A 56405-nucleotide genomic window follows, 5' to 3' on the forward strand; every position below is an offset into this window, starting at 1 on the left:
GGCCACGGCGATGCGCTCGCGGAAGTCTACATACAGCGCAATTCCCGTGACGGCTGCCATCGCCAGCATCCACCCGTGCGCGCGGCGCGCGTGTGCAGCCCAATAGGCCAGCGCCCCCAGGGCATAGGCGCCGAAGAAATACACGGCCCAATCGTCCCAGTCGGAATCCCGATTGAAGAAGAACAACGATGCCAGCCCTACGCCGGCAACGATCAGCGGCCCGGCGATGAGGCGGGCGCCTTCCGTTTTGCGGGTGCCGGCCAGCCACAGGCAGCCGAGCAATACCGCGAAGAGCTGGAAATCGATGGCGACGTACCACACGCCTGCCGAAAGCGAGTCCACGCCCAGGATGCCGTTGAGCAAAAAGACATGCGCGATCATCTGCATCACCGTCGGCGCGGCGGGGATGGATTCGAGATCCGCCCAGTGCCGGGCGATCGCGGCGCTGACAATGCTCAGTATCAGCATCGCAGCGTAGGGAAGAGCCAGGCGCAAATAGCGATGCTTGAGCAGCGCGCCGGGGCTCAGGGCCGAGGCCAGGCGTCCACCGGGAGCCAGGCTCCTCACCGCCAGAAAGCCACCCACCACCAGAAACGCCTGAACCGCCATGCGGCCATTGCGCGACATCCAACTGATCAATTCTGGGGCCAGTGGATAGGCCACATCAGACATTGGGCCATAAAAGGCCAGGTGGTGAAGAACGATGAGCTGCGACGCAATGGCCTTGATGGCGTCGATCAGCGGCAGCCGGCGAGATGGCTTCATTTGTAGGGGGCGACGAGGTTCGCAGCCTTCGTCATGCATTCGTTAGATTGCAAACAGCGCGGATTGTAGCGGTACGCACTGTATTTGCGGACTTTTCTGACGCTACCGATGTTGCCGGTCACCGGTAGTTCATTCGCCAGGCAATGTCCTGTGGTTTTGTCGTTGTATTTATACAACTCGTTTGCACGATTCCAACTGTCGGCGACAAATGTCAGGTTTGAAGAAAAGGCTCATGTGAAAGTCCACGCACACCTCACGTTTCGGGGTGTCGCAGGGGCACGGAACTGGAAGACCCCTCGCGCATTTTCCAAGAGGAGATCGAGTCGTGCAAAAGAAACTCATCGCCATGGCCATCGCCGGCCTGGCCGCCGTTCCGGCCTTTGCGCAGTCCAACGTGACCATCTATGGCCGCGTCGACATGGGCTACCGTACCTTCACCAACGACGGCAAGGCGACGCTGGAAGACGAAGAGTCCTCCAACCGCTGGGGCATCCAGGGTGAAGAAGATCTGGGTGGCGGCCTGAAGGCTTTCTTCCAGTTGGAAAACCGCTTCTATCTGGACAACGGTAACCAGAACAGCAACCGTCAGTGGAAGGACAAGGCCTGGGTTGGCCTGAAGCACAACAACCTGGGTGCTGTGTCGTTCGGTCGCGTGGCTTCCGCAGCCTACTCGCTGTATGGCGGCGCGTACGAAGCTTTCGGTGGTGACACCATCGGCTCCATGCCGAACCGTCGTGGTAAGCGCACCGACAACTGGGACAACGCAGCCAAGTACGAATCGCCGAACTTCGGTGGCGTGTTCAAGGCTGTGGCCACGATCGGCCTGGGTGAAAACAACCAAGCCAACAACAAGACCCGCTACGGCATCGGTGGTCAACTGACCCTGGGTAACTTCAAGGCTGACGCTGTCTACCAGAAGGACACCCTGAACGATACGGCTCAAACCGCTGGTAGCGCAGGTTCGGCAGCTGCTGCCAACCCGTGGAAGACCTGGTTCGTGACCGCCAACTACAACTTCAAGGTTGTTGAAATCTTCGGCGGCTACACCGAATCCAAGGGCTACAACGTCCCGGGCGGCGTGCAAAACGACGGCGCCAAGTACAAGGTCTACCAGGCTGGTTTCCGCGTGCCGGTTGGCGCGGGCACCGTCATGGGTAACGCCGGTCAGATCAAGGAAACGACCGCTGCTGGCGTGAAGAAGGAAACCCTGACGCACTTCGGTCTGGGCTACTGGTATAGCCTGTCCAAGCGCACCACGCTGATGGCCAACCTGTCGTACGAACGTCAAAAGGGTGGTTTCACCGACGTGAATGACGCACAGAAGAAGGACAACAGCTTCGGTACCGAACTGGCGATCCGCCACACGTTCTAATACGCGCAAGCGTACAGAACAGAAAAAACGGGCTCCCTCGGGAGCCCGTTTTTTTTTGTCTCATCACTTCGATGCGGTGTTCTGCCGCCCCGCTGTCAGCACTGCGCCGTCAGATTTCCTTGGGGTGCAATCACAGCCATGTCCATAAGAAAAAGGCGAGCCTTTTCAGTGCATTAGGAGGTGGCCGAGGGGCGAGGAAATAATGATGTAGGAATATGTGTTGTGAGTGTGCAACAACGTCGTTTATCGCCCAAGCACGCCGGTTTACATCAAATTCGGTCATGACTCCGGTTGCCAGCATCCGCCTCGCACCTCGCGGTTGAGGTGTCGCAGGGGAGCGCTCGAGAACCCCTCGCGTATTTCCAAGAGGAGATCGAGTCATGCAAAAGAAACTCATCGCAGCGGCCATCGGCGCTCTGTGTGCAGTCCCGGCGTTCGCACAGTCCAACGTGACCATTTACGGTCGCGTCGACATGGGCTACCGCACGTTCACCAATGACGGCAAGGCGACGCTGGAAGATCAAGAGTCCTCCAACCGTTGGGGCATCCAGGGTGAAGAAAACCTGGGTGGCGGCCTGAAGGCTTTCTTCCAGCTGGAAAACCGTTTCTATCTGGACAACGGTATGCAAGACAGCGCGCGTCAGTGGAAGGACAAGGCGTGGGTCGGCCTGAAGCACAATAACCTGGGCGCTGTCTCGTTCGGTCGCGTGGCGTCCGCCGCTTATTCGCTGTATGGCGGAACCTATGAAGCCTTTGGCGGCGACACTATCGGTTCGATGACCGATCGTCGCGGCAAGATCACCAACAACTGGGACAATGCGGCCAAGTATGAGTCGCCGGTATTCGGCGGCGTGTTCCGGGCTATCGGTACCCTCGGTCTGAGCGAAAATAAGGCGTCGACCCCGGACAACCGCTGGGGCGTGGGTGGTCAACTGACGCTGGGCGCCTTCAAGATGGACGGCGTCTATCAGAAGGACACTGTCGACGACGACTACAAAGCGAAGATGTGGAAAACGTGGTTCTTGACGGCTGCTTACGACTTTAAGCCGGTGCAGGTCTTCGGTGGTTACACTCGTTCGAAGAGCTACAAGTCGCACGGCGTGGGTAGCGATGACAACACCTACACGGTCTACCAAGGCGGTGTGCGTGTGCCGTTCGGCCCCCATACCGTCATGGGCAACCTCGGTCGCATTGAAGACAAGGTGAACAACGACAAGACCAAGTACACCCACGTGGGTTTGGGCTATTGGTACAGCCTGTCGAAGCGCACCACGCTCATGGCAAACGTGAGCTATGACAAGGTCAATAAGGACGGTGCCAAGGTGAAGGGCCCCAGTGGTGCAATCGACGACTCGTTCGGTACCGAACTGGCCATCCGCCACACGTTCTGATCGTTGCACAGTGGAACGGAAAAACGGGCTCGCAAAGAGCCCGTTTTTTTTCGTCTCCACGCGCGGCTACGGTGCAACGGCGTTTGGAGTCATATCGCCTCGCCCAGGTATGTTCTTACGCGTACCCAAGAATGTTCGTTATGCATTAGGAATGGTCCTTCGTGCTGTTTCGCTCATGATGTCGGAATATTGTTGTGTGCGCGCGACAGTGTGGTCCATAGCGCTGCGCCCGCGATCCAGATCAAATTCAGACAAGACTCAGATTGAGAGCATCGGCTCCGTTCCTCAACCCCGGGGGACCGCAGGGGAGCGCTCGAGACCCCCTCGCGTATTCTCAAGAGGAGATCGAGTCGTGCAAAAGAAACTCATCGCCATGGCCATCGCCGGCCTGGCCGCAGTGCCCGCTTTCGCGCAGTCCAGCGTGTCCATCTACGGTCGCGTCGACATGGGCTACCGCACCTTCACGAACGACGGCAAGGCGACGCTGGAAGACGAAGAGTCCTCCAACCGCTGGGGCATCCAGGGTGAAGAAGATCTGGGTGGCGGCCTGAAGGCTTTCTTCCAGTTGGAAAACCGCTTCTATCTGGACAACGGTAACCAGAACAGCAACCGTCAGTGGAAGGACAAGGCCTGGGTTGGCCTGAAGAGCAACAACCTTGGCGCGGTGTCTTTCGGTCGTATTCCCTCGGCAGCTTATTCGTTGTACGGCGGCTCCTTTGAAGCCTTCGGCGGCGACACTATCGGTGCCATGCCGAATCGTCGTGGTAAGCGCACCGACAACTGGGACAACGCAGCCAAGTACGAATCGCCCAACTTCGGCGGCGTGTTCAAGGCTGTGGCCACGATCGGGCCGGGTGAGCACAACCAGGCCAACGACAAGACCCGCTACGGCGTCGGTGGCCAACTGACCCTGGGCAACTTCAAGGCCGAAGCGCTGTACCAGAAAGACACGGTGAACGACGCATCGGCGGCTGGCACTGCAGGCTTCCCGACAACCGCTCAAGGTCTGGTTGCTTCGCCGTGGAAGACCTGGTTCGTGACCGCCAACTACAACTTCAAGGTGGTTGAGATCTTCGGCGGCTACGCCGAGTCGCGAGGCTATGACATTGGGACCGTCAAGAATGACGGCGCCAAGTTCAAGGTCTACCAGGCTGGTTTCCGCGTGCCGGTCGGTGCGGGTACCGTCATGGGCAACATCGGGCGCAGCAGCGAACGTCTGCCCAACGGTGCCGAGAAAGAGCCGCGTTTGAGCCATGCGGCCGTGGGCTATTGGTACAACCTGTCCAAGCGCACCACCCTGATGGCCAACCTGAGCTACGAGCACAAGTACAAGGCCTATCAAGGCCATGATGACCAGATCGGGACCGAACTGGCCATCCGCCATACGTTCTGATTGCCGCGCCTCTGCGCGCTTGTATCAGCAACACCAAAACGGGCTCTCTGGAGCCCGTTTTGTTTTGTGCGCGGATTTCGCGCTACGAGGAGTCAGTGCAGCCGTTCAAGCCAACGACGCAGCGCGGCGCTCACATCCTTGGGCTGTTCAATCGGGCTCAGATGACCGGCGTCACGAATCACCACCAGTTCTGAATCGGCAATGGCGTCGGCCATTTCGCGATGGAGTTCGACTGAACTCAGTTGATCGTCTGCGCCGCACAGGATCATCGTCGGGCAGGAGATGTCGGCAAGACTGGCACGACTGTCGGGCCGGCCGATGATCGCGTTCTGTTGGCGGACGAAGGCATCGGCGCCCTGGTTGGCGGCCATGTCCGCAAACAGCATCACGAGTCGGGTGTCGCCGATGTGGGCCGGTGCGAACATGCCCGGCGCCAGCGCGTCGATGACCTGCGCAAAATCCGCCTGCGCGAGTGCCATCTGTGACGCCGCCGCGCCGTCGCCTCCGGCGTGTCGGCGTGCGCGTTGGTGTCGCACAGGGCCAGACCGATCACCCGCTCGGGCGCGCGCCGCATGATTTCCATCGCGACATAGCCGCCCATCGACAGACCCACGAGCGCGAAGCGCGCCGGTGCATGCGCCAGGACTTCCTCCGCCAGCTCGCCGATGGAGTCGCGCGTCGAGATGTCGGCGATTTGCGTGTCGACGATGTCGCTCAAGTCGGAGGCCTGCCGTTCCCACAGGCGTTCATCGTTGACGAGCCCGGGCAGCATGACGAGCTGGATGCGTTCGGTCTGCGTGTGCATTGCGTTCTCCTCTGTCTTGAGTGGGCCTTTACCGAGGCTGCGCGCGCGATCATGCCTTGCGTCGCGCCTCTTGTCCGATCCCGCTTTGCCGCGAGGGTTCCCGCTCAGCGACCTTGAAGACGGAAGGGGAAGGCAGGCTCCGGAACGCGGCGATTCACGATATCCGTCAGCGCACGTGCCGAGCCGCATGCCAGCGTCCAACCGAGCGAGCCGTGTCCCGTGTTGTAGAACAGGTTTTCAAGCTTGCCCTGGCCGATGATCGGGACGTTGCCCGGCGTATTCGGGCGTAGCCCTGCCCAGAACACACTGCGCGAAGCATCGGCGCAATCCGGAATGTTCTCTTCCACCCACTGCATGAGCAGCGCGCATCGTTCGTCGTCCAGCGCCGTGTCATAACCCTGCAGGTCAGCCATGCCGGCGATGCGCAGCCGGTCGCCAAGGCGGCTGCAGACGATGCGATGCGATTCGTCGGTCAGGCTGACGGTCGGCGCCCTTCGCGCATCGACGATCGGCAGGGTGGCGGAATATCCCTTGACCGGATAGATCGGCAGCCGCTCGCCCAACTGTGCGGCCAAGCGCTTGCTGTAAACGCCGGCTGCAATGACGAACGCATCGCCGGCGATCGCGCCGCGGCGTCCGGCGTCGTCCTTGACGTGAATCGATGAGATTCTGCCGCGTGAGACCTCGATGCGGTCGACGCGATTGCCGAAGACAAACTCCACGCCGGCATGTCGTGCCATGTCGCCCAAGGCTTGGCAGAACAGAAATGCATCTCCGCTCTCATCGTCGGTGCCCTGCATCGCGCCGACGAGACGCGGTGCGAGGTGCGACAACGCCGGCTCTTCAGCGACACAGGCTGCGGGGTCAAGCATGCGCGCGCCAATTCCCAACTGCTGGAGCACGGAGAACTGCTGCTGGCCGTGTGCCAGATCGGCTTTACTGAAATACAGGTGCAGGATGCCACGTTCGAGGTGATCGTAACGGATGCCCGTCTCGGTACGCAGTTGCCTGAGCGCGGCGCCGCTGTATGCCGCCAGCTCGGCAATGGCACGAGTATTGCGACGCGTGCGCTGCGGCAGGCATTGGGCGAGGAATTCGAGTCCCCAGCGCCATCGCTCCGCTTCGGCCGGAAACCGGAAACGCAAGGGGGCGTCGCTGCGGCCGAGCCAGCGCAGCAGCAGACGGGGTACGCCTGGATTGGCCCACGGCTCGGGGTGACTGATGGAAATCTGTGCGCCGTTGGCGTAGCTGGCTTCGAGTGCGGCAGCCTGACGGCGTTCGACGACGGTCACGGTGTGGCCTGCCTGACGCAGGTACCACGCGGCGGTGACTCCAGCGAGTCCTGCGCCGACAATCACGATATGCATAAATTGGACGTTTCTTGTAACGACGCGCCGGAGTATTCCTACGGCGCCATTGGAGAGTGATCCCATTGGCGCGCCTGCGCAACCCCGAAAGCCATGCTCGGCGCAAGATGCGTCACGGCTGTCGCCAAAACGCCAGCGGCGCAACGTGGAGCGCTATGGGATCGTTACGCGGTGCGCTCCAAAGACCCTGAGGTACATCCTGAGTCCGTCGCGGCTTGTTTCGCGCGATAATCCGGCCCCACAAAACCTAGAAAATCCCCCTGACAACAGCCCAAACAGCAGAGGAAACACCGATATGAGCCGTATAACGCTCACGCAGTTCCTGATCGAACAGCAACGAGAACAAAAGCACATTCCCGCCGACCTGCGCCTGCTCATCGAAGTGGTGGCGCGGGCGGTCAAGACCATCAGCGTATATGTCGGCAAGGGTGCCGTGGCGGGCCTGCTCGGCAATGCCGGCACCGACAACGTGCAGGGCGAGGCGCAGAAAAAGCTCGATGTGGCCGCCAATGAATTGCTGTTGCAGGCCAACGAATGGGGCGGCCACCTCGCCGCCATGGCCTCCGAAGAAATGGAAATGCCGCACCCGATTCCTCACGGTTATCCGAAGGGCGGCTATCTGCTCGTATTCGACCCGCTCGACGGGTCGTCCAACATCGACGTCAATATCTCCGTCGGCACCATTTTCTCGGTGCTGCGCCGTCCCGAAGGTGTCACCGAGACCGACGAATCGGCCTTTCTCCAGCCTGGCTCCGAACAAGTCGCCGCGGGTTATGCCATCTACGGTCCGTCGACCATGCTGGTGCTGACGGTGGGCACGGGCACGCATGGCTTTACGCTCGATCGCGAGTTCGGCGCGTGGGTGCTGACGCACTCCAATATCACGATTCCCGCCGATACCAAGGAATTCGCCATCAACGCCTCGCGCGCCCGTTTCTGGGAGCCGCCCGTCAAGCGCTATATCGATGAGCTGCTGGCAGGCAATGACGGCCCGCGCGGGCAGGACTTCAACATGCGCTGGGTGGCATCGATGGTGGCGGACGTGCACCGTATCCTGGCGCGCGGCGGCATCTTCATGTATCCGCTCGACGAAAAGAACCGTCCCAATGGCGGTCACCTGCGCCTGCTGTATGAAGCCAACCCGATGGCATTCATCGTCGAGCAGGCCGGCGGCGCGGCCACGACCGGGCGCGAACCCGTGCTCTCCATCAAGCCCAACAAGCTGCATCAGCGCGTGCCGGTCATTCTTGGCTCCAAGCACGAGGTCGAACGCGTGGCGCGTTACCACCGCGAATCCTGACGCAGGATGATGGGGCGGGCGCGCTAACAGGTACGATGCGGGGGATGTCCGCCACCTTGCGCGCGCGCGCTGTCCTTTTCGTCATAGTGTTATCTGGCCTGCTGGCGGCGCCGCTTGCGCACGCCCGGGATCTTTACATCCTCGACGCGCCGGACGACGTGCGCCCCCTGCTCGAAAGATTCCTCCCCGAGTCCACCGTTGAGGAGGACGGGGGCGATGACACCGGGCGGCTGGGGCTGGCGCGGCGCCTGCGCCGGATGATTCCCGAACTGCTTGCTACCGAAGGCTATTTCTCGCCCACGGTCGACATCGACTTTCGCGCCACGCCGATGACCGTCAAGGTGATTCCGGGCAAGCGGACCGAAGTGCAGCAAGTGTCGATCGAGTTCCGCGGTGCGATCACCGGCGCCGAATTCGAAGCCCGACGCCAGCAATTGCGCACGGCGTGGTCCCTGCCGGTGGGGCGTCCGTTCCGGCAGCAGGACTGGAACAACGCCAAGAACCAACTCCAGGAGGGCACGGCCGCCACCGACTTTGCGGCTGCCCGCATTGCCGAAAGCCTCGCCGACATCGATCCCGAAACCAGCGAGGCACACCTCTCGATAGTCATCGACAGCGGCCCGGCCTTCACGCTGGGCGCGCTGGAGATCGAAGGGCTTTCCGACTACACCCCCGAGCTGATCGAGCGCTTCAACAGGATTCGCGTCGGCGATCCGTACACCCTGAACGCTCTGTTGTCCCTGCAATCCGCCTTGCAGAGCACGCCGTATTTTTCGGCCGTCGAAGTCGACATCGATACGACCACCGGCGAACACGAGCGAGTGCCCGTGCGCGTCCGCCTGTCTGAGGCCAAACCGCGGCGTGCCGGCTTCGGCGTTGGCTACAGTTCCAATACGGGCTATCGCGCCGAAGTCACTTACCGCGATTCCAATATCTTCAACCGCGCCTGGCAATTGTCGTCAGGCGTGCGGATCGAGCAAAAGGAACAGCAAGCCTTCGCCGACGTGTTTTTCCCGCCGGAGCCGGACGGGCATCGCAACAGCGTCGGCGGGTTGATCGATCGTTCCCACATCGAAGGGCTGCGCATCGACAAGAAATCGGTTGGCGTCGCGCGTACGCATCCGCGCGGCAACATCGAGACGCGGATCGGCCTGTCGATGCAGAGTGAAACGGTGCACCCGGACGGCGGCGAGGAGAGCCACACCCAGGCGCTGGCGCTGAACTGGTCGTGGACGCAGCGTGCGGTCGACAACCTGCTCAACCCGACGAGCGGCTACGTTCTCAACGTGCAGTTCGGTGGAGCCTCCAAGGCGGTGCTGTCGGACGCCAACTTCGTGCGCAGCTACGGGCGCCTCGTGACCTACTGGCCGATCTTGAAGACCGACGTGCTGCAGGTGCGTGGCGAAGTGGGTTACACCGCCGCCAAGAACCGGCAGGACGTGCCGGAAGACTTCCTGTTCCGCACCGGCGGCGCGCAAACCGTGCGTGGCTACAGCTACCTCAGTCTTGGCGTGAAGGATGCCGACGCCACGGTCGGCGGTCGCTACATGGCGGTGGGCTCGGTCGAGTACACCCACTGGATGAAGGGCAACCTCGGCATTGCCGCATTCGTCGACGCCGGCAATGCGGCCGACGAACTCAAGGGTTTCGACTTCAAGCTCGGCATTGGCACTGGCGTGCGCTGGAGGAGTCCGGCCGGTCCGCTGGCGGTCGACCTGGCGTACGGCTACGACGACCGGCGCCTCCGCCTGCATCTGTCGATCGCCATCGCTTTCTGACGCGAGCGAGCTCGCCGGATCGCGCATCCCTCCACAAATCCGCCTATCATTCCCGCCGTATCGTGTCCGTCGGGGCCGACACACATGGGCACAAACCATCCGGCGCCGATTGGCTACTCTGCGCCACTGACCGGGAGCTTCGTCACATGAACATGCAGACAGCGATTTTCGCCGGCGGCTGCTTCTGGTGCCTGGAGGCGGTCTACGAAGAAGTCGACGGCGTCCAGGCCGTTTCGTCGGGCTACACCGATGGCGACCTGCCCGATCCGGACTACGAGACCGTGTGCACCGGCACGAGCGGCCACGCCGAGGCGGTGCGGATCACCTTCGATGGCGACGTAGTGAGCTATCGTGAGTTGCTCGAGATCTTCTTCGTGATCCATGATCCGACGCAGCTCAACCGGCAAGGCAATGACGTTGGCACGCAGTACCGTTCGGCCATCTACTGGACTGACGAAGCCCAGCGAACCGAAGCCGAGCGGATCGTGGCGGAGCTCACCGAGCGCCGTGCCTACGACCGCCCCATCGTGACGATCATCGCGCCGGCCAGCGCGTTCTACGAAGCCGAGGCGTATCACCGCGAGTATTTCCGCCGCCATCCGGAGCAGGCATATTGCACTTACGTCGTGGCGCCCAAGCTGGAAAAATTCCGCAAGACCTTCGCGCGGCTGAGAAAGCAAGAATCCAACTGATTACTCAAGAAGATGTCATCGTCGTCTGAACACATCGACCATGGGCGCCGCTTCGGCGGCGTCGTCCGGCTGTACGGCCAAGAAGCGGCCGATCGCTTTGCCGCTGCGCGTGTGTGCGTGGTGGGAATCGGCGGCGTCGGTTCCTGGGCCGCCGAAGCGTTGGCACGTAGCGCGGTCGGCCACATGACGCTGATCGATCTGGACATGATTGCCGAGTCCAACACCAACCGGCAGATACACGCGCTCGGCAATGCCTATGGCATGGCCAAGGTCGACGCCATGCGTGACCGCATCCTGGCGATCAATCCGCGTTGCACCGTGACGGCGGTCGAGGATTTCGTCTCGCCGGACAATCTCGAGGCGCTTCTGTCCGGGCACGACATGGTGCTCGACGCCATCGACAACGTCGGCGTGAAGGTTGCCATGGCGGCATGGTGTCGCGATCGCAATGTGCCGCTCGTCATGTGTGGCGGCGCAGGCGGCAAGGCGGACCCGACCCGTCTGACCGTGGCCGACCTGTCGAGCACCGAGCAGGATCCACTGCTTGCCAAGGTCCGCTCGCGGCTGCGCAAGGAGCATGGTTTTCCCAAGCCCGGCAAGGGGCGTTCGGCCCGCTTCGGCATTGAAGCGGTCTATTCCAGCGAGCCGCTGCAGCAGCCCGACGCGTGCATTACCGATTCGGCGCCCCAGGGATTGTCGTGCGCGGGCTACGGCTCGGCCGTCACGGTGACGGCGGTGGCGGGCTTCATGGCGGCCTCGCGCGTGCTGGCCCGGATTGCCGCCCAGGTCGGCAAAGAGCGCGAACATGTCCCGGCCTGAAGCCGCATACATCCTCTTCGGTCATGGGGCGCGCGACGCCGCGTGGGCGCGTCCGCTCGAACGGCTGGCGATCGCGGTGCGCACACAGGACCCCCATGCCGATGTGCGCATCGCGTTCCTCGAATTCATGTCGCCGACGCTGACCGAGGCGGTCGAAGAGGCCATTGCCGCTGGCGCCAGGCACGTCGTGATCGTTCCGGTATTCCTTGCCCAGGGCGGCCACGTTCGACGCGACGTGCCGGTGATGCTCGATGCGCTGCGTGCCCGCCATGACAGCGTCACCATCGAGTTGCGCGAGGCGCTCGGCGAAGCCGGGGCCGTTATCGATGCCATGGCCGGCGTCATCCTGCACCCATGATCGTGCGCCGCGTCGGTGCCGTGCTATTGCTGGTGCTGGCCGTGTCGGCAATTGCGTTGCCATGGCCGCCACTGGTATTGCAGACCATCACCTTTGCGATGGCGTTGCTGGCCGCCGGGCTGCTGTGGCGCGAGGCGACAGTGTCATCACCGGCCCGTGCGGCCTTTCTCCAGCGCTTGTTCGAATCCTTGCCGACGCCGGTGTCCGTCAAGAACGAAGATCTTCAGTTCGTCGAGGTCAATGAGAGCTTTGTCCGCGTCTCCCGTGGCAAACGCGAAGTGCTGGTGGGCAGCAGTGCGAGCGAACTCGTGGGCGACCGCGACGGCGAGCGCGCTGAAGTGCTGGATCGTCTCGTGCTCGAGACCGGGCAGCCGCAGGTCGCCAATGAGTGGCTCGCCAGCGTAGACGGCACTCGCCATTACTATCGCGTCACCAAGACACGCATCGAAGGGCCGGAAGGGGCGCCGGCCGTCGTTACCGCCTACGAAGACCTGACTCTGCTGCATGAAGAGCAAGAGCGTCAATCCGCCTTGCGCGCCTTCCTGCAGCGCGTCTTCGACATGGTTCCGAATCCGCTCTACATCAAGGACCGGCAGCATCGCTACGTCATGACCAACCGGGCACATGTCGAAACGCTTGGGGTTGTGAGCAGCGGCGAGGTGATCGGCAAGCGCGTCGGTGAATTCGCGCCCGCCATGACGCACTCCGTCGAAGCCGCCGAGGACAATCTGTTCAGCCAGCAAGTGCATGGCATCCACGAAGAAGAGCAGGTGCATGTCGATGTCGACGGGCGCCGATCGCATTCGCTGGTGCGCAAGGCGCTGACCACCGGCCCCGATGGCGCGCCGGTAGTGATCGGCATCAACACCGACATTACCGAGTTGCGCGAGACCGAGCGCGACTTGCGCCGCACGCTGCACCGATTCTCGATGCTCATGCAGAACGCGCCGTTGGGCATCGCGTTACTCGACGTGCGGGGCCGATTTCTTACCGCCAATCCTTACTTGCTCGGACTTGGGGGCTACACGCAGGACGAATTGTTGGACCTGTCGTACCGCGACCTGCTGTTCGATGCATCGAGCGAGCGCGAACAGGCCAAGATGCTCGAACTCTTCCGTCAGGGCTATTGCGAGCCTTTCCCGTGCATGGGGCGACGGCGCGACGGTTCGCACGTCCCGCTCATGCTTGGCGCGGCGCTCGTCACGGGACCGGAGATGCAGCCGCAGATCTGGGGGCTCGTGCAGGACGTGTCGGCCCAGCGCGCGGCCGATGCCGAGTTGCGACGACACCGCGACCATCTGCGCGAGCTCGTGCGCGAACAGACGGCCGACCTGATGGGCGCGAAGGAAGCCGCCGAGCGAGCGTCCGAAGCCAAGTCCACTTTCCTTGCCAACATGTCGCACGAATTGCGCACGCCCATGCATGCGGTTCTGAGTTTCGCGCTGTTGGGCGAGCAGCGCGCAGAGACGATCCCGGCCGCCCGGCTGCGCGACTATTTCTCGCGTATTCGCAGCAGCGGCGAGCGGCTCATGGTCCTGCTCAACGATCTGCTCGATCTCTCCAAGCTGGAGTCGGGCACGATGCCGATCAGCCGCGAGCCTGTCGATCTGCGGGAGGTCGTTGGAGAAGTGCTCCGCGAGTTCGAAGCCTTGCTGATCGCCAACTCGCTCAAACTCACGTTTGCAGCGGCGCCCGACGTACCGCTCGTACTGGCCGATCGGTTGCGCATCGCGCAGGTCATCCGCAATCTGCTGGCCAACGCGATCAAGTTCTCGCTGCAGGAACGGCGCATCGCTGTGACCTTGCATGCGCAGGACAATGTCGTCGAATGCGTGGTCGCCGACGAGGGCGTAGGCATTGCGCCGGGCGACCTGGATACGATCTTCGACAAATTCGTCCAGGGCAGCCGCACGCGCACCGGCGCCGGTGGCACGGGCCTGGGGCTGGCGATCAGCCGTGAGATCGTCGCTGCGCACGGCGGCGAAATATTCGCCCGCCATGGACAAGTCTGCGGAGCCGAATTCGTGGTGCGCCTGCCCAGGCTCGACGCTGGCAGGGGCCCGGCCAACCTGGAGCGAGCCGCATGACCAAAGCGTCGATTCTGGTTGTAGATGACGAACCGCTGAATCTCGAAATCATCGCCGAGTTCCTGTCCGACGGCGGACATCGGCTGCAAAGCGAAGGCGATGGCGAGGCCGCGTGGGCACAGCTCGATGCCGCGCCCGAGCGTTTCGACCTGATCATCCTCGATCGCATGATGCCGGGGCTCGACGGGCTGGCGCTGCTGCGGCGGATCAAGGCCGATCCGCGCCTGCGCGGGCTGCCAGTCATCATGCAGACGGCGGCGGGCAGCAACAGCGACGTGCGCGAAGGCCTGGAAGCCGGCGCCTATTACTACCTCGTCAAACCGTTCGCGCCGACCACGCTGCTCGCGATTGTCGGCTCGGCCCTGATCGAACGGGCTCGTTGGAAGGAGCTCACGCAACTCTCCGCGTTGCGCGCCGCGGCGGTCGGAATGATGGGGCGCGCCAGTTTCGCCATCGGCACACCCGAAGAGGCGCTGGCCCTGGCGGCCCTGCTGGCTTCGGCGGCGGACGACCCGGAAAGCGTTGCGCTGGGCTTGTCGGAGCTGATGGTCAATGGCATCGAGCACGGCAATCTGGGCATCGATCTGGCGGGCAAGGCGGCGTTGGTCGAGGCCGACACGTGGGCGACAGAGATCGAGCGCCGCCAGGCGTTGCCCGAGAACGTTGGCAAACGTGTGTGGCTCGACGTGGTGCGCGAAGGGGAAGACTGGCGCGTGCGCATCACCGACGAGGGGGCCGGCTTCGTGTGGGGGCCGTTCCTCGAACTCGATCCCGCCCGGGCCTTTGCGCCCAATGGGCGCGGGATTGCGCTCGCCCGCCGGCTGGCATTCAATGATCTGCGCTATATCGAGCCCGGGAACAGCGTCGAAGTGCGGTATCGCGCCCGGCCAAAATAACGATTCTTTACGGTCCGTCGCGGCGGCAACGCGGGCGCGATCGTTACACTAGGGACTCTTGCGCAGACTGCGCCGACGACAGGTTTTGTGAAAGTAGCCCGCCCTTCTTTTCGTGTACTGGTGGTTGACGATAATCCCGGCAACCGCGCGCTGCTGCGTGCTTACCTGACGCGCCTGGGGTTCGAGGCGCTGATGGCGGAGAATGGCCACCAGGCGATCCGCATTTTCAAGGATGCCGCGCCCGATATCGTGCTCATGGACGTGATGATGCCGTTCATGGATGGATATTCGGCCATCGAGCGCATCCGCGAACTGCCCTCCCGCCGTTGGACGCCCATTGTCATTGTGTCGGCGATGGGGGCCGAATCCGATCTTGTGCAGGGGCTCGAAGCCGGCGCCGACGACTATCTCACCAAGCCGCTGTCATACAAGGTCTTCGCGGCCAAGATGCGTACGCTTTCGCGCATGCTCGGTTTCCAGCGTGCACGCGAAGACGCCGCTGCCCGTGAGCGCGTGGTGTCCGATGCCGTGGGCGACGGCATCATCACCTTCAACGTCGAGGGGCGCATTGTCGACTGCAACGTCGCGGCGTCTCATTTGTTTGGCGTGGAGCGCGCAGCGGCTGTCGATGCTTCGATCGCCGCCTTCATCGTCGAACGCGAGCGGACGTGTTTCATGGAACGGTTCCTGGCCTGCGTTGAAGGACAGGGGCATGCTGATTTCATCGGCGGCATGCGCGAGATGACAGCGCAGTCGCTCGACGGCCGCCAATTCCCCATCGAGCTACGCATCAGCGAACTCGATGTGGAAGAGGGGCGACTCTTCATCGCCGTGGTGCGCGACATTACTGAGCGTCGTCGCATCGAGCGCGAACTGGCCACGCACGCCCAGCGCCTGCAGGAATACCACGACGAAGCAGAGGACGAAGCCGAACTCGCCAAGGATCTCATCGATCGCCTGTTGCGCCACAAGCACGTAGCCGCGCCCGGTGTCGAATGGGTGCTCATGCCGGCCCAGCGCTTTTCGGGCGACATGGTGCTGACCGGACGTTCACCGTCGGGGCGACTCTACGGCTTGCTCGCCGATGCCACCGGGCATGGGCTGGCAGCCGCGGTGAGTGGCCTGTCGCTGGCCAACCACTTCTACCGTGCGGTCGAAGCCGACCTGTCGCTGCATGATGCAGTCATGTCGATCAACGAGGCCTTGCGCGCGTTGCTGCCGAGCGATCGCTTCGTGTCGGTCGGTCTTGTGCGCCTCGATGTTGCGCAACGCTACGGCGAAGTGTGGGTCGGCGGGGTTCCCGACATACTCCTGCTCGACGGTCACGGCAAACTGCGCCGCCGTTTTGCGTCGGCCCATCTGCCGCTCGGCGTGACCGGGTTCGAGCCCGACGACTGCCGCCCGGCCACCTTCGAATGGCAGTCGGGCGAACGCTTGTTGCTGTGTTCGGATGGCGTCATCGAAGCCACCAATGCGGCGGGCGAGATGTTCGGCGCTCGGGGCGTCGATGCCGCGCTCGCTCAAGGGGGCGATCCGCTGTCCATGCTCCGGCGTGGCCTCGACGATCATCTCCAGGGGACCGCTGCGCACGACGACGTGTCCGCCCTCTCTCTGCTCCTGTCCTGACGCGGACGGCAGTCAGTCCGCCTTGCCCAGGCTCCACGGAAACAGCCTGCGATGCAGCCAGCCGATCAGCGCGAACAGCGCCAGGCTGCAACTCACCAGCAGAGCCAGCGCTGCGAATGCCACCGGCACCTTGAACGACGACGTCGAAAACAGGATCAGGTAGCCCAAGCCCTTTTCCGCCGCCACGAATTCCGCCACCACCGCGCCGATCACCGCCAGCGTGATGGCGACCTTCAGCGCGCTGAAGATGTATGGGATCGCATAGGGCATGCGGATCTGCCAGTACTCGCGGCTACGGCCGGCGCGCAACGAGCGCGACAGCTCGATCAGTTCCGCCGGCACCGAAGCAAGCCCCGTGGCGGTGGAGATGACCAACGGAAAGAAGGCGATCAACGTCGTGATGACCACGCGCGGCAGCATGCCTGCGCCGAGCGTCACGACGATGATCGGCGCAATGGCGACGATCGGCGTCGACTGGATCACGATCAGCCACGGCAACAAGGTGCGCGACAGAAAGCGCGACCCGGTGATGGCGATTGCCAGCGGCAAGGCCAACAGAATCGCTACGACGTAGCCGGTCAACGCGACGCTAAGCGTGGCGAGCGTATGTTCCGCCCAGCGCGAGGCACCCAGTTCGCCCACCGATATGGCGACGGCACTGGGCGCGGGGAGAACGAAGACAGGAATGCGGAACAGCCGGCAGGCCGCCTCCCACACCGCCAGTACCAGCACGAATGCCAGCACCGGCGCGAATCGGTCGAGCAGGTTTCTCATGGCGTTCACTCCGGCTTGCGCGAGAAGACCTTCACGCGGATTTCGTTGGCGAGTTCATGGAACACAGGGTCGGACAGCGTCTGCAGGTTGCGCGGGCGGGCCAGCGGCACGTCGATGATCTCGGCCACACGCCCGGGGCGCGCGCTCATTACCACGATGCGATCGGACAGCAGCAGCGCCTCCTGGATCGAGTGGGTCACGAAGACCACCGTCTTGGGGCGCTCGCTCCAGATTCTCAGCAGTTCGAAGCTCATTTCGTCGCGCGTCAGCGCATCGAGCGCGGAGAACGGTTCGTCCATCAGCAGAATGTCTGGGTCATGCAACAGCGATCGCGCGATGGCCACGCGCTGCTGCATGCCGCCGGACAGTTCGTTCGGGCGCTTGGCGGCGAAATCGCGCAGTCCGATCATTGCCAGCAGCTCTCGCGCGCGCTCCTTGTCGCGATCGTCCACGCGGCCGTACTTGTGCTTCATCGGAAAGGTGATGTTGTCGAGCACAGACAGCCACGGTAGCAAGGTCGGCTTCTGAAACACTACGCCGATCTCGTCACGGGGCTCGGTGACAGGCAGATCGTAGATCGACACGGTGCCCGCGCTCGGCCGGAGCAGCCCGGCGATCAACCGCAGGATGGTGGATTTTCCGCAGCCCGAAGGGCCGATGACGGCGACGAATTCGTGCCTGTTGAGCGACAGATTGACGTTGTCCAGTGCGGTGACGGGGCTGCCGTCGCTGGAGACGAAAGTCTGCGTGACACCGTCCAGCTCGATGACGTATCCCATGACAGTCGGGTCTTTCTCTGGGCGCCAGAGCGCCGGGGTTGGTGCCATCACGCGCGGTGCCGGCACTTCTCGTTGTGAGGCGCCGCCCGCGCGGCGCCTGGAGCATTGCGCGACTATTTGGGCAGGAAGCTGCGATCGACGATTTTCTCGGGGTCGATCTTGTTCGGCGCGTAGTCCATCGACTTGGCCACCCAGGTCCAGGTCGCGGCCAGCAGCTTTGGTTCGAATATGCCGACGCCATCGCGTTTGGAGATGTCGTTCTGGATCAGCGGAATCGATGCACGCAGTTCGGCTTCCAGCGTGGCGACGTCGGCTTCGGGCACCATCGCCTTGAGGTCCGCCGCGGCCTTGGCCGGATTGGCCAACGCGAAGTCGACCGACTTCCTGAATGCGCGCATGAAGCGGCGCAGCACTTCAGGGCGCTCCTTGATCATTTTGTCGGAGGCGAACATCGAATAGCCGTAACCGTCCAGGCCGAAGTTCGACCACGGCACCACCGCCAGTTGCTTGCCGGCCTGGCCCAGCACTTTGTCGAAGGCCGGGGCGACGGTCACCCAGTTGATGGTTGCGTCGACCTTGCCCTGCGCCAGCATCGGCGCCAGCGCGCTCGGGTCGACCTTGAGCAGCTTCACCTTCGACGGATCGATGCCATTGGCTTCAAGCACGACCGGCCACAGCGCGTTCGATGATGAGAACGTCGGCGTCGCGACCGTCTTGCCGGCGATCGATTTGATGCTGTCGATGCCGCTGCCCTTGGCGGTGAAAAGCGCATCGGGCTGCTTGGAATAGAGCGACATGATCGCCTTGACCGGTGCGTTGCTCTCTGCGGCGGCCATCATCAGCGCGGCCAGTCCGCCACCGCCCACGTCGGCGTTGCCCGTGGCGACCTTGGTGATGGCGTCGGACGAACCGCGCCCCGGGAGGATCTGCACTTCCAGTCCTTCCGCGGCGAAGTAGCCTTCCTTGACGCCGACGTACGAGAACGCCTTGTCGCCGCCGGGCAGCCAGTCGAGCTGCATGACGACCTTGTCGGCGGCGTGCGCCGCGCTCATGCCGAATGCGAGCAGCGCAGCGGCGATCAGTTTTTTGCTGTGATTCATGATGGACTCCTGTCGGGATGAGTGATGTCGGGATCGGTGCTGCGTTGCTCAGGCATCTGCGGTCGTGCTGGTGGCGAGCATTTCCTCCAGCGCAGCATGAAGACGTACGGCCAGTTCCTGCGGCCGGGCCAGTTGCGGAACGTGTCCACAATCCATCTCGATGACCGTGGCGCCCGGCGAGAGCGCCAGCATCTTCTGCTGCAGAGGCGGGACCACCGAGCGATCCTGCAGCGCTTGCACGTAGAGACGCGGCACGCGGCCGTAGCGCTGCGTCGTGAGTCGGGGCGCCATCTTTCGGCCACTCTCCGGTTGCGGACGCAATAGCGACACGGCCCGCGCAGCGGCGTCTGGTTCGCAGTCCGGGACAAAGATCTGGCGCGCCGCCACGGCGGGGGCAGTGGTGAAGCGGCCGTCGTCGGACCACTCCAGAAACGGCGCGATGCCATCCAGATCGGCCAGCGGATCGTCCTGCTGGCACAGGTCGATAAGCTTGCCGAAGGACATGCCCGAGGGCAGCATCATGCCCGCCAGATATACGAGTGCGGCGACGCGATCGGGGGCCACTTCCGCGAGCTGAGACGCGGTGATGCCACCTCCGCTGTGACCCACCACGACCGCGGGGCCGTCGAAGCGCGCCAGCGCATGCAAGGCAGCGGCAACGTATTCCTCCAACGACGCGGAATCGTGAGCATGTGGTCCCCAGCCATTGCCCGGCAGATCGACGGCAGTGATATTCCAGCCGCGGCGCGCCATCTCCGGCCGCCAGGCATCGAATGACCATGCGCCCTGCCAGGCACCGTGAATGAGCAGCATGTTGCGTGTCATGACGATGTCCTCACGCGTAGGTGCGGCGATAGCACTCGGCCAGGTGCTGTTCGACGGTGATGGGCGGATGCAATGGAAGCTCACCGGGCGCGAGGCAGGTCGGCAGGCATTCGACGACGTGGTCCGGATTGCCGGTCAGGAAGAACGGGATCGAATGCCGCTCGCGGCCCGACACGTTGATGACCCGGTGCAGGGTCGAGCGATAGCGCCCGTTGGTCCAGCGGGCGATGAGGTCGCCGATGTTGACCACGTAGGTGCCGGGCACGGGGGGCGCGTCGATCCAGCCGCTAGAGGCCGCGTCCCACACTTGCAGGCCGCCCGAGTCGTCCTGCATGAGCAGCGTGAGGCTGCCGAAATCGGTGTGCGCACCGCAGCCTTTTTCGCCCGGCGATGGGTTGGGTGGCTGCGGCGGGTAGTGCAGCAGGCGCAGCGTGGCCATGGCATCCGCGAGGAACGGACGGAAATGGTGTTCGGGCAGATCTAGCGATAGGGCGAGCCCGCGCATCAGGACTTCGCCGAGCGCGAACACTTCGGTGAAGTACGCCTCCATCGTGGAGCGGAAACCGGGCAAGCCTTCGGGCCACATGTTGGGGCCGTGATTGAACTTGCCGGCGCGCACGCGAGGATCGTCTTCGGTCAAATCCTGCCCGATGTAGAAACCCTCTTTCAGGTCGGGCGGGGCGTCACGCTCCAGCGTTTGTGCGCGCAGCGGCTCATAGCCGCGATTGCATCGCGACAGCGCCTTGTTGAGCGCCAGTTTGTCGTCCATTGGTTGGTCGAAGAAGCGCTCCGCTTCGTCAAATGCGCGATCAATCAGCTCGGGTGCAATGCCGTGGTTGCGGATGTAGAAGAAGCCGCGCGTCTCGCAGGCGTCCCGCAACTGGCGACCCACTGCATGGCGAGCCGCCGCGTCTCCGTCGCGCAGCGCCGCGACGTCGATGAGGGGCAGCGTGGGCGCCGGCCGGACGGCGGTCGATTCTTTGTGCATGCTGGGGCTCCGTGTGTTCTCTTGTTGGAGCCCAGTCTATGAAGCGGCCGGATTGGCGAGGTAGCGCCGTTTTTTGCCTGGGGTGATGCCGAAACGGCATCAGGCGAACGCTGGCGCACAAGTGTTATGCGGGAATCGATATGAACGGACCCGCCGGTATACGGCCAGCGCGATATGCGACGGGCGCGGCGACCAGGCCACGGCACGGTCCTGCCGCGTCGGCACGACGGACTGCGAGCGCAGCGCCGATCGCCGCGGCTGGCGCTCGATCGCGTGGCGATATCCAGCCGGCGAATATCCGCTATGCGCCGGATGGGGTCGCCACCGAGCTTTGGCCGGGGGCGTGTGGCGGTTCGATCGGCGCGCGATCGATGAGGCTGCGCGAATCCAGTTCCTCGGTGAGCAGGCGGATGAACGCATCCAGCGCGGGGGGCAGGGCGCGTCCCGCACGCACGTAGATGCCCAGGTCGCAGATAACCGGCTCCGGCGCACGCAGCGGAACGAAGGCAAGGCGTCCTTCGCGCAGATCGCGCTCAAGGCCCACGCGCGTCTGGAAAGCGACGCCGATGCCGCGCGCTGCAATGCTCTTGGCGAGCTCGAGCGACGAGGTCTCGGTCAGGATGGTGAGCGGCTTCTTGTGATGCGCGACGATGGGGCGCAGCGCAGCGTGGATCGATAGTTCCGGACTTGCCATGATCAGCGGATAGCGTGCGCATTCCGCGAAGCTCACCGTGTCGAGCGAGGCCAGCGGGTGGTCGGGGCGCACGACAGCGCCCATCTGGAAGCGGGCCAGGGCGAATTGATGCAGGGCGGCGTCGCGTTCGATCGAAAAACTGATGGCGACATCCGCATCGGCCTGTGCCACGGCCTGCGCGGCCTGCTGGGACCCGGCGGTGCGCACGCTGATCCGCACCTGTGGATGACGCGTGAGCATGCGCTCCAGCACAGCGGGCAGCACGTCGGCGTTCACGCCTTCGATCGACACCACCGACAATTCGCCGCGACGGATGCCGCGCAGGGCGTCGAGCTCGTGCTGCAGGCGCTGTTCTTCCTGCAGCACCGAGATCACGTGGCGAGAGAAGACCTCGCCAGCAGGGGTCAGCTTGAGGCCGTCGGCCATGCGCTCGAAGAGCGGAAAGCCGATTTCGTCCTCCAGTTGCAGCAACTGCCGGTTGAGCGCCGACGAGGCAACGTGCAACTGCCGTGCTGCACCGCGGATGGACCCGCAACGCCGGATCGTGTCGAAATACTTCAGGGCGCGTGCGTGGATGTGCACGATTGTGTCTCTCCGTGAATTCGCCGGCCTTTCGGCGGCGCGGCGCCGGTACCGCAGGCGGGCCGGTTATATTAGGCGGCCTGCGCGCCGATGTGCTGGCGAAGCTCGCGTGCGCGATATAACGATGTGCTACCGGGCGTCATTGATCCATGTCTAATGGGTCAGGCCGCCACCTTACAACGATCTCAGAAATTGCTATCGTTCAGGTTTATCGGTTTTGCCGTTCGTGATGGGCAAAAACTCTGTCTCTCGGACAATAATTCCCCCTACTTCACACCCAATTCAGGTCGGAGCAATGAACAATAAGTGTCGTATTGCGCTGTTCGGCGAGTGCATGATCGAGATGCGTGGCCAGATGTTCGGCACCATGCAGCAGAACTTTGGTGGCGATACGCTCAATACGGCGGTTTATCTGGCGCGGCTCGGCGCTGACGCGGGCATCGAAGTGTCCTACGCCACGCAGCTCGGTACCGACGCCTACAGCGACGCCATGGTTGCGGCCTGGCAACTCGAAGGCATCGACGTCAGCATGGTGGCGCGCGACGAGGGCAAGATGCCCGGCCTGTACACCATCCAGGTCGACGACGCCGGCGAACGCACTTTCTACTATTGGCGCGACATGAGCGCTGCCAAGGATTACTTCCACGAAGGCCAGGCCAGTGCGCTGGAAGACCGCATCGAGTCTCTCGACGCTTTCTACTACAGCGGTATCAGCCTGGCCGTGCTGCCGCCCGAAGGGCGCGAACGCCTGTTCTCTTTCGTCGATCGCCTGCGCGCGCGCGGTGGCAAGGTGTTCTTCGACAACAACTTCCGCAAGCGCCTGTGGATGGCCGATGCCGACGCGACCAAATGGTACGACCGCGCCTTCGCCACCTCCGACATGGTCATGATCACGCTGGAAGACAACCAGGCCATCTACGACATCGCCGACGAAGAATCCGCACTCGCGCACTGCTACTCGCTGCCGCCCGACGAGGTGGTCATCAAGCGCGGTGTCGATCCGACCATCGTGCGCATTCGTGGCATGGAGCCGATCATCGTGCCAACCTTCAAGGTACCGAAGGTGGTCGACACGACTGGCGCAGGGGATTCCTTTGCCGGTGGCTACCTCGCCGCGCGCCTGCAGGGCCAGCCGCCCGAAACCGCCGCACGCTCGGGCAACAAGATTGCTTCCATCGTCGTTCAGCACCCGGGCGCGATCATCCCGCGCGAAGCAATGCCGGTGTTTTTCTTTTCCTGACAACGCTGTCCTAGCGCATGGCTTTTGTCAGGCTAGGCGGCTAGAATTGGTCGGTTTTTCCGATAGTTGTCGGACTTGTGAGGGCGCCGGGAGCTGGCGCCTTCTGATAACAGGCGCGCCGGGTCCCGGCGCGTACGTTTTGTCGAGGAGAATCTGCTGTGCCGAGCCTGAATCGCCAAACCCTGTCGGCCCTGAACGCCGGCGTCGAAGCCGCTGCCCCCAACGACCTGCCTGTCACGCGCATCCTGCAGATCGGTGACGGCAACTTCCTGCGTGCTTTCGTCGAATGGATGGTCGACGTCACCAACGGCACCGGCAAGTTCAATGGCCGCGTCACGATCGCCAGCCCGTTGCCCGTTGGCTGTACTGACAAGATTACCGCCCAGGAAGGGCTCTACACTGTGCTGCTGCGCGGTGTGCAGCAGGGCAAGCAAGTGACCTCGCGTCGTCTCATCACCTGCGTCGACAAGGCGATGAATCCCTACGCGGAGTGGGACGCCTTCCTGGCTTGCGCGGCCGATCCGAGCCTGCGTTTCGTGGTCTCCAACACCACCGAAGCCGGTATCGCCTACGCTGAAGAAGCGCTCGAATCCGGCAAGTGCCCGAACAACTTCCCGGCCAAGGTCACCGCACTCCTGTACCACCGCTTCGTCCAACTGGGCGGCACCGCCAAGACTGGTCTCGTCTTCCTGCCCTGCGAACTGATCGAAGCCAACGGCACCAACCTGCGCCGCTACGTGCTGCAGCATGCCGCAGCCTGGAACCTGCCGGCGGAATTCGTCCAGTGGGTCGAGCGCGACAACGTCTTCCTGAATACGCTGGTCGATCGCATCGTCCCGGGCTTCCCGGCGGGCGAGGCCGACGCGCTGTATGCCGAACTGGGTTACACCGATCCGCTGATGGTGGCGGCCGAGCCGTTCCACCTGTGGGTGATCGAAGGCCCGCGCGAGCGCCTGCAGGCGCTGTCTGACGAATTCCCGCTGGCCAAGGCTGGCCTGGACGTGGTGTGGACCGACGATCTGCGTCCCTACCGCACCCGCAAGGTTCGTATCCTGAACGGCGCGCATACTGCCAGCGCGCTGGCCGCCTATACGGCCGGCATCGACACCGTCAAGGGCATGATCGACGACGAAGTCGTCTCCAAGTACCTCGACAAGCTGATGTTCGAAGAGATCGTGCCGTTCGTGCCGCTGGCCGACGCCGAGCGCAAGCAATACGCCGCCACCATCATGGAGCGTTTTGCCAACCCGTTCATCCGCCACGAGCTGATCTCGATCGCGCTGAACTCGGTTTCGAAGTGGCAAGTGCGCGTGCTGCCGACGGTGAAGGATTTCGCCGCCGATCGCGGTATCTCGCCGGCTTGCCTGGGCTTTTCGCTGGCTGCGCTGCTGAACTTCTATCACGGCAGCTTCAACGCGGCTGGCGAATACGTCGGCAACCGTGATGGCCAGCCGTACCCGATCAAGGACAACGCCGAAGTGCTGGCCGTGTTGTCCGAAGCCTGGCGCAACTGGCAACCGGGCCAGCCGACGGCGGCGCTGGTCAAGAGCGTTCTGGCCGATGCGCGGCTCTGGGGCGAAGATCTCAACGCCATCAAGGGCCTGACCGACGTGGTCACGCAAGAGCTGGACAACATCAAGGTCAAGGGCGTGAAAACGGCCATGAGAGAGCTGGCTGTCTGACAACTGCAAAAGCCTGTTGCAGGTGCGCCGACGGCGTTGCCGTGCCACATCGGTGGTACTAAGGTGACGTCTTGCGCGCGGCAACAGGCTGCCAGCCGGCGCCGGGCCTCATGGGTCCGGCTCTTGCAAGCGAATACTCCGCCACCATCTGACGAATGATAGGCGTGCGGAGTCTAACAACGTAGCAGGCGCCGTTTCCTTACGGCGAGGAGTCCCCATCATGCAAGCTTCAACCATCGTCCGTCTGCACCCGAACGACGACGTCATCATCGCCACCCAGCAGCTCATGCCGGGCAACCGCATCGACAGCGAAGACCTCGTCGTTCGCGACCTGATTCCCCCCGGTCACAAGATCGCCGCTCATGACATCAAGGCGGGCGACGCCGTGCGTCGTTATAACCAGATCATCGGCTTTGCCAAAGAAGACATCGGCGCGGGCAAGCACGTTCACGTGCAGAACCTGGGGATGGGCGAGTTCGAGCGCGATCTGGCTTTCTGCGCCGACAAGCATGATTCGAGCAAGGTCGCGACGCCGGCCACGTTCATGGGCTATCACCGCCCCAATGGCAAGATCGGCACCCGCAACTACATCGGCGTCATCGCGTCGGTGAATTGTTCCGCCACCGTGGTGCACGCCATCGCCAATCATTTCACGCACGAACGCCTTGCCAACTGGCCGAACGTCGACGGCGTGGTGCCGATGTCGCATCCGCTGGGTTGCGGCGGCGGCGCGGGCGAGGGACTCGAGGTTCTGCGCCGCACCATGCTGGGTTATGCCTCGCACCCGAACTTTGCCGGGGTCCTGTTCGTCGGCCTGGGGTGCGAAGTCAACCAGGTCGGCCCGCTGATCAAGGAACTGAATCAGCACGAACCCGGCATGCTGCATTCGGTCAGCATCCAGGAGCTTGGCGGCACCTCGCACGCCATTCGCCAGGGTATCGAAGCCGTCATCGGCATGCTCGACCACGCCAACAGTTTCACACGCCAACCGGCTCCGTTGTCGGAACTTGTCGTCGGCCTGAACTGCGGTGGTTCGGACGGTTATTCGGGTATCACCGCCAACCCGGCTCTGGGTGGTGCGGTGGACATGCTGGTGGCGCACGGCGGCACGGCGATCTTGTCCGAGACCCCCGAAATCTATGGCGCCGAGCACTTGCTCACCCGCCGCGCCGCATCGCCGGAGGTTGCCCAGAAGCTGGTCGATCGCATCGAGTGGTGGAAGGATTACGTCGAACGCAACAAGGGCCAGATGGATAACAACCCGTCAGTGGGCAACAAGGCGGGCGGGCTCACCACCATCCTCGAAAAATCGCTGGGCGCGGTTGCAAAGGGCGGCACCACCAACCTGAATGCCGTGTACGAGTACGCCGAGCCGGTCACTGCCAAGGGCTTTGTGTACATGGACACGCCGGGGTATGACCCGGTCTCCGCGACGGGGCAGGCCGGCGGCGGCGCGCAGATCATCTGCTTCACGACCGGTCGCGGTTCGGCCTTCGGTTGCGCAGGCGTGCCGACGATCAAGATCGCCACCAACAACATCCTGTGGAACCGCCAGCGCGAAGACATGGATGTGAACACGGGCGACATGCTCGACGGCGTTGCGATGGAGGACATCAGCCAACGCATCTTCGACGCCATCATCCGTTACGCCTCGGGCGAAAAGACTGCCTCCGAGATCGCCGGCTACGGTACCAACGAGTTCCTGCCCTGGCAGATCGGCGCGATCATGTGAGTGGACGGCACCGGCATGCCGCCGGTGCCGAGAGGACCCAAAAGGGCGACGAAGCCAGATGTTTCGTCGCCCTTTTTCGTTCTAGAGCCGGCAGGCCCTGGTGTCCGGATAATCGAAGCGCTTGTACGTGAGCGCGTACTCCACGTGTCCCAGGCGCTCTCCGCAGGAGGGCTGGCCTGCAGCGACTTCCACGATGCGGGTCACGATCTCGTCGGCAACCTCATCCAGCGTTGCGCCGCCGTCGATGATCCTGCCAGCGTCTACGTCCATGTCGTCGGCCATGTTGCGGTAGGTCTCCGGGTTGTTGCAGACCTTGATGACTGGCGCAATGGCCGAGCCGATCACCGAGCCGCGGCCAGTGGTGAACACCACCAGATGGCAGCCAGTGGCGATCAGTTCGATGATCTCGGCTGTGTCGCAAATGTTCGGGTAGCCAAACCGCGGCTCTCCGTCGGGTACGACGTCCATCAGGTATAGGCCCGCTTGCGCCGGATGTTCGGTGGGGAGAAGAACGCCCGCGATCGGGCTGGCTCCCGATTTGGCATAGGCGCCGAGGGATTTCTCTTCCTGCGTGGTGAGTCCGCCCACGGCGTTGCCATCCGAAAAACTGCCCAGGCCCATCGTGCTGTAGTACTGCGACGCCTTGCGCATGGCCGACTCAATGGCGTCGCGCGCGGCGGGTGTCGCCGCCCGCTCCATCATGTGCGATTCGCAGCCGATCAATTCGCCGCTCTCCTCGAACAGACAGGTTGCGCCATGTGCGAGCAGCGTGTCGAAAGCGCGCCCCACCGCCGGATTGCCGGTGATGCCGCTGGTACCGTCGGAGCCGCCGCACACCGTGCCGATGACCAGATCAGCAAGCGTCATGGCCTTGCGCGGCGCGTTCGCAATCTGCTCGTGCATTTCGCCGACCAGGCGCCGCCCTTCCGTGACACTGCCGATCGTGCCGCGATTCTCCTGGATCACGACCGTTGCACAGGGCCGGCCAGAGGCTTCGATCTCGGCTGCCAGCCTGACACGATCGAAGCACTCGCAGCCCAACGACACCAGTACCACGCCACCCACGTTCGGGTGGGTAGCGAGTCCGCGCACCAGTCGATGCGCATAGTCCGAGGGGTAGCACCCGGCGAAGCCGAGGTATTCGACGTCCGCCCCGAATCCCTCGGCGATCTGCCGCGCAACGTGATGCGCGCATTCGACGAGGTAGATGACGGTGATGCGGTTGCGAATGCCCACCCGCCCGTCTTTGCGGAGATAGCCCGAGATCAACCTGTCCGGTGCAATCCTGGGTGCCCCGCGCGGAGGCGTCGTCCGGGCCGGTGCTTCGGCGAGAGGCGTGGGACTGTCAGAGCGTGGCGCGTCGGCCACGCGCTCTGCGGTCGTGGCGGCGCCCGCTCCTTCGAAGTGAAAGCCGGTGATGTAGTCGCTCGCCAGGTTGTGCGAGTGGATGTGCTCGCCTGGCGCGATCGCTGCGCGCGCCGAACCGATGGAGGCGCCGTATTTCACGACCTTGGCCTTCTTCGCGATGGGGCGGATGGCCAGTTTATGGCCCAGGGCAATACTGCTCTGGGCCGTCAGGCGCCCACCCTCGAAGATCACTTCGTCGCCGGCATTCACCGGTTCGACGGCCACTACGCAGTTGTCGGCATCGTTCAACAGCAACGCTCGTTTAGCCATTATGTCGTCCTCAGAAACCGATGAGCGCACCGCCGTCGACCACCAGCACATGGCCGTTGACGAACTTGGCCGCATCTGACGCCAGATAGGTGGCCGCCCAGCCGATATCTTCCGGCGCGCCGAAGCGTTTCATCGGCGTGCGGCCGAGGATTTTGTTCTTGCGTTCGTCGTCGCCCTCGATGGCCTTGCGCAGCATGGGGGTGTCGATCCAGCCGGGGGCGATGCCGTTGACGCGAATGCCGGCACTCGACACCTCGGTGGCCAGCGCCCGGATCATGCCCAGGTACGCCGATTTGGCCGCCGCGTAGCCGGTGACGTTCGGCTGGCCCAAGAAGGACGTCATCGACGCTGTAAACAGAATGCAGCCTTTGCCGCGCTGCTTCATGTGCGGCACCACAGCGCGCGTCAGGCCGAATGCACCCACGACGTGAACGTCCAGCACCGATTCAAAGTCTTCGATGCTCATGTCTTCGATGCGCTTCTTGCAGTGATTGCCGGCGTTGTTGATGAGAATATCCACGCTGCCAGCGTCGCGGATCACTTCGTCTACGAAGCTCTGCGCGTGATGCGGATGGCTCACGTCGAAGGCTTTCCAACTGGCCCGAGGCCCCAGTTCGAGCGCCGCGTCCTGCGCCATCTGGGCGTTGAGGTCTGCCACCACCACGCGGGCGCCGGCGGCAATCATGCATCGGGCCATCGCCAGCCCGAGGCCGCTGCCAGCACCGGTAATGAGGGCGGTCTTGCCGCTGAGTGAAAACGCTGTCAAATCGTTCATGATGGTCTTTCGTGATTACTGGATGTCGATGAGGATCTTGGTGAATGCGCCCGGGTCGGCAGCCCAGTCGACGAACGCCTGCGGCGCCAGCGCCAGGGGGTAATGGGCGGAGACGATCTGCTGCGTCGGGTAGCGCCCCTGTTCGAGCAGGGTCAGCACCGCGCTGAAGTCCGCCGCGGTGGCATTGCGTGAGCCCCGGATGTCGAGTTCCTTCATCACGAACTGGCTGCTGTCGTAGCTGACAGGCTTCTTGGCGTAGCCGACGTATACGACGCGCGCAGCGAAGGCGGCGAGTTTGACGGCTTCGACGAAGGTGGCATCGTTGCCGACGGCTTCGATGACGACCGCGGGGCCGCGTCCCCCATCGATGCTCTGCGCCAATGCGGCGAGGTCTTCCTGTTGGCTGTTGACGAAGCGTGCGGCACCGCATGCCATGGCGATGTCGTGTTTGCGTGCGTCGATGTCGATCGCCACTACGCGGGCCCCCATTGCCGCTGCGCCGGCCATGGCTCCCAGCCCAATGACGCCGCAGCCGAAGACGGCCACCGTCTCGCCCACGTTGATCTGCGCCCGGCGCGCTGCATGCATGCCGACCGCGAGCGGTTCGACCAGCGCCAGTTCGTCGAAGCCCAATTCATTGCACACCAGCGTCTTGTGGGCGGGTACGACCAGGGTTTCGCACATGCCGCCCTGGCGCTGCACGCCGAGCGTCTGGTTGTAGCGGCAGGCATTGGGTCGTCCGCTGCGGCAGGCGCTGCATTCGCCGCATTCCGTGCACGGCAATACCACTACGCGATCGCCGATCCTGCAACGTGTGACGCCATCGCCGACGGCGATGACTTCGCCGCCGATCTCGTGTCCTGGAATCCGCGGGTAGGAAACCAGCGGGTTGTAGCCGCGATAGGTGTTCAGGTCCGAGCCGCACAGGCCGACGCGCATCACGCGCAGCTTTACCTGGCCTGCGGAGACGCCGGTATCTTCGATATCGCAAAGGGCCGCTTCATTGGGCGCCTGGATGGTGACTGCTTTCATGGCGGCCTCCTTACATCACGCCGAAGCGCTCGAAGGCGTCGACGGTGCTCATGCCCTCGCGGATGGCGCGGCGCACGGCGCTTTCGGTGCTGACTTTCTCCAGCGCCAGAGAGATGGCTTCGCGTTCGGCCTCCCGCGGCACGATCAGCACGCCGTCGCGGTCGCCGAAAACGATGTCGCCAGGACGGACACGGATATTGTTGATTTCGATCGGCACCCGGAAATCCACCACCTTGCCGCGCTGCCCTTGGTCCTGCGCATAGGTGCCCAGCGAAAAGGTCGGAAAACCGATCTCTTCGATTTCGGCCGAATCGCGCACGTAACCGTCGGCCACTACGCCAGCAGCCTTGAGATGCATGGCCCGCGTGCTCATCAGGCCGCCCCAGAGGGCGTAGCGTGGCGATGAGCCCGTGGTGATGTAGACCTCGTCCTGTTTGAGGTCGTCCAGCGCGGCGAACATGATGCCGAACGGTTGCGTGGACAGAGGCAAGCGCCCGCTTTCCTCACGCATGGCGAAATAGTCGGCTTCCAGCACCGGCATGGCACGCCCAGCCACTACCATTCGTTTGCACAGTGGCTTGATCTGCGGCTGGAGGAATTGATGCAGCAATCCCATGTTGTCGAGGATGTCGCCGACAACGGCGGTGAAGAGCTGGCCGCGCATCAGGGCGAACAGCTCTTGGTCGTCTTTCCACATGTTTGATGATCCTCTCGAGATAATGTCGCTGTCATTGAAGAAGCGTGCGCCGCGCCCTGGTGCCGATTCGGCGACAGGGCGTGGCGATGGGTTACAGGTAGGGCAGGAAGGTCGACACGGCCGGCACGAAAGTCACCAGCGCGAGCACACACAGCAGCGCCAGCAGCAGCGGTAGCGATTCGCGAACGAATTCACTCACGCGGGTACCGGTGATGGCATTGGCGATGAACATCACCGTGCCCATCGGTGGCGTTAGGCATCCGATGGCCAGATTCAGAATCATGATCAGCCCGAACTGCACGGGGTCGATGCCCAGTGCGCGCACCGTCGGCATGAGCAACGGCACCAGCACGATGATGGCGGCGGTACCTTCGACGAACATTCCCAGAAAGAGCAGGAATACGTTCAGCACGATCAGGAACTGCGCGGGACTGGACGCGAATGAGGTGACGAAGGTCGCCACGTCCTGCGCGACACGTTCCCACGTCAGTACCCAGGCAAAGGCTGAGCAAGCCATGATGATGAGCAGAATGCCGCCAGTGGCGCGCGCCGTCTCGATGAGGGCGAGACGGATGTGGCCCGGTGTCATTTCCTTGAATACGAACATGCCGATGCCGATGACGTAGATCACCGCCACGGCACCCGCCTCGGTCGGCGTGAACATGCCCACGCGAATGCCACCGATGATCACCACGATGAGCACCAGCGCGGCCGAGGCACCCTTGAAGGCTTCCCAGAACTCGGCCCATGTCGGGCCGCTCGTGCGTGCAGGCTTATAGCCGCGGCGACGCGAGATGAATGCGATGGCGATCATCAACGCGATACAGCACAGGATGCCGGGGATCACGCCGGCCAGGAACATCTTGCCGATCGACACGTCGGCGACGAAGCCGTAAATGATCAGTGCGATGCCGGGCGGAATGATGGGCGTGATCAGCGAGCCGGCCGCCGTGACCGCCGCCGAGAATGCGCGCCCATAGCCGAGCTTGGTCATCTCGGGCACCAGCATCTTGCACAGCATTGCGCAGTCGGCGAGGTTGGACGCCGACAGTCCGCCCATCATGGTCGACAGCAGTACGTTGGCCTGCGCCAGACCGCCGCGAAAGTGGCCCATGAGCACTTCGGCCAGACGCAGCATGCGACGCGTAATGCCCGTGTAGTTGAGCAGGTTGCCCAGCAAGATGAAGAACGGAATGGCCAGCAGTGTGGTGTTTTCTGCCGCGCCGATGAAGCGCTGTGCCGCAATTGCCGGCATCGCTTCGGGGCTCAGGAAGAAGTAAGTCAGCACTGCCGCTGTGACCGACAGAAAGACTGGCAGGTTGATGGCGAAGCCTACCAGCAGGACGAGGCAGCAAAGGGATATGAGCATGATCAATGGCCTCCGGGCTGGTCGTTTGTCGCCACGGTGTCCGGATGGAACAGATCGGCGTACAGGTGTATGAGGCTGTACAACGCCATCCAGAAACAGCCGACCGGCATGGCCATATCGATGTACGTGTATGGCAGGCCGAGAATCGGAGTGATCTTGTCGCCGGCGTCCAGCGTCAGCTCCAGACCCAGCCAGCCCAGTGCGATCAGGATCACAGCGCCGAGCACGTCGTTGAAAATGCGTACCGCACGTTGCCCGGCGGGAGGCAGGAGCCCGGTGATGGCGTCGATACTGACGTGGCCTCGCACGCGCATGGCCGAAGCCGCGCCGAGCATGATCATCCACATGAAGAGTGTGACGAGCACCTCTTCCACCCATTGCAGCGGATCGTTCAGGGCATAGCGCATGAATACGGCGATGACGGTGATCGCCACGATGAGCACGGTGACGAGCTTGGCGGCCCAGTCTCCCGCGCTGTCGAGCAGTCTTTTCATGGATATCTTCCGTTCCGAGAGAAGCGTCCCGACAAAAATGCACGTGTCATGCCGTCGGGCGATGGATTCCGGGCGCGGGCAGGCCGACGCCCGGAGGGGCGGAGATGCGGGCCGTCAGTGCGTCTTGAGGTAATCCTGGAGCTTGTCGTACAGACCCGGCGTCCACTCGGGGAACTTGGTGTACGTGCTCTTGGCGGCTTCGCGGAACAGGTTTCGGTCGACCTCGATCACCGTCACGCCTTCTTTCTTCATCTTCTCGATGGTGTCCTTCTCGGCTTCCAGCGTGACGCGGGTCATGAAGTCACCCGCCTGCAGGCAGGTGTCCACCAGTGCTTTCTTGACATCGGCCGGCAGACGTTCGAAGTACTTCTGGCTGATCGTCAGGTTGGTGACGTTGTCCAGGTGGCCGGTGAGGATCAGGTACTTGGCGGGCTCGTGGTGCTTCTGCCCGTACAACACGGGGATGGGATTCTCTGCGCCATCGATGACGCCGGTGGTCAGCGCCGGGTATACCTCGGCCAGCGGCATCGGCGTCGGCGTGGCGCCCATGGCTTTCATCGCTTCGATCTGGATGCGCGCATTGGGCACGCGGATCTTCATGCCCTTGAGGTCGGCCGGCGTACGGACGGGCTTCTTGGTGACCATATGACGCGAGCCGTACAGCCAGTTCGCCGCGATGATGTGAAAGCCCTTCTTGTCCAGTTGCTGCGACATGTCGGCGAACCATGGCGAATTCGACAGCTTGATGACGTCGGTATAGTCCTTGCCGAGATACGGTCCCATCATGATGGCGAAGTCGGGCACGTAGTCGGCGAAGAAAGCGCCGTCGGTCAGCGTGACCATCGCAGCGCCCATCTTCATCTGCTCCATGACGTCCTTCTTCGAACCCAATTGCGAGCTCGGGTAGAGCAGCAACTCGCCTTCGCCCTTTGTCTTGTCCTTGAAGAGCCGGGCCCACTCGTGCATGGCCTTGTCGATGGGCTCACCGGGGTTGTTCTCGTACGCGACCTTGATCGTGTACTTGGGGGCGGCCTCTGCGTTGGGCATCCCGGCGATTGCCAGGGCGCCACCGATGAGACAGGCGATGATCTGCCGGCGACTGAAGAGAATGTTCTGCATAAACGCGTCTCCTACACATTATTTGTTTTGCATGGACTGTCGCAGAGTCTGCGACGGTTCGCAGATGCAAAAGCAAGACGCAGACCACCCGGCTTTTCAGGCGCCGTGCGCGAAAATTCGTACTCTTTTGTTTCAAATCTGAAATACGTGAATTTCAGATCCGTAATATGGAGCGGTCTGTGACTCTCCGAAATGGCTGGCGTCGATCCCTGTGCGATCGGCAACCGGCCGCGTCCGATCATGCAGGCCGTACCCATTCTGTTTGTGGCGCCCACCCCGACAATGGCGCAGATGGTCCGACGCGTGGCGCGTGACCTGGGCATCGAAATCGCCGTAGAGACCGCGAGGGATGAAGATTCTCTCGAGATCATTCAGCGCTATGCCGATAGCATTGAAGTGGTGGTGTCCCGCGGCGGTATCGCGCAGATCATTGCTGGCGTCGTCAGCGACGATGTCAGCGTGATCGAAGTGACGTTGTCGCTCCAGGATTTGCTGGGCATCGTCAGCAGCTTGTCTCAGCAGGGCATTTCACGCATCGGCGTGGTCAGCCGCGCGAATCTGTTCGATGGGCTGACGGGCGACTTCCGCATCGGCGCCACGACCATCGCGTTCCGTGCGTGCGCCGACGAAGCCGGCATCGCGCAAGCCATTGCAGACCTGCGCGAACAGGGTATCGAAGCGGTCATCGGCTGCCGCCAGGCGTATCACTTCGCACTCGAATGCAACATCGCGGCGGTCTTCCTGGAAAGCAACGCCATCTCGATCCGCACGGCCCTCGAAGAGGCGTTGCGCCTGGTTCGCGCCCGCAGGCACGAAAAGCTTCAGGCGGTGCAATTGGGCGCCATCATCGACAACGTGGGCGAGGGCATCCTCGCCATCGACAACGACCGGGAGGTCCGTTTTCACAACAGCGCGGCCCGCCGCATCTTCGCCACCCAGCCCGGATTTGATGCGATCACAAGAATGCTGGGGCAAGGCGTCGGCGAACAGATCGCCACGATCCAGGACAACAGCTACGTCGTACGCATCATCCCGCTCGAAGTCGCGGGAGAGCGGCGGGGCGAAGTGATCACCCTGCAGGCGGTGAGCCAGATACAGGCGTCGGAAACGCGTATCCGTATCTCTGCACACCGACGCGGCCTGCGCGCCAAGGCGTCATTCGATGACATCGTCGGTTGTTCCGACGCGCTCGCGGCGACCATCCAGAAGGCGAAGACCTATGCCGCCTACGATGCGAATCTGCTCATTCACGGCGAGACCGGCACGGGCAAGGAGATCTTTGCGCAGAGCGTGCATAACCACAGCCCGCGCAGGGAAGGCCCGTTCGTGTCCGTCAATACGGCGTCGATTCCTGCGTCATTGCTCGAAAGCGAACTCTTTGGCTACGCCGAAGGCGCATTCACCGGGGCGCGCAAGGGTGGCAAGCCCGGGCTCTTTGAATTGGCGCACGGCGGTACCTTGTTCCTGGACGAAATCGGCGAGTTGGCGCCCGAGATCCAGAGTCGCCTGCTGCGCGTGCTGCAAGAAAAGGAAATCATGCGCATCGGCGACGACAAGATCGTGCCCGTCGACGTGCGCATCATCTGCGCGACACACCGTGATCTGTTCGAGCAAGTGCGCAAAGGGCTCTTTCGGGAGGACCTGTACTACCGGATCCACGTACTGAGCCTGCACCTGCCGCCATTGCGCGAGCGGCGCGACGACATCGTCCCGCTGTTCCTGCACTTTCTGAGCGGCTTCCCGGGCGTCGATGCGAAGGGCTGTTCGCTTGAGCGCGAGGCACGCGATCTGCTGCACGGTTACGCGTGGCCGGGCAATGTCCGGCAATTGCATAACGTGGCCGAAGTGCTGGCCTACTTCAAACTGGCGCGCATCGAAGCCCGGCATATCGTCGAAGTGCTGGACCAGCAGTCGGGCGCGCTCGGGCCTGATTCCCGGCTGACCATCCCTGACACCGGCACGCTCAAGCAAATGGAAGGGCATATCATTCGTGGATTGCTGGCCCGCCATTCTCAAGACGAGGTGTGCCGGCGTCTGGGGGTCAGCCGCGTGACCTTGTGGCGCAAACTCAAGGCGCAGGCGGACGCAGACGCATGAATCGGCGCGGCGTCTCTGAATTTCAGTTGTCTGAGCTTCGTCAGAATTATTACCTTCCAATAAGCCACATTCGCAGCAGTCAGATGGGCATGGAAAGACCTGTTATCAACGCAGAACGAACAGAGGAGACAGAGCTATGAAAATTGCGGTAGTAGGTGCGGGCGGTGTCGGCGGTTACTTCGGTGCCCGACTCGCTAAGGCTGGCTGTGACGTCACGTTCGTGGCGCGTGGTGCGCATCTGGCGGCCATGCGCGACAAAGGGTTGCGCATCCTGAGCGAGGGCGGTGACATCCATCTGGATTCACCCAAGCTGGTCGAACGCCCTGAACAGCTATCGCCAGTCGACCTCGTCATCGTTGCCGTCAAGCTGTGGGACACCGAGCAAGTGGCCGCGTCGCTCCGTTCGGTCGCAGAGCAGGGCGCAGCCGTCATCTCGTTCCAGAATGGCGTGGCAAAGGACGAAATTCTCGCCAAACACCTGCCGGCCGAATCCATCCTCGGTGGATCGAGCTTTATTTCCGCGTTCATCGAATCCCCCGGCGTCGTCCGCCACGTCGGTGCGCTCCAGCGACTCGTATTCGGCGAGTACAACGGGCAGCGTTCCGCGCGCGTGGAAGACTTTCTCGATGCCTGCCAGCGTGCTGGCATCAACGCTGAAATCCACGACGACGTACGTCGGCAGGTGTGGGAGAAGTTCGTCTTCCTCGTGGGGCTCTCCGGCGCCACCTCGGCCATCCGCCAGACCATCGGACCAGTGCGCGAGAACCCGCGCAGCCGCGCTTTCCTCCACGATCTCATGCGCGAAACGGTCGCCGTCGGCCGGGCGCGCGGCATCAATCTGGCAGAGAACTACGCCGACGACCGTCTGGCTTTCTGCGATACATTGCCAGCCGGCATGACCTCGTCCATGCACAACGATCTCGAGCGCGGCAACCGCCTCGAAGTCGCATGGCTGTCGGGCGGGGTCGCCGACTACGGCCGCGAACTCGGCGTGCAGACGCCTCGCAACCAGGCCGTTGCCGATATCCTGGCGATCTACGCCCAAGGCACCAGACGCTGATCCACCTTCCCGGCGCGCAAGCCGCGCCGGCCCCGTCTTCTCCGCGCCAATGCCCTCTTCAGTCTATTCACCTAGATCGGGCGTGGAGAGTCTTCCTCCAGCCCCAGACGCCGCACTACCGCCTTGCGGCTCAGATGCCATGCGAGTAGATGCGGAGGCATGCGCAGCCAGTGGCCGCGGATGTAGAGCAGCCAGCGCGCGAGCGGCGTGAAGGCGTCGTTGGCCAGCATGTGGTTCGGCCGCAGGGCGCGAATGTACAGGGCGTCCATCAATCCTGCGTAACCTGGGGCCGCGTCGCTGGCGCGCTGCAGTGCGGTGGTCGGTATCGGGCTGGCGAGAATGCGCTGGCACAGATGCAGCGCGTAATAGAGCGGGCGTTGCAGGTGCAGCGCGGCGGCTCGGGTCTGCAATGCGGCCCAGAAATCCGGCGAGTCGAAATGCCGCAGCAGGCGATCGAGATCTGAAAGATCCCTCAGGCCGTTGTCCAGTTCGCCTTCGTGGAAGAGATGGCAGGCGCTGTGCAGCACCATGTCGGCTGGGGCCAGCACGCGGATGTCGGCACCCTCGACCGCAACCGGACGCGCCGCCGCGAGCAAAAGCGATGCATCGGGCGGTCGATGGGCGGTGGCGGGCAGGATGTTGTGGTGGACGTCGAGCACCGTCATCCGCCGCGTATGGGCCAGCGGGGGCAACTCGTGCATCCAGCGGCGGTAGTACTTCTGGTCGTAGGCCGACAGGTGCGAACTGATCCAGCCATGCCGCAGCAATGCGGTCTCTGCGCGCATGAGTGAGTCGCGCGGCACGAGCAGGTCGATGTCGCCGAACAGTCGTCCGGCCGCGCAGGGCAGGTCGGCCAGCGCGTAGGCGGCGCCCTTGAGCAATACCAGCGGCTCGCCGGCTTCAGCCAGCGCCCGGGCAACGCGCAGCGATTCGGCGCGGACTTCGAGCCGCTGGCGTGCGGCAAGGATCAATGCGCTTTGCAGATGCCGCCGGGGCGCTGCGGGCACATCGTCGAGCCAGCCGGCGCGTGCAAGGTCGTCCGCAAGCCGTGCCAGAACGTTGGCCATGCGCGCCTGGCGAATCAGGATGTCCCAATCACGGAGATCGAGTGCCCTCACGCCGCGCAGGTCGCGCAGGGCTGGCGTGACGAGATCGATCATCGCGCTTTCTCCGCCAGCCGATCGAAGGCTGTGATGGCATCGTCCAGGCGGTCGTAAGTGAAGGACATCGATTCGCAATCGTCGATGACGCCCGCGAGGGTGGTGAAGCCTTGCTCCCCCAGCACGCTGTAGTTGAACGCGTTGTCCGCCAGTTCGATGAAAGCCTCGGCTTTCGGGCGCGCGACCAGTTGGGGCGTACTGCCGGCTTGCCAGCGCGGAAAGATGATCCAGCGTGGGCGGGCCCGTTCATTGACGCGCGCGACACTGTCTTGCGGCGGGCGCAAGTGCCCGACCGTCCCTTTGGTCGTGTCGTGGGTCAGCGGGCCGAACCGGGCATCCGGGGCGAAATCGGAAATCAATCCGATCGACTGGTTCTTGAGGTTGATCGGGCGCGCCAGTGCCTGGATGGCGTTGTCCGCCGGGTCGATCAAGGTCAGCTCATCCGAGCATAGGCGCCAGCCGCGTTGGACGAGCGCTGCACACAAGGTGCTCTTGCCCGAGCCGGGCGGGGCGGGGAGGATCGCCACCCGTCCATTGCGTTCGACGGCCGCCGCATGAATGATCAGATACTGATGGCAGGTTTGCGCCACACACCAGTTCAGCCCCCATTCGAGCAATGCATAGGCCTGTGGCAGCGGCAGCGGCGCGAACGGCTGGGCGCCATCGAAGAGAAACTCGGCCTGCGCCCGCCAATGGCCACGCAGGCCGGGGGCGCGTCGCACACCGACGTGAAAGTCGGCAAAGCCGTCATCTTCAGGCACCGGGTGATGGGCGTAGAGCGTGCGGATGGTCCGCGCCACTTCCGGCAAGCGGCTGGTGATCCGTTGCACGATCGGGCCCGTACGCAACAGCAGGCCCTGGCCAGCCAATTGCGCAGCGATATCCGCAGCGGGGAGAGCACCGATCGTCGGGATCAAATCAGTTCGAGCTGCCGAAGTCTGCTGAAGGCCTCTTGTACCGCTTCTCGCAGGGGCGCGTCGACGGTTTGTTGGAGCAGGGTGGCGATTGCGTCACAGGCACTCGCAGGATCGGAGCGCTGCTCAGCGGGGAGCTGGAAGAGTTCGGCGGCCAACGGGTCGAGCGCGTGTGTGTCGCCGGTCTGACGATCGTACACAACGGCGCCGTCTGCCCAGTCGTGCTGCAACCAGCGCATCGGATATCAGCCCAATGCGTCAGGGACGATGCCCGTGCTGCTGAAGTACGCCAGCATGTCGCTGGCACGCCAGAGCGGGCCACCGGCAAAGGGTTGATAGGTCCCGTTCTTGTTGGCGTATTCATTCCAGACGTTGCGCAGGTCGTTCTCGGTCATCGCCTTGGGGCTGACCAGTCCCGCGCGGATGTTGAACAGCGCAGCCACGAAGCACTGGGCGATGCGCTGGCTCTGGTTCGGGCTGCTCTGGTTGAGCACGTCGTTGATCGACTTGCTGCCGAAGTTGCTGCCGCTGTAGCTGCCGCGCGCAAAGACCGTCGAGAAAGGCGTGTCCTTGGTCTTGATCGGGCAGTTGCTGGAGGTCTTGTAGTACGTGATCTTGCGTCCATTGCAGGTCTGCAGTTGCGTGCCGGGCCGGCTGAGATTGCCGGACATGGTGCGCGACATCGACTGGCAGATGATGGTCTGGCTCGTGGCCAGCACCGGACGGCTTGCCAGCGTCAACACCACCACCGGGGCGCCGGCGATACCGCCACGCAGCAGGCGACGACGTGCTTCGCTTACGCGTTCTGCGTCGGGGGCCGGGGCGCTGGCTTCGTGCTTTTGCTCGGTCATGGTCGTGTGGATTCGCTGTCGTCCTGGAGCCAATGCGGCTCTGCTCTATTGTGGGCGAGGCACGCTGTCGACGATGTGAATTACGCACGTTTGTGCGCACTCGCCGCCTCGCATCCCTAAAAGCAATTAGGGTGCCTGTTTGGATGTTGCGGAAAATGCGCTGTTTTTCAGTGGGTTACAGAGGAGGTGTCGCCGCACGGATGGCCACTGTCAAATCCGTCGACGCTTGCCACGGCAGCCTTATCGAGCCAGTTCCGTCGCCAGTCGGGAGGCCATCCGCTCGGCTTGTGCGAGGTAGCCACGGCCGAAGAGATTCAGGTGATTGAGCACGTGGTACAAGTTGTAGAGCCCCTTGCGGACCTCGTAGCCCTCGTGCAGCGGCCAGCTTTGCCGGTAGGCCACATAGAAGCTCATTGGAAAGCCGCCGAAGAGTTCGGTCATTGCCAGGTCGGCTTCGCGGTCACCGATATAAGCGGCCGGATCGAACAAGGCCGGCGTGCCGTCCTCGAGCATGCCGATATTGCCGGACCACAGGTCGCCGTGCAGCAGGCTCGGTGCCGGCTGGTAGTCCAGAAACAGGGCGGCGGCGCGTTCGCACAGGCGCTCGCCATCGCGCTGCAAGGCGCCGTGGTAACCGTTTGCCGCTGCCCGCGCCAGTTGCGGCGCCAGGCGCTCCAGCGTAAAGAATCGCGGCCAGTTGTCGTGCCTGTTGTTGGGTTGCGGCGTGGTGCCGATGAAGTTGGGGTATGGCCAGCCGAAGTGCGTTTCAGTGGGCAGTCGGTGGAGCGCCGCCAGCGCGTGGCCGGCACGCTCGCCTTCGGCGTCGCCACGCAGCGGCCGCAGATCGAGCCATTCAAGCACCAGTACGGCGTCATCGCCGACAGCCTCGCAGCCCAGCACACGCGGCACGCGGAATGCCTCGCATGCGGCCAGCGCGGCAAGGTCGCGCGCTTCCGCCTCGAACATGGCGAGATCCGCCCCCGGTCGCAACTTGACGAAAGCGTCAGCGGCGGCACCCCGCGCGCGCAGCGCCGTGTTGATGTCGCCACCGGCAACCGGCTCGATCGACGACAGCCCGAAACGCCCGCCGATGGCATCGCTCGCCATGCGTTCGACGGCGGCGGAAAGTGCAGCATTCATAGATGGATGATCCTCTCGTTGGCCGCCGCCAGGCGATGCGCCAGCGTGTCGAGGAAGGCGCGGAAGAACAGCATGCGACACTCGCTCGATGCACGGTCCAGCGCCTGGCCGCGCACTTCGATCAGCATGCAGTCCGAATCTGCGATGACGTCTGCACTGCGGCCATGCCCGGCACCGAACAGCGACATCTCTCCAAAGCACTCTCCCACCACCAGGCGATACAGGGGCAAACCGTGCGAGCAGATGCTGGCGTGGCCGCTGGCGAGCAACGCGAAGTACGAGCCCGCATCGCCTTCGCGCATCACGAGGCTGCCGGCGCTGACTTCGCGCCATGAAGACAGATGCAGCGCTTCCCAGATGTGGACGTCATCGAAGCGCTGGAAAAACGGCATCGCGCGCATGAGCTGGAAGCGCTGCGTTTCCGATGGCAGCGTGTGGCGCGCGGTGAGCTTCTGCGTGCGCGCGAACTGCGCCAGATCGTGCGAAAACTCCTGCCACCCGGCGTAGCGGATGTCGCGCGAGCGGTGCATGGCGCGCATCACGATATCGTCGAGGGCCTGCGGCACGTCCGGGCGTTGCGACGACGGGGGCGGCGCATCGCCCTGGCTGATCCGGTGGGCGAGGCTCACGTGGTTGCTGGCCGTGAAAGGCAGCCGCCCGGTCAGCAACTGATACATCACCACGCCCAGCGAATAGATGTCCGTCTGGTGATTGAGCGGCTCTTCCAGCACTTGTTCGGGTGACATGTAGGCGGGCGAGCCAATGCCCGATACGACCGTCCGCTCGTAATCCTGGAACAGCGCCGAACCGAAGTCCGACACCTTCACGTCGGCCGCGTCGTCGGTGGTCAGAAGGATGTTGGCGGGCTTGATGTCGCGATGCGTGACACCCTGTCGCCACGCATATTCGAGCGCGCGCGAGCACTTGAAGAGAATCTCCACCACCCGATCGACGGGCAGCAGGTTGTCCACGCGACAGAAGTTCTGCAGTGTGCCGCCGGGCACGTATTCCATGGCGAGGTAGGCGTCGTCCTCGCCGATGGTGACATCGAATATCTGGACGATGTGCGGATGCTGGAGCCTGCCGGCCAGCGCGGCTTCCATCTGCAATTGCTGCCGCTGTGCGCGGGCGGCTTCAGTGTCGCGCAGATGTTCAGGGTGAAAGCGCTTGAGGGCGACGTGGCGCTCGAAGAACGGGTCGAAGGCAAGGAACACCTCGCTGCTCGACCCGTCTCCGATGGGCTGGATGATTTCGTACCGCCCGATGCGCGCCATGCTGGCTCCCTTTGCAGTCTGCGGCTGGCCGGTGGTCCGGCGGGAATTCTCCGGGGCGACTATGCCTTTGCGATGCGGCTACGCGCGCGGACGATGGCCGCCGCGACCTGTTCAGGCGCGGTGCCGCCGATATGGTTGCGTGCCGCCAGCGAGCCTTCGACCGTCAGCACGCCGAACACGTCGTCGCCGACCAGTGCCGAAAAACCCTTCAGTTCGTCCAGCGACAGTTCGTGCAGATCGCAGCCGCGCGCTTCGGCGGCACGCACCGCCAATGCTACGGCTTCGTGCGCATCGCGGAAGGGCAGGCCGCGCTTGACCAGGTAATCGGCCAGGTCGGTCGCCGTGGCAAAACCCTGCGTGAGCGCGGCGCGCATGTTGTCCGCCTTGACGCGGATGCCGGTAATCATGTCGGCGTAGATGCGCAGCGTGTCGATGACGGTATCGGCCGCGTCGAACAGAGGCTCTTTGTCTTCCTGGTTGTCTTTGTTGTAGGCCAGCGGCTGGCCCTTCATCAGCGTGAGCAGCGCCACCAGGTGGCCGTTGATCCGGCCTGTCTTGCCACGCACCAGTTCGGGCACGTCCGGGTTTTTCTTCTGCGGCATGATCGACGACCCGGTGCAGAAACGGTCGGCCAGATCAATGAAGCCGAAACGCGGGCTCATCCACAGGATCAGTTCTTCGGACATGCGCGACAGGTGGGTCATCAGCAGTGCGCAGGCGCTGGTGAATTCGATGGCGAAGTCACGATCGCTCACTGCGTCGAGCGAGTTCTCGCACACTGCTTCGAAGCCCAGTTCGCGTGCCACGAATTCGCGATCGATCGGATAGCTGGTGCCGGCCAGTGCGGCAGCGCCCAGCGGCAGGCGGTTGACGCGGCGGCGGGCGTCGGCAAAGCGCTCGGCGTCGCGGACGGTCATCTCGAAATACGCCAGCAGGTGGTGACCGAAAGTCACCGGCTGCGCCACCTGCAGGTGGGTGAAGCCCGGCATGGCCGTGCGGGTGTGCTGCTCGGCCAGATTGAGCAGGTTGGTCTGAAAGTCGCCGATGAGGCTGACGATCTGATCGATGGCATCGCGCAGCCACAGGCGGATGTCGGTCGCCACCTGGTCGTTGCGCGAGCGGCCCGTGTGCAGGCGCTTGCCGGCGTCGCCCACCAGCGCGGTCAGACGGCGCTCGATGTTCAGGTGCACGTCTTCGTCGTCGAGATTCCATTGCAGCTCACCGCGACGGATCTCTTCGAGGATCTGCGCCATGCCGCGTTCGATGTCGGCCAGGTCCTGGGCGCCGATGATCTTCTGGCGGGCGAGCATGCGGGCGTGGGCCAGCGAGCCGCGGATGTCCTGCTCCGCCATGCGGTTGTCGAAGAACACCGAGGCCGTGTAGCGCTTGACCAGATCCGAGACGGGTTCGGAAAAGCGGCCGGACCAGGCCTTGGTGCTGCCGTTATTGTCGGTGGGCTGTTGGGCGGAAGAATCAACCATAATGACGGGCCAAGAAAACGTAAATCCAATGAATGGGCGTGCGATGCGCAGCCAGCGTGCCGCACAATGACGCCGCCGTCGATGACGAGACTGAACGTCCGCTCGGCGGCGATCGTCGCGTGGCGCTGGGCTGGGTGGCTGGAGCATCTCGGGGCGGCCGCGCGCGCATTTCGACCACATGGCGAGGAACAGGTGGACCGTATTCCAAACGACACGCTGAAAAATGAGCGCTCCGGCGCCGAGGCCGCAAGTATAGAGCAAACCCCGGCGCGGCCTCCGGATCGTCGCCGCTGCGCGCTGCCGGACTTCCGCAACCTGGGCTCGATCCTGCGTGTGATCATTGTCGTCAATGTGCTGGTGGCGCTGACTGTACTGGTCCGGGTCGATCACTTCAGCACGCTCGGGCGCGAGGCGCTGGTGATGGCCGGGCGCATCGAACTGCCGCTGCTCGCTGGCGCCTTCCTGCTGTACTGGTGGGGCACGTGGCTGATCCGCCTGACCTGGCGCGAGCTCACCGTGATGATGGTGTGCCTGGCGCTCCTGCTGGCCTGCGTGGCCCAGTTCGCGCTGCCCTCGGCCGATACGGCCACCCATCTGCGGCGCCTGCTGTGGGCCGTGGGTGCGGCGCTGACGGTGGTGACGTATTTCCGCTGGCGCCAGATCGAGCAGATTCCGGCGCTGGACGAGGCGCGGATCGCCGCGCTCACGGCGCGCATCCGTCCGCACTTCTTCTTCAACAGCCTCAACGGTGTGCTCGGCGTCATCCGCCACGACCCCAAACGCGCCGAACTGGCGCTTGAATCGCTGGCCGAACTGTTCCGCGAGCTCATGAAGGACAACCGCGATCTGGTCACGCTCTGCGACGAAATCGAGCTGTGCAATCGCTACCTCGAACTCGAACGTCTGCGCCTGGGCGACCGCCTGCAGGTCAAGTGGGAGCTGCGCCAGGCGCCGCTCAGCGCCAAAGTCCCGCCGCTGATGTTGCAGCCCTTGCTAGAAAACGCCGTTTACCACGGTATTGAGCCCAGTCCGGAACCGGGTACGATTCTCGTCCGCGTGGTGCGCAAGGGCAACGCGCTGGAAATATTCATGAGCAACCCGGCCCATTCCCTGGGCCGACGCACTGCGGGCAACCGCATGGCCATGAACAATATCCGCGAGCGACTGGATCTGTTTTTCGACATGGAAGCTGCCCTCACGACGGAAGAGCGCGACGGGCAGTTCAGGGTACGTATTCGAATGCCTTTGAGGCAGGAGGTGAAGTGATGGAACAGACGGTGCCACTGAACGTAGTCATCGTGGATGACGAAGCGCCCGCGCGAGAGCGCCTGCGCGACCTGCTCAGCGACATCGCCGCCGAACAGCCGACGCGTCTGGTCGGCATGGCCGGCAACGGCATCGAGGCATTGCGCCTCATCGAAAACGCACGCGCCGACGTGTTGCTGGTCGACATCCGCATGCCGGCCATGGACGGCATTGAATTCGCACAGCACGCCTCGCGCCTTGAGCCGCATCCGCACATCATTTTCGTCACGGCTTACGACGAATACGCCGTGCAGGCTTTTGATCTGAATGCGATCGATTACCTGCTCAAGCCGGTGCGCGCCGAACGCCTCTCGGCGGCGCTGGACAAGGTGCGTCGCGTCGCGCCCGTGACGCACGAGCAGATCGATACCTTTGCCGAACCGCGCCGTCACCTGACGTGCAGCGAGCGCGGCAAGATTCACCTGATTCCCATCAGCGACGTGGTGTACCTCAAGGCCGAACTCAAATACGTCACGGCCCGCACCGGCGAGCGTGAATACCTGCTCGAAGAATCGCTGGTCCAGCTCGAACAGGAATTCCCGGAGCGTTTCGTGCGCATCCACCGCAACTGCCTCGTGGCGCGCAGCGCCGTGGTCGGCTTCGAGCGTTCGGTGGGCGAGGAGGGGGGCGAGGGCCACTGGTCCGTGCGCCTGAATCACGTGCCCGAGGCGCTGCCGATCAGTCGCCGTCAATGGGCTCACGTGCGTTCCGAACTGGGTGGCTGATCGATGGCCGACCTTGCCGCGCTGCGCGAATCGCTCGATGCCTGGCGGCGCGACGCCGTCGCTAGCGATGCATTCGTGCGGCGCTGGCAAAACGAAGCCGGCGCGCTCTGCGAATCCCTGCCGCCGGCTTTTCGACAGGTGCTCGACGACGTGCTGATGCGCATCGAATCGAGCCGCTTGTTCACTGCGGATTCGTGTTCATTCAGCCGCGCCCCGCTGGCCGACGCGCTGCAAACCTGGCTCGACAAAGCCGCGCAGCGTCTTGCCGGCTGAGATTTCATCCCCTTGTATTTGCCGCACTGCGGCTTGAAGTCCGACCGCGCTCGCCTTAACGTCTGCGACCGATAACATTCGGCCGCCAAGACGGCCCTGGCAGAGGAGACCTGGCATGTCGCATGTGGCTTTGCAGGGCGGTTTGCGGCAGATCGGCCGTGCCGGACGTCGGCTGGCGGCGATCTGCGCGTTGGGCGCCTCCGCCTGGAGTATTGCCGCGCCCTGGAGCGTCCAGGTCGCCAATCCCAATCTCTTCGTCGTCAAACCCTTGCCTCAGCCCGGCGCGCTCATCGCGGTCGGGACCGACGGCGTCATCCTCCATTCGTCCGATGCCGGCCAGCGCTGGCGCCAGGCCGACACCGGCACGGCGCGCCCGCTGAGCGCGGCGATCGCCTGGAACAACGGCAAATCGCTGGCGGTCGTCGGGCAGAAAGGCACGGTGCTGCGTTCCGACGATGGCGGCAAACGCTGGACGAGCGGCGTCATTGGCGACGGCAAGCGCGACCTCAAGGCCATCGCGCGCGACGATGCGCGCGGCGTGCTGGTGGTTGCCGGAATGAACGGCATGCTGGCGCGCTCGGCCGACGGTGGTCGCACGTGGCGCGTGCTCGACGTCGGTACGCCGGCCTCTTTCCAGACCCTGTTGTTCGATGCGCGTCGGCGGACCTTCGTCGCGCTCGGCGACAAAGGCGCGGTGGTCCGCAGCGCTGACGGCGGGCAGCGCTGGGACAGCTTCTCCCTCGACGGTGCGCCCACCATGATGGGGGCCCTGATCGAGCCGGCGAGCGGGGCGATCGTCGTACCCTGCCTGGAAGGCGTGGTGCTGCGTTCGAGCGACGGCGGCGGCGACTGGAACGTGGTCTGGGCGCCGACCGGAAACGCGCAGTTCCTGTCTTCGATTGCCCGTGACGAACACAGCGGCGCGCTCGTCGTGGTGGGGCAGGACGGCATCGTGCTGCGCTCGACCGATGGTGGCGCGCACTGGCAGCGCGCCAAGGCGCCGACGCGTTTCTATCTGACCCGCGTGTCCGCAGTCGGAGGAACCCTGATCGCTGCCGGCGAAAACGGCACGCTGGTCCGATCCGGCGACGGCGGCGTGAGCTGGAGCAGCGTCATCGACCCGGTCGAAGGCCAGATGGAAGACGTTGCCAGCGCTGGCGGCGGCAACTGGCTGGCGGTCGGCGACGGCGGGCGAATGCTGCGCTCGGCCGACGACGGCCGTACCTGGCAATGGCTGCGGCATCCTGTGCGCAGCTATCTCCATGCGATCGAACGCGATCCAGTCAGCGGGCGCCTGATCGGCGTCGGCGCGAGCATGACGGTCGTGGTATCGGAGGACGATGGCGTTTCGTGGCAGGGCGTCGGCGACCTGCCGGCGCTCGACAACGCCTATCTCTTTGCACTGGCGGTCGACCCGCGCGGCAATTCGATGGTGGCCGTCGGTGGCAATGGTGCCATCCTGCAATCGACCGACGGCGGCCGTCATTGGGTGAGCCGCGGCCTGTTCCGCGAGGACAATTTCAACGATGTGATCTTCGACTCCGCGCGCCGCCAGTTTGTGGCAGTGGCAGCACAGGGGCGCGTTGCAGTGTCGAAGGACGGCGGCGAAACCTGGGTGCGCCAGCAGACCCGCACGACTGCCGACCTCTACGCCGTGACGGTCGATCCGCGCAGCGGCGCCTATTTTGCCGCAGGCAAGGCGGGCGCCATCGTGCGCTCGGCCGACGCGGGCGTTACGTGGTCGGTGCTGCCTCCGCTGCTCAAGACCGACCTGCAATTCGTGCAGGCCGATCCGGCCAGCGGCGCACTCGTTGCGGTAGGAGACGAAGGCCCGATCCTGCGTTCGACCGATGGAGGCATCAGTTGGCGCATCACGGATCGCACCAACACCACCGGCCTGCGCCGGGTCGCCATCGACGCCAGGAGCGGGGCGATGATCGCCGTGGGCCGCAATGGGGCCATCCTGCGCTCGCAGGACGGCGGCGCCAGTTGGAAGTCGATACCGAGCGGCACCACGCAGCACCTGCGCTCCGTGGTCGCCGATGCGCGCCGCGGCGCGCTGTATGCGGTCGGTCTCGGCGGCACGGTATTGACGTCCGGAGACGGTGGCCAGAAATGGCGCCCCGTACCGAGCAGCACCGAAACCCGCCTCAAGACCGTCGCGCTTGCCCGCGACGGCAAATCCATGGTGACGGTTGGCGATCGGTTGGTGCGCATCCGGATGGACGCTCAAGCACCCGTAGCGGCCAGGTAGGGGTGTTTGGAGGGTGTCCGTGGGATGGGCGACAATGAGGCCCATCTTTTCGACGGGATTCGCGCATGTCGCGTAGAAGCATTCTGGCGGCCGGCCTGGCCGTGATCGCCCTGGCGCTGGTCGGCTGCAAGGACGGCGCCCCGCAGTTCAACAGCACGGACATCACCGGCGCAGAGTACGGCAAGGCGCTTCGCCTGACCGATCAGGATGGCAAGGTCCGCACGATGGACGACTTCAAGGGCAAGGTCGTGGCGGTCTTTTTTGGCTACACGATGTGCCCGGACGTGTGCCCGACGACGCTGGCCATGCTCGTCGGCGTCAAGAAAAAGCTCGGCGGCGATGCCGACCGCGTGCAGGTAGTGTTTGTCACGGTAGACCCTGAACGCGATACGCCCGAGCAGATCGGTAACTACGCGCGCGCGTTCGATTCCACCAATATCGCGCTGCGCGGCACGCTGGAAGAAACGATGGCGGTGGCCAAGGCGTTCAATGTTTTCTACCAGAAAAACGGGGCCGGCCCGAATTACACGATGGACCACACGGCGGGCATTTATGTGTTCGATCCCAAGGGCCGGGCTCGCCTGTTCGTCCGCAATGGCGAAACGCCGGAGCGCCTCACGCATGACATCCAGCTCTTGCTGAACGGGAGCTGATGTCGTCATGCCCGAATTTCAGAGGCCGCTTCAGCGGCCTTTCTTTTGCGCGAGAAGCTAGCCCGCAAGCGTTCTGATGAACTGTTGCCCTGACGTCGAAAACAACCATGCGAAGGCGCCGCAATTGAGGAACACGGTCATCCAGAACATCGACTGGAATGAGGTCTTGGCGGATTTGTGCCGCAGCAGGCGCTGAGCGGCTAGTGCGCCCGGCCAGCCGCCCACCAGCGCGAGAATGTGCAGCGTGCTCTCCTTCGTTCGCCATTTACCGCGCAGTGCCGCCGATTTGTCGTGCGCATATGCGATGAACGCCACGGCGCTGGCCGTGAGGTAGACCAGCGCCACCAGCACAGGTAGTCGTCCGCTGATTACGCCGAAAGCCAGCGCCGACACGAACCCGAGTGCAAAAACAATCGGAACCTTGCTCGCGCCGGGCGCGGCCGAAAAGGCGTTATCGCCCGCGAAGGACACCGCGCGCGCTTGCCTCCGACCGTCCCCGTCGGTAATGCATTCGTACGTGACAAGCTCTCCGCCGACAGGGCGGCGCAGAGGGTTCCTGAATGCGCTGATGTGAACGAAGACGCGTCGGCTACCGTCGCTTGGTGCGATGACGCCGAAGCCCTTATCGTCCTGCCATTCGGTCAGACGTCCCTGGTAGCGCATGACTCGGTCGGATGTTCCGCAATGGCCTGCATGCTGGCCGATCAGCGCTTGAATCCCAACACCAGCACGCCAGCGCCGACTAGCAGAATGCCGAACCATTCGCGCGGCGCCGGCCGTTCGCCCAGAAAGATCACCGCGAAAACGGCCACGAGCAGCACGCTGAGCTTGTCGACCGGTGCGACCTTGGAAGCATCGCCGATCTTGAGGGCGCGGAAGTAACACACCCACGACGCGCCCGTGGCGAGCCCCGAGAGGATCAGGAATGTCCATGTCTTGGCAGGCAATTGGAGCGGATTGCTCCATTTGCCGGTGGCATACACAAAGATCGACAGCACGATGATGATGACCGCCGTACGGATCAGCGTGGCGAGGTCCGAATCGACGCCTGCCAGGCCGATCTTGGCGAAGATGGCGGTGAGCGCGGCGAAGGCCGCCGACATCAGTGCCCAATGGAACCATGAACTGCTCATGCGTCCTCCGCAATGTCAGGGAAGATGCCAATGATAGTCCGTGCGTAACACCTGCCAGCGCGTCGACAAAAAAAGGCCGGCAATCATGTGCCGGCCTTGCTCGGGTGCGCTGTGCCGCTCAGGCTGCAATCAAGCCTCGCATCTTCTGCAATGCCTTGGCTTCGATCTGGCGAATCCGCTCTGCCGACACGCCGTATTCGGCGGCCAGCTCGTGCAGCGTGGCGGGGTTGTCTTCCACCAGCCAGCGACGTTGCACGATCGTGCGGCTGCGTTCGTCGAGGCTTTGCAGCGCGGAACGCAGGCCTTCGTCCTGCAGGTGTTCCATCTGCGCGGTCGCCAGCGCTTCGGACGGCTCGTCGGCATCGTCAGCCAGATAGGTGATCGGTGCGACACGCGACTCGTCGTCGTCCGGGCCATTGTCCAGCGCCACGTCGCCGCCCGAGAAACGGGTTTCCATCTCGACCACTTCTTCTGGCTTCACCCCGAGCGTGCGGGCGATGCGATCGACCTCGCTGCGCGACAGCGACGCCGATTCACCACGCATGCTGCGCAGGTTGAAGAACAGCTTGCGCTGCGCCTTGGTCGTGGCGATCTTCACGAGACGCCAGTTCTTCAGGATGTATTCGTGGATTTCGGCCTTGATCCAGTGGATCGCGAACGACACCAGCCGCACGCCGCGATCCGGGTCGAAGCGCTTGACGGCCTTCATCAGGCCGACGTTGCCTTCCTGGATGAGGTCCGCGTGGGGCAGGCCGTAGCCGAGATAATTGCGGGCGATCGAGACGACCAGCCGCAGGTGCGACAGCACGAGCTGGCGCGCCGATTCCAGGTCGCCTTCATCGCGCAGCTTGCGCGCCAACGCCATTTCCTGCTCTTCGGTGAGCATTGGGAAACGGTTGGCCGCCTGCATGTACTGGTCGATACTGCCCAGTGCGTTGGGGACGGGGAACGACAGCGCTTGAGACGTGTTGTGTGTCATGGCACCTCCTAAACATCGAACCGGCTCTGTCGCCGGTCGGAGTGCATTTTAGCACTCGTAGTGTATGAGTGCTAACAACGGGAAAAGGTTCCCGCAAGGTGAGGGTTTGGTCATTTCGGGACTTGCCTCGGCGATGTGCCAGCACGCGACGTGCCATCAGACCCGAGTTCAGGGCCGCGGTCCACTTATCGTTTGTATACAGATAATTAATCGATATCCAACTCCCGGCACGGGGCACGATAACGTCACACGGGCGTAACCTTGCGCCCCTAAAGTGCGCACATCCCCAGGGATGACTCCGGCAGGGCTGAGTCCGACAGGCCTTGCACCAATTCCCCAACGCCGGCTCGACGCCGGCGTTTCTGTCTGCGGCGCTCGTCCTCAGTCTTCCATGTGCGCTTCGATGCGGCCGTTGCGGATGGCGGCAAGCAGCGCCGCATGGTCGCGCTCGGTCTGGTCGGCATAAGCGCTGGCGAAGTCGGCCAGCGCGTCTTCGAATGCCGTGCTGTTGCCCAGGTAGCCGGCCAGCAATACGGCGTCGCCGGAGCGAGCGTGGGCGCGGGCCAGCGCCCGGCCGCACAGGCTGCCGAAGTTGCGCAGGTTGGTCGGGCGCATGATCTCGACTTCTGGCTTGATCTTGGCGTCGCGCAGTTGCCGGATGTACATATGCTTGTTCGCACGGCTCACCGTCCAGCCGAGGAAGGCGTCACTAGCGGCCTGCATGATCTGCTGGCCCGCCACCACCCGCTGGCCGTGGTTGGCATAGGGGCTCGCGCCGACATAGGGTTCCAGCACCGAGGCGCGTGCCTCCTTGTACTGAAGGAACAGCGGGTCGCCGTTGCCGGACATCAGCAGAACGATGCCGCATTCCGTTCCCACGCTGCCGATGCCAACGACCTTGATGGCGATGTCGGCCACCTTGTAGCGGTCCAGCAGGACACGCCGCGGGGCCGGCAGCGATTCGAGATAGGTCGTGTAGACATGTGCGAGCCCGTGGGCGATGGCTTCATCGTCCATGTCGGCTGCGTGGTAGATCAGAGGCGGCTCGTCCTTGATGCGCGGACGCGTGCCGGCCGAGAACGCCAGTTTGGCGAACTCCTTTTCGCTGGCACTTTTGTCGACGGCGCGGTTCAGTCGATTGCGCGCATAGCGTCGGAATTCGGTATCGTCGATCGCGTCGATCACTTCCTGCAGGTCGATGCTGTCGTACCAGGCGTCGAGGATCGGCATGAGCGCGTAGCGCCCCATCCATTCGCGGTAGGCGGCCGCCATGGCCCAGGCCGCTTCTTCGCAGTTCTCGTCATTGAAGCCATTGCTGCGCCCGGCCAGCACGAAGCTGGTGGCCAGGCGCTTGACGTCCCACTCCCACGGGCCGACGGCGGTCTCGTCGAAGTCGTTGATATCGAACGCGATGCGGCGCTCGGGCGTGGCGAATCCGCCGAAATTGAGCAGATGGCAGTCGCCACACACCTGCAATCGCGGACCGGAGATCGGCGTGCTCGCGAGATCGCCTGCCATGACGGCCGCCGCACCCCGGAAGAAGCTGAACGGCGAGGTCGCCATCCGCCCGTAGCGGATCGGAATGAGCTGCGGAATGCGCCCGATGCTCGACGCGATCAGCGTATCGATCGGATCGGCTCGCCCATCCGGTTCCTTCCACTCGCCGTGCGCCTTGCGTGGGCACGCGTCGCGCAGGATGCGGCCGGCAAGACTGCGTTCATCCGGCGGTAGCGGATGCGACTGCTCCGGGTGCAGACGCACGGCCTCGCCCGTCACTCGCCCCGTTTTGCGCGGAGCGGTGCGACGGGCGCGCGCACTGCGCGATGCCGGGCGTTCATCGTTTGTTGCCATGGAGGGCCCTCATTGCCAGACATATCCGATGCCGATGCCGTAGGTCCACTGATTGCGATTGCCGCGCTGTGAGACGATCGGACTGTCTGCTGCCTTGTCCGTCAGGCGCTGGTAGAAACCGCCGATACCGCCCCACCAATTGCCCGACAGCTTCATCACCAGCGCGGGCCACGCATAGTACTGGCGCACACCACTGCCCGATTCGTACGCCGACAGGCCACTGGCGGCCGAATCCTCGGCGGTGATGCCGTAGTAACGGTTGATGAAGCTGGCGCTGCCCCAACTGAGTCCGCCGCCCAGGCCGAGGAATACGCGCGGCGACAGCGGCACCCATAGCGACGCGAACGCCGAGGCGTCCAGCCCGTGCCACTGATCGCCCAGGTTGGTCAGTGCCGAGGCGCCGATGCGCAGCCGCCAAGGCACGTCGCCCGTATGCGTGTAAGTGTAGGACCCCAGCACACCGGCTTCGAGCGTCGTGTCGATGTCGGGCAGGCGCGAGACATATTGGTCTTCGACATCCGAGCGTCCGATGCGCAGGTTGATGGCCGGCCCCAACTGCCATGTCGCCGAATCGATGAGGTTGATGTCGCCCGCCGGGCCATACATTTCGAGGAAGCGTTGCGTGCCCTTGAATGTGTAGCGCACGCCGGGCACAGCGCCCACCACGGTCTCGCTCGCGCCCGAGTAGCGCGGCGTGATGCCGACACCGACGCCGACCAGGTTGGGGATGAAGCTCGGCAGTATGCCCGCCTGCGCGTGAACGCCCTGGCTCGCGGCCAAAGCCGTGGCGGCGAATGCCAACGACAGTGCGGTCCGCATGTGTGCAGTCGATTTTCCGTTGAATGACCGTGGAATCATTTCGATTGTCTTCCTCTCGTGGTGTGTCATCGGATCACAAACCCATTTGCGCAATGCCGTTGTGGTTCGTATAACAAGATATAGTCGTCCCGGTGTGCTCATGACGAACAGATTTATGACGATCCTTTTGCGTTGCTTCGCTCTCGTAGCGTGGACCTGTGTGACTGTGCCCTTGGCATGGGCGCAGGCCTCAGAACCGCTCGCCGGACACACCGCGCCAGCGCCGAAGGCTGATCGACCCCTGTTCTCTGATCCGCAGGACGGCGGCTTCGACATGTCGGAGTTCATGCTCGATCGAAAGGGCTTCCTGCCCGTGCCGATCATCATCACCGAGCCTGCCGTGGGCTACGGTCTGGGCGTTGCGCTGATGTTCGTGACCGAGTCGATCCGCGAAGCGGCGGCCAAGAGTGCTCAGACCGGCCATGTCACGCCGCCGAACATCTATGTAGGCGGGGCAGCCGCCACCGACAATGGCAGCAACGCGTTCTTCCTGGGCGGATTGTTGTCCTTCGACGAAGACCGCTGGCGCTATCGCGGCGGCGTGGCCAAGCTCAAGGGCAACCTCGATTTCTATGGCATCGGCAACCCGATCGGCAACGAAGACCTCAAGCTGGCCTACACGCTCAAGGGGTTCATCTCGTCGCAACAGGTCCTGCGCCGCATTGGGCAGAGCGACAACTATGTCGCGCTGCGCTGGCTGTACATGGACTTCGACACGAGCTTTCGCAACGACGGCGATTCGCCCCTGATCCCGAAAGGCATCGAGCGCGCCCGGCGCATGTCCGGCACCGGGCTGTCGATCGAGCATGATTCGCGTGACAACATCTTCACGCCTTCGCGTGGATGGGTCGGCAGCCTCGATACGCTGTTCTACGGGCCGGCCATCGGCAGCGACAACACCATGCAGAGCTATCGTGCGCACGCGTTCGCGTACTTTCCGATGACGCCCAAGTGGATTCTCGGCACCCGCATCGACGGGCGCGCGGCGCGCGGTGACGTGCCCTTCTACCAGCAGCCGTTCATCGATCTGCGGGGCGTGCCGGCGGGCCGCTACCAGGACGAGAACACCGGCGTCGCCGAACTCGAACTGCGCTGGAACGTCACGCCACGCTGGGCGGCGGTGGGCTTTGCCGGACTGGGAAAGGCCTGGGGAAAGCGTGACGACTTCGGCCAGGCCAAGACCATCGTCACCAAGGGCGTCGGATTCCGCTATCTGATCGCGCGCCGCCTTGGTCTCTATGTCGGCATCGACATCGCCAAGGGGCCGGAAGATACCCCCTTCTACATCCAGGTCGGCAACGCGTGGCGTTGAGCCTGTGCGACGGGCCGCGGGCGCAAGACGGCGGACATCGGGGCTGATGGGCATGTGTGGGGCGTCCCCATAGTGCCCACCCAGGAACGGAAGGGCGTTCAGCGATACTTGATGGCCACGCCGATGGTGCGGCGGCGCGGATTGGCCGATTCGGCCACCTTCGTTTTCACATCGGCACTGATCGAATACGCGCTGGCGGGCGGGGCGTCGTCATAGACGATGATGACCGCGTCGGCGCCGATCTTTGCCGCTTCCTTGCGCATGCGTTCCTGCAGCGACTCGGGCGACGGAGCCGGCGAATACGTCGAGTCGATCGCCACTTGCCCCAGCCGGATGTAGTCGCGCGTGGGCGCGATCTTGAGGATGACCACTTTCGCCGGGTCCGTCGGCGGCAACTCCGGCGTGGTGCTGTAAGTGTTGACCGTCGCATCCATCGAAGCGCATGCGGCCAGGATCGTCATCGCTCCCGCCAGCAGCAGATACAGCTTCTTCATCGCGCAAGACTCCGCACAAAAGGTGACATGCTACGTGGGTTGCACCGTTTCGTGGAGTTGCATGCCTTTCTTGGACAGTCCGTCCGTCACATGCGGATCACCCGCGCCTTGTTGCCGCTGCCGTCGATACGCACCGCATCGCCCACCTTCAGGCCCGGATCGGCGGGCTGGGTGATGCCCACGGCCACGCCGTTGTTGAGTGTGACGATAACGTGCTGACCGGCCTGCTTCTGGATGCGCGTCTGGGCCTTTTCGCCCACCACGCCGCCGGCCAGCACGCCGGCCACGGTGGCCACGTCACGTCCCGAGCCGGCACCGAACTGGTGGCCGATCACGCCACCGGCGACCGCGCCGATGATCGCGCCCAGCCCGAGCTGGTCGTC

At 63.7% G+C, this 56405-nt stretch carries 53 protein-coding genes (2 of these 53 running past the window's edge); 22 read left to right on the forward strand and 31 right to left on the reverse strand.

What is annotated here, in order from left to right; translation table 11 throughout:
• Positions 1–765, reverse strand: partial view of an acyltransferase family protein gene (locus tag ACDA63_RS05565; RefSeq protein ID WP_373662213.1) — the 5' portion only. It extends 318 nt beyond the left edge of the window; 765 of the gene's 1083 nt are visible here — the first part of the coding sequence; its start codon is at positions 763–765; the stop codon falls past the left edge of the window.
• A 325-nt stretch (positions 766–1090) separates the two neighbouring features.
• On the opposite strand from ACDA63_RS05565, the gene ACDA63_RS05570 reads away from it, so the two are divergent.
• The 3 genes from ACDA63_RS05570 (at position 1091) to ACDA63_RS05580 (ending at position 4921) form a co-directional block, all read left to right on the forward strand.
• Positions 1091–2137 (forward strand): porin, encoded by a 1047-nt coding sequence (locus ACDA63_RS05570; RefSeq protein ID WP_373662214.1) that lies wholly within the window; start codon positions 1091–1093, stop codon positions 2135–2137.
• Positions 2138–2517: 380 nt separating this feature from the next.
• The gene (locus ACDA63_RS05575) at positions 2518–3528 is read left to right on the forward strand and encodes a porin (RefSeq protein WP_373662215.1); all 1011 of its coding nucleotides are present in this window, start codon (positions 2518–2520) and stop codon (positions 3526–3528) included.
• A gap of 352 nt (positions 3529–3880) precedes the next feature.
• Positions 3881–4921 carry a porin gene (locus ACDA63_RS05580; protein WP_373662216.1) on the forward strand — a complete coding sequence of 347 codons (1041 nt, stop codon included), beginning with the start codon at positions 3881–3883 and terminating at the stop codon, positions 4919–4921.
• Between the two features lie 92 nt (positions 4922–5013).
• On the opposite strand, the gene ACDA63_RS05585 is transcribed toward ACDA63_RS05580, so the two are convergent.
• From ACDA63_RS05585 to ACDA63_RS05595, 3 genes are all read right to left on the reverse strand, one after another.
• Positions 5014–5346: an alpha/beta fold hydrolase gene (locus ACDA63_RS05585; RefSeq protein ID WP_373662217.1), complete on the reverse strand. Its 333-nt coding sequence runs from the start codon at positions 5344–5346 to the stop codon at positions 5014–5016.
• Positions 5307–5726, reverse strand: coding sequence for an alpha/beta fold hydrolase (locus ACDA63_RS05590; RefSeq protein WP_373662218.1), 420 nt, complete (start codon positions 5724–5726; stop codon positions 5307–5309). Before ACDA63_RS05590 ends, ACDA63_RS05585 begins: the two co-directional genes overlap by 40 nt.
• A 104-nt stretch (positions 5727–5830) precedes the next feature.
• Positions 5831–7093 (reverse strand): D-amino acid dehydrogenase, encoded by a 1263-nt coding sequence (locus tag ACDA63_RS05595; RefSeq protein WP_373662219.1) that lies wholly within the window; start codon positions 7091–7093, stop codon positions 5831–5833.
• Between the two features lie 295 nt (positions 7094–7388).
• Between ACDA63_RS05595 and ACDA63_RS05600 the strand changes: the two genes are divergently transcribed.
• The 8 genes from ACDA63_RS05600 (at position 7389) to ACDA63_RS05635 (ending at position 16649) form a co-directional block, all read left to right on the forward strand.
• Positions 7389–8393: a class 1 fructose-bisphosphatase gene (locus ACDA63_RS05600; RefSeq protein WP_373662220.1), complete on the forward strand. Its 1005-nt coding sequence runs from the start codon at positions 7389–7391 to the stop codon at positions 8391–8393.
• 44 nt (positions 8394–8437) lie between these two features.
• A complete protein-coding gene (locus tag ACDA63_RS05605) occupies positions 8438–10171 on the forward strand; it encodes an autotransporter assembly complex family protein (protein WP_373662221.1) in 1734 nt (577 codons plus the stop codon).
• 146 nt (positions 10172–10317) lie between these two features.
• Complete coding sequence (gene msrA / locus ACDA63_RS05610; RefSeq protein WP_373662223.1) at positions 10318–10863, forward strand: peptide-methionine (S)-S-oxide reductase MsrA; 546 nt, start codon at positions 10318–10320, stop codon at positions 10861–10863.
• Positions 10864–10875: 12 nt separating this feature from the next.
• Positions 10876–11682: a ThiF family adenylyltransferase gene (locus ACDA63_RS05615; protein ID WP_373662224.1), complete on the forward strand. Its 807-nt coding sequence runs from the start codon at positions 10876–10878 to the stop codon at positions 11680–11682.
• On the forward strand, positions 11669–12040 hold the full coding sequence (locus ACDA63_RS05620; protein ID WP_373662225.1) for a sirohydrochlorin chelatase: 372 nt from the start codon (positions 11669–11671) through the stop codon (positions 12038–12040). The genes ACDA63_RS05615 and ACDA63_RS05620 overlap by 14 nt, the downstream gene beginning before the upstream one ends.
• Positions 12037–14127, forward strand: coding sequence for a PAS domain S-box protein (locus ACDA63_RS05625; RefSeq protein ID WP_373662226.1), 2091 nt, complete (start codon positions 12037–12039; stop codon positions 14125–14127). Before ACDA63_RS05620 ends, ACDA63_RS05625 begins: the two co-directional genes overlap by 4 nt.
• Positions 14124–15023 carry a response regulator gene (locus ACDA63_RS05630; RefSeq protein ID WP_373662227.1) on the forward strand — a complete coding sequence of 300 codons (900 nt, stop codon included), beginning with the start codon at positions 14124–14126 and terminating at the stop codon, positions 15021–15023. The genes ACDA63_RS05625 and ACDA63_RS05630 overlap by 4 nt, the downstream gene beginning before the upstream one ends.
• Positions 15024–15143: 120 nt before the next feature.
• On the forward strand, positions 15144–16649 hold the full coding sequence (locus tag ACDA63_RS05635) for a SpoIIE family protein phosphatase (protein WP_373662229.1): 1506 nt from the start codon (positions 15144–15146) through the stop codon (positions 16647–16649).
• 12 nt (positions 16650–16661) lie between these two features.
• Here ACDA63_RS05635 and ACDA63_RS05640 read toward each other — a convergent pair whose 3' ends face one another.
• The 6 genes from ACDA63_RS05640 to ACDA63_RS05665 form a co-directional block, all read right to left on the reverse strand.
• The gene (locus ACDA63_RS05640; RefSeq protein WP_373662230.1) at positions 16662–17423 is read right to left on the reverse strand and encodes an ABC transporter permease; all 762 of its coding nucleotides are present in this window, start codon (positions 17421–17423) and stop codon (positions 16662–16664) included.
• Positions 17424–17428: 5 nt separating this feature from the next.
• Positions 17429–18202, reverse strand: a complete 774-nt coding sequence (locus ACDA63_RS05645; protein WP_373662231.1) for an ABC transporter ATP-binding protein — start codon at positions 18200–18202, stop codon at positions 17429–17431.
• A 113-nt stretch (positions 18203–18315) separates the two neighbouring features.
• The gene (locus tag ACDA63_RS05650) at positions 18316–19302 is read right to left on the reverse strand and encodes an ABC transporter substrate-binding protein (protein WP_373662232.1); all 987 of its coding nucleotides are present in this window, start codon (positions 19300–19302) and stop codon (positions 18316–18318) included.
• A gap of 48 nt (positions 19303–19350) precedes the next feature.
• Positions 19351–20127, reverse strand: a complete 777-nt coding sequence (locus tag ACDA63_RS05655; RefSeq protein ID WP_373662233.1) for an alpha/beta fold hydrolase — start codon at positions 20125–20127, stop codon at positions 19351–19353.
• A gap of 10 nt (positions 20128–20137) precedes the next feature.
• Positions 20138–21115: an isopenicillin N synthase family dioxygenase gene (locus ACDA63_RS05660; RefSeq protein ID WP_373662234.1), complete on the reverse strand. Its 978-nt coding sequence runs from the start codon at positions 21113–21115 to the stop codon at positions 20138–20140.
• A gap of 301 nt (positions 21116–21416) precedes the next feature.
• Positions 21417–22391: a LysR family transcriptional regulator gene (locus tag ACDA63_RS05665; protein WP_373662235.1), complete on the reverse strand. Its 975-nt coding sequence runs from the start codon at positions 22389–22391 to the stop codon at positions 21417–21419.
• 295 nt (positions 22392–22686) lie between these two features.
• Here ACDA63_RS05665 and ACDA63_RS05670 point away from each other — a divergent pair, with 295 nt between their 5' ends.
• From ACDA63_RS05670 to ACDA63_RS05680, 3 genes are all read left to right on the forward strand, one after another.
• The gene (locus ACDA63_RS05670) at positions 22687–23631 is read left to right on the forward strand and encodes a sugar kinase (RefSeq protein WP_373662236.1); all 945 of its coding nucleotides are present in this window, start codon (positions 22687–22689) and stop codon (positions 23629–23631) included.
• Positions 23632–23789: 158 nt separating this feature from the next.
• On the forward strand, positions 23790–25313 hold the full coding sequence (locus ACDA63_RS05675) for a tagaturonate reductase (RefSeq protein ID WP_373662237.1): 1524 nt from the start codon (positions 23790–23792) through the stop codon (positions 25311–25313).
• Between the two features lie 220 nt (positions 25314–25533).
• Positions 25534–27045, forward strand: coding sequence for a UxaA family hydrolase (locus ACDA63_RS05680; protein ID WP_373662238.1), 1512 nt, complete (start codon positions 25534–25536; stop codon positions 27043–27045).
• Between the two features lie 81 nt (positions 27046–27126).
• On the opposite strand, the gene ACDA63_RS05685 is transcribed toward ACDA63_RS05680, so the two are convergent.
• From ACDA63_RS05685 to ACDA63_RS05715, 7 genes are all read right to left on the reverse strand, one after another.
• Complete coding sequence (locus ACDA63_RS05685) at positions 27127–28722, reverse strand: UxaA family hydrolase (protein WP_373662239.1); 1596 nt, start codon at positions 28720–28722, stop codon at positions 27127–27129.
• 10 nt (positions 28723–28732) lie between these two features.
• Entirely contained in the window at positions 28733–29497 is a 765-nt protein-coding gene (locus tag ACDA63_RS05690) for an SDR family NAD(P)-dependent oxidoreductase (protein WP_373662240.1), read from the reverse strand.
• A 15-nt stretch (positions 29498–29512) separates the two neighbouring features.
• Positions 29513–30529 (reverse strand): zinc-binding alcohol dehydrogenase family protein, encoded by a 1017-nt coding sequence (locus ACDA63_RS05695; RefSeq protein WP_373662241.1) that lies wholly within the window; start codon positions 30527–30529, stop codon positions 29513–29515.
• Between the two features lie 10 nt (positions 30530–30539).
• Entirely contained in the window at positions 30540–31226 is a 687-nt protein-coding gene (locus ACDA63_RS05700) for an RraA family protein (RefSeq protein WP_373662242.1), read from the reverse strand.
• Between the two features lie 91 nt (positions 31227–31317).
• The gene (locus ACDA63_RS05705; RefSeq protein WP_373662243.1) at positions 31318–32595 is read right to left on the reverse strand and encodes a TRAP transporter large permease; all 1278 of its coding nucleotides are present in this window, start codon (positions 32593–32595) and stop codon (positions 31318–31320) included.
• 2 nt (positions 32596–32597) lie between these two features.
• On the reverse strand, positions 32598–33089 hold the full coding sequence (locus tag ACDA63_RS05710; RefSeq protein WP_373662244.1) for a TRAP transporter small permease: 492 nt from the start codon (positions 33087–33089) through the stop codon (positions 32598–32600).
• A gap of 114 nt (positions 33090–33203) precedes the next feature.
• Positions 33204–34208 (reverse strand): C4-dicarboxylate TRAP transporter substrate-binding protein, encoded by a 1005-nt coding sequence (locus ACDA63_RS05715; protein WP_373662245.1) that lies wholly within the window; start codon positions 34206–34208, stop codon positions 33204–33206.
• A 192-nt stretch (positions 34209–34400) separates the two neighbouring features.
• Between ACDA63_RS05715 and ACDA63_RS05720 the strand changes: the two genes are divergently transcribed.
• Positions 34401–36305 (forward strand): sigma 54-interacting transcriptional regulator, encoded by a 1905-nt coding sequence (locus ACDA63_RS05720; RefSeq protein ID WP_373662246.1) that lies wholly within the window; start codon positions 34401–34403, stop codon positions 36303–36305.
• A gap of 136 nt (positions 36306–36441) precedes the next feature.
• Positions 36442–37365, forward strand: coding sequence for a ketopantoate reductase family protein (locus ACDA63_RS05725; RefSeq protein WP_373662247.1), 924 nt, complete (start codon positions 36442–36444; stop codon positions 37363–37365).
• Positions 37366–37436: 71 nt separating this feature from the next.
• On the opposite strand, the gene ACDA63_RS05730 is transcribed toward ACDA63_RS05725, so the two are convergent.
• From ACDA63_RS05730 to argH, 7 genes are all read right to left on the reverse strand, one after another.
• Complete coding sequence (locus ACDA63_RS05730; protein WP_373662248.1) at positions 37437–38525, reverse strand: nucleotidyltransferase family protein; 1089 nt, start codon at positions 38523–38525, stop codon at positions 37437–37439.
• On the reverse strand, positions 38522–39442 hold the full coding sequence (locus ACDA63_RS05735; RefSeq protein WP_373662249.1) for an HprK-related kinase A: 921 nt from the start codon (positions 39440–39442) through the stop codon (positions 38522–38524). The genes ACDA63_RS05730 and ACDA63_RS05735 overlap by 4 nt, the downstream gene beginning before the upstream one ends.
• Positions 39439–39678, reverse strand: a complete 240-nt coding sequence (locus ACDA63_RS05740; RefSeq protein WP_373662250.1) for an HPr-rel-A system PqqD family peptide chaperone — start codon at positions 39676–39678, stop codon at positions 39439–39441. The genes ACDA63_RS05735 and ACDA63_RS05740 overlap by 4 nt, the downstream gene beginning before the upstream one ends.
• A 6-nt stretch (positions 39679–39684) precedes the next feature.
• Positions 39685–40290 carry a hypothetical protein gene (locus ACDA63_RS05745; protein ID WP_373662251.1) on the reverse strand — a complete coding sequence of 202 codons (606 nt, stop codon included), beginning with the start codon at positions 40288–40290 and terminating at the stop codon, positions 39685–39687.
• Between the two features lie 240 nt (positions 40291–40530).
• Positions 40531–41430, reverse strand: coding sequence for a fructosamine kinase family protein (locus ACDA63_RS05750; RefSeq protein WP_373662252.1), 900 nt, complete (start codon positions 41428–41430; stop codon positions 40531–40533).
• Positions 41427–42704 (reverse strand): protein kinase, encoded by a 1278-nt coding sequence (locus ACDA63_RS05755; protein ID WP_373662253.1) that lies wholly within the window; start codon positions 42702–42704, stop codon positions 41427–41429. The genes ACDA63_RS05750 and ACDA63_RS05755 overlap by 4 nt, the downstream gene beginning before the upstream one ends.
• 59 nt (positions 42705–42763) lie before the next feature.
• On the reverse strand, positions 42764–44185 hold the full coding sequence (argH, locus tag ACDA63_RS05760; RefSeq protein WP_373662254.1) for an argininosuccinate lyase: 1422 nt from the start codon (positions 44183–44185) through the stop codon (positions 42764–42766).
• 81 nt (positions 44186–44266) lie between these two features.
• Between argH and ACDA63_RS05765 the strand changes: the two genes are divergently transcribed.
• From ACDA63_RS05765 to ACDA63_RS05785, 5 genes are all read left to right on the forward strand, one after another.
• Entirely contained in the window at positions 44267–45451 is a 1185-nt protein-coding gene (locus tag ACDA63_RS05765; RefSeq protein WP_373662255.1) for a sensor histidine kinase, read from the forward strand.
• Positions 45451–46215 (forward strand): LytR/AlgR family response regulator transcription factor, encoded by a 765-nt coding sequence (locus ACDA63_RS05770; RefSeq protein WP_373662256.1) that lies wholly within the window; start codon positions 45451–45453, stop codon positions 46213–46215. Before ACDA63_RS05765 ends, ACDA63_RS05770 begins: the two co-directional genes overlap by 1 nt.
• Positions 46216–46218: 3 nt before the next feature.
• Positions 46219–46488 carry a hypothetical protein gene (locus ACDA63_RS05775; protein WP_373662257.1) on the forward strand — a complete coding sequence of 90 codons (270 nt, stop codon included), beginning with the start codon at positions 46219–46221 and terminating at the stop codon, positions 46486–46488.
• A 115-nt stretch (positions 46489–46603) separates the two neighbouring features.
• Complete coding sequence (locus tag ACDA63_RS05780) at positions 46604–48742, forward strand: WD40/YVTN/BNR-like repeat-containing protein (protein WP_373662258.1); 2139 nt, start codon at positions 46604–46606, stop codon at positions 48740–48742.
• A gap of 65 nt (positions 48743–48807) precedes the next feature.
• Positions 48808–49395 carry an SCO family protein gene (locus tag ACDA63_RS05785; protein WP_373662259.1) on the forward strand — a complete coding sequence of 196 codons (588 nt, stop codon included), beginning with the start codon at positions 48808–48810 and terminating at the stop codon, positions 49393–49395.
• 57 nt (positions 49396–49452) lie between these two features.
• On the opposite strand, the gene ACDA63_RS05790 is transcribed toward ACDA63_RS05785, so the two are convergent.
• The 5 genes from ACDA63_RS05790 to ACDA63_RS05810 form a co-directional block, all read right to left on the reverse strand.
• Positions 49453–50058 carry a DUF1294 domain-containing protein gene (locus tag ACDA63_RS05790; RefSeq protein WP_373662260.1) on the reverse strand — a complete coding sequence of 202 codons (606 nt, stop codon included), beginning with the start codon at positions 50056–50058 and terminating at the stop codon, positions 49453–49455.
• Between the two features lie 41 nt (positions 50059–50099).
• Positions 50100–50528, reverse strand: coding sequence for an EamA family transporter (locus ACDA63_RS05795; RefSeq protein ID WP_373662261.1), 429 nt, complete (start codon positions 50526–50528; stop codon positions 50100–50102).
• 118 nt (positions 50529–50646) lie between these two features.
• Entirely contained in the window at positions 50647–51507 is an 861-nt protein-coding gene (gene rpoH / locus ACDA63_RS05800) for an RNA polymerase sigma factor RpoH (protein ID WP_373662262.1), read from the reverse strand.
• Positions 51508–51888: 381 nt separating this feature from the next.
• The gene (locus ACDA63_RS05805) at positions 51889–53358 is read right to left on the reverse strand and encodes a DUF2252 domain-containing protein (RefSeq protein ID WP_373662263.1); all 1470 of its coding nucleotides are present in this window, start codon (positions 53356–53358) and stop codon (positions 51889–51891) included.
• Positions 53359–53367: 9 nt separating this feature from the next.
• Positions 53368–54177, reverse strand: a complete 810-nt coding sequence (locus ACDA63_RS05810; RefSeq protein ID WP_373662264.1) for a MipA/OmpV family protein — start codon at positions 54175–54177, stop codon at positions 53368–53370.
• Positions 54178–54316: 139 nt separating this feature from the next.
• On the opposite strand from ACDA63_RS05810, the gene ACDA63_RS05815 reads away from it, so the two are divergent.
• Positions 54317–55528, forward strand: a complete 1212-nt coding sequence (locus ACDA63_RS05815; RefSeq protein ID WP_373662265.1) for a BamA/TamA family outer membrane protein — start codon at positions 54317–54319, stop codon at positions 55526–55528.
• 98 nt (positions 55529–55626) lie between these two features.
• On the opposite strand, the gene ACDA63_RS05820 is transcribed toward ACDA63_RS05815, so the two are convergent.
• Entirely contained in the window at positions 55627–56022 is a 396-nt protein-coding gene (locus ACDA63_RS05820) for a hypothetical protein (RefSeq protein ID WP_373662266.1), read from the reverse strand.
• A gap of 86 nt (positions 56023–56108) precedes the next feature.
• A protein-coding gene (locus ACDA63_RS05825) for a glycine zipper 2TM domain-containing protein (RefSeq protein ID WP_373662267.1) crosses the window boundary here: on the reverse strand, positions 56109–56405 show its 3' portion. It continues 132 nt past the right edge of the window; 297 of the gene's 429 nt are visible here — the last part of the coding sequence; its start codon lies off the right edge, out of view; the stop codon is at positions 56109–56111.

Origin of the sequence: Uliginosibacterium sp. sgz301328 (assembly GCF_041807905.1) — a bacterium.
Taxonomy (GTDB): Bacteria; Pseudomonadota; Gammaproteobacteria; order Burkholderiales; family Rhodocyclaceae; genus JBGVSA01.

What these genes read in the sequence shown, in the direction of transcription:
- ACDA63_RS05620 (WP_373662225.1), top strand. Translation starts at nt 11,669, where the DNA reads ATGTCCCGGCCTGAAGCCGCATACATCCTCTTCGGTCATGGGGCGCGC.
- ACDA63_RS05730 (WP_373662248.1), bottom strand. Translation starts at nt 38,525, where the DNA reads ATGATCGATCTCGTCACGCCAGCCCTGCGCGACCTGCGCGGCGTGAGG.
- rpoH (WP_373662262.1), bottom strand. Translation starts at nt 51,507, where the DNA reads ATGACACACAACACGTCTCAAGCGCTGTCGTTCCCCGTCCCCAACGCA.
- ACDA63_RS05765 (WP_373662255.1), top strand. Translation starts at nt 44,267, where the DNA reads ATGACGAGACTGAACGTCCGCTCGGCGGCGATCGTCGCGTGGCGCTGG.
- argH (WP_373662254.1), bottom strand. Translation starts at nt 44,185, where the DNA reads ATGGTTGATTCTTCCGCCCAACAGCCCACCGACAATAACGGCAGCACC.
- ACDA63_RS05710 (WP_373662244.1), bottom strand. Translation starts at nt 33,089, where the DNA reads ATGAAAAGACTGCTCGACAGCGCGGGAGACTGGGCCGCCAAGCTCGTC.
- ACDA63_RS05645 (WP_373662231.1), bottom strand. Translation starts at nt 18,202, where the DNA reads ATGGGATACGTCATCGAGCTGGACGGTGTCACGCAGACTTTCGTCTCC.
- ACDA63_RS05625 (WP_373662226.1), top strand. Translation starts at nt 12,037, where the DNA reads ATGATCGTGCGCCGCGTCGGTGCCGTGCTATTGCTGGTGCTGGCCGTG.
- ACDA63_RS05785 (WP_373662259.1), top strand. Translation starts at nt 48,808, where the DNA reads ATGTCGCGTAGAAGCATTCTGGCGGCCGGCCTGGCCGTGATCGCCCTG.
- ACDA63_RS05640 (WP_373662230.1), bottom strand. Translation starts at nt 17,423, where the DNA reads ATGAGAAACCTGCTCGACCGATTCGCGCCGGTGCTGGCATTCGTGCTG.
- ACDA63_RS05810 (WP_373662264.1), bottom strand. Translation starts at nt 54,177, where the DNA reads ATGCGGACCGCACTGTCGTTGGCATTCGCCGCCACGGCTTTGGCCGCG.
- ACDA63_RS05690 (WP_373662240.1), bottom strand. Translation starts at nt 29,497, where the DNA reads ATGAACGATTTGACAGCGTTTTCACTCAGCGGCAAGACCGCCCTCATT.
- ACDA63_RS05600 (WP_373662220.1), top strand. Translation starts at nt 7,389, where the DNA reads ATGAGCCGTATAACGCTCACGCAGTTCCTGATCGAACAGCAACGAGAA.
- ACDA63_RS05615 (WP_373662224.1), top strand. Translation starts at nt 10,876, where the DNA reads ATGTCATCGTCGTCTGAACACATCGACCATGGGCGCCGCTTCGGCGGC.
- ACDA63_RS05595 (WP_373662219.1), bottom strand. Translation starts at nt 7,093, where the DNA reads ATGCATATCGTGATTGTCGGCGCAGGACTCGCTGGAGTCACCGCCGCG.
- ACDA63_RS05685 (WP_373662239.1), bottom strand. Translation starts at nt 28,722, where the DNA reads ATGGCTAAACGAGCGTTGCTGTTGAACGATGCCGACAACTGCGTAGTG.
- ACDA63_RS05815 (WP_373662265.1), top strand. Translation starts at nt 54,317, where the DNA reads ATGACGAACAGATTTATGACGATCCTTTTGCGTTGCTTCGCTCTCGTA.
- msrA (WP_373662223.1), top strand. Translation starts at nt 10,318, where the DNA reads ATGAACATGCAGACAGCGATTTTCGCCGGCGGCTGCTTCTGGTGCCTG.
- ACDA63_RS05750 (WP_373662252.1), bottom strand. Translation starts at nt 41,430, where the DNA reads ATGAATGCTGCACTTTCCGCCGCCGTCGAACGCATGGCGAGCGATGCC.
- ACDA63_RS05660 (WP_373662234.1), bottom strand. Translation starts at nt 21,115, where the DNA reads ATGCACAAAGAATCGACCGCCGTCCGGCCGGCGCCCACGCTGCCCCTC.
- ACDA63_RS05605 (WP_373662221.1), top strand. Translation starts at nt 8,438, where the DNA reads ATGTCCGCCACCTTGCGCGCGCGCGCTGTCCTTTTCGTCATAGTGTTA.
- ACDA63_RS05700 (WP_373662242.1), bottom strand. Translation starts at nt 31,226, where the DNA reads ATGTGGAAAGACGACCAAGAGCTGTTCGCCCTGATGCGCGGCCAGCTC.
- ACDA63_RS05705 (WP_373662243.1), bottom strand. Translation starts at nt 32,595, where the DNA reads ATGCTCATATCCCTTTGCTGCCTCGTCCTGCTGGTAGGCTTCGCCATC.
- ACDA63_RS05745 (WP_373662251.1), bottom strand. Translation starts at nt 40,290, where the DNA reads ATGACCGAGCAAAAGCACGAAGCCAGCGCCCCGGCCCCCGACGCAGAA.
- ACDA63_RS05630 (WP_373662227.1), top strand. Translation starts at nt 14,124, where the DNA reads ATGACCAAAGCGTCGATTCTGGTTGTAGATGACGAACCGCTGAATCTC.
- ACDA63_RS05720 (WP_373662246.1), top strand. Translation starts at nt 34,401, where the DNA reads ATGGCTGGCGTCGATCCCTGTGCGATCGGCAACCGGCCGCGTCCGATC.
- ACDA63_RS05655 (WP_373662233.1), bottom strand. Translation starts at nt 20,127, where the DNA reads ATGACACGCAACATGCTGCTCATTCACGGTGCCTGGCAGGGCGCATGG.
- ACDA63_RS05695 (WP_373662241.1), bottom strand. Translation starts at nt 30,529, where the DNA reads ATGAAAGCAGTCACCATCCAGGCGCCCAATGAAGCGGCCCTTTGCGAT.
- ACDA63_RS05680 (WP_373662238.1), top strand. Translation starts at nt 25,534, where the DNA reads ATGCAAGCTTCAACCATCGTCCGTCTGCACCCGAACGACGACGTCATC.
- ACDA63_RS05805 (WP_373662263.1), bottom strand. Translation starts at nt 53,358, where the DNA reads ATGGCAACAAACGATGAACGCCCGGCATCGCGCAGTGCGCGCGCCCGT.
- ACDA63_RS05770 (WP_373662256.1), top strand. Translation starts at nt 45,451, where the DNA reads ATGGAACAGACGGTGCCACTGAACGTAGTCATCGTGGATGACGAAGCG.
- ACDA63_RS05650 (WP_373662232.1), bottom strand. Translation starts at nt 19,302, where the DNA reads ATGAATCACAGCAAAAAACTGATCGCCGCTGCGCTGCTCGCATTCGGC.
- ACDA63_RS05775 (WP_373662257.1), top strand. Translation starts at nt 46,219, where the DNA reads ATGGCCGACCTTGCCGCGCTGCGCGAATCGCTCGATGCCTGGCGGCGC.
- ACDA63_RS05575 (WP_373662215.1), top strand. Translation starts at nt 2,518, where the DNA reads ATGCAAAAGAAACTCATCGCAGCGGCCATCGGCGCTCTGTGTGCAGTC.
- ACDA63_RS05790 (WP_373662260.1), bottom strand. Translation starts at nt 50,058, where the DNA reads ATGCGCTACCAGGGACGTCTGACCGAATGGCAGGACGATAAGGGCTTC.
- ACDA63_RS05670 (WP_373662236.1), top strand. Translation starts at nt 22,687, where the DNA reads ATGAACAATAAGTGTCGTATTGCGCTGTTCGGCGAGTGCATGATCGAG.
- ACDA63_RS05585 (WP_373662217.1), bottom strand. Translation starts at nt 5,346, where the DNA reads ATGTTCGCACCGGCCCACATCGGCGACACCCGACTCGTGATGCTGTTT.
- ACDA63_RS05590 (WP_373662218.1), bottom strand. Translation starts at nt 5,726, where the DNA reads ATGCACACGCAGACCGAACGCATCCAGCTCGTCATGCTGCCCGGGCTC.
- ACDA63_RS05715 (WP_373662245.1), bottom strand. Translation starts at nt 34,208, where the DNA reads ATGCAGAACATTCTCTTCAGTCGCCGGCAGATCATCGCCTGTCTCATC.
- ACDA63_RS05740 (WP_373662250.1), bottom strand. Translation starts at nt 39,678, where the DNA reads ATGCGCTGGTTGCAGCACGACTGGGCAGACGGCGCCGTTGTGTACGAT.
- ACDA63_RS05780 (WP_373662258.1), top strand. Translation starts at nt 46,604, where the DNA reads ATGTCGCATGTGGCTTTGCAGGGCGGTTTGCGGCAGATCGGCCGTGCC.
- ACDA63_RS05820 (WP_373662266.1), bottom strand. Translation starts at nt 56,022, where the DNA reads ATGAAGAAGCTGTATCTGCTGCTGGCGGGAGCGATGACGATCCTGGCC.
- ACDA63_RS05795 (WP_373662261.1), bottom strand. Translation starts at nt 50,528, where the DNA reads ATGAGCAGTTCATGGTTCCATTGGGCACTGATGTCGGCGGCCTTCGCC.
- ACDA63_RS05755 (WP_373662253.1), bottom strand. Translation starts at nt 42,704, where the DNA reads ATGGCGCGCATCGGGCGGTACGAAATCATCCAGCCCATCGGAGACGGG.
- ACDA63_RS05725 (WP_373662247.1), top strand. Translation starts at nt 36,442, where the DNA reads ATGAAAATTGCGGTAGTAGGTGCGGGCGGTGTCGGCGGTTACTTCGGT.